Annotated in this window: 50 protein-coding genes, 2 tRNA genes and 1 pseudogene (1 of these 53 running past the window's edge); 17 read left to right on the forward strand and 36 right to left on the reverse strand. The window is 71.4% G+C overall.

Features of this window, described 5'->3' with window-relative positions:
* Positions 1 to 303 precede the first annotated feature (303 nt).
* The 11 genes from QSK30_RS04905 to dnaA all read right to left on the reverse strand — a co-directional run bounded on the left by QSK30_RS04905 (position 304) and on the right by dnaA (position 13,792).
* A tRNA-Ala gene (locus QSK30_RS04905) sits at positions 304 to 376 on the reverse strand.
* Positions 377 to 415: 39 nt separating this feature from the next.
* Entirely contained in the window at positions 416 to 556 is a 141-nt protein-coding gene (locus QSK30_RS04910; protein WP_285499921.1) for a DLW-39 family protein, read from the reverse strand.
* 705 nt (positions 557 to 1,261) lie between these two features.
* Positions 1,262 to 1,335 (reverse strand) — tRNA-Ile (locus tag QSK30_RS04915).
* Between the two features lie 58 nt (positions 1,336 to 1,393).
* Positions 1,394 to 2,221 carry a DUF3566 domain-containing protein gene (locus QSK30_RS04920; RefSeq protein ID WP_285499922.1) on the reverse strand — a complete coding sequence of 276 codons (828 nt, stop codon included), beginning with the start codon at positions 2,219 to 2,221 and terminating at the stop codon, positions 1,394 to 1,396.
* 27 nt (positions 2,222 to 2,248) lie between these two features.
* Positions 2,249 to 4,831 carry a DNA gyrase subunit A gene (gyrA, locus tag QSK30_RS04925; protein WP_285499923.1) on the reverse strand — a complete coding sequence of 861 codons (2,583 nt, stop codon included), beginning with the start codon at positions 4,829 to 4,831 and terminating at the stop codon, positions 2,249 to 2,251.
* Between the two features lie 54 nt (positions 4,832 to 4,885).
* On the reverse strand, positions 4,886 to 6,862 hold the full coding sequence (gene gyrB, locus QSK30_RS04930; RefSeq protein ID WP_285499924.1) for a DNA topoisomerase (ATP-hydrolyzing) subunit B: 1,977 nt from the start codon (positions 6,860 to 6,862) through the stop codon (positions 4,886 to 4,888).
* Between the two features lie 205 nt (positions 6,863 to 7,067).
* Complete coding sequence (locus QSK30_RS04935; protein ID WP_502871791.1) at positions 7,068 to 7,535, reverse strand: DciA family protein; 468 nt, start codon at positions 7,533 to 7,535, stop codon at positions 7,068 to 7,070.
* 292 nt (positions 7,536 to 7,827) lie between these two features.
* Positions 7,828 to 8,985 (reverse strand): DNA replication/repair protein RecF, encoded by a 1,158-nt coding sequence (recF, locus tag QSK30_RS04940; protein ID WP_285499925.1) that lies wholly within the window; start codon positions 8,983 to 8,985, stop codon positions 7,828 to 7,830.
* Positions 8,985 to 9,899, reverse strand: a complete 915-nt coding sequence (gene gnd / locus QSK30_RS04945; protein WP_285500394.1) for a phosphogluconate dehydrogenase (NAD(+)-dependent, decarboxylating) — start codon at positions 9,897 to 9,899, stop codon at positions 8,985 to 8,987. The genes recF and gnd overlap by 1 nt, the downstream gene beginning before the upstream one ends.
* Before the next feature lie 37 nt (positions 9,900 to 9,936).
* Complete coding sequence (gene dnaN, locus QSK30_RS04950) at positions 9,937 to 11,067, reverse strand: DNA polymerase III subunit beta (protein ID WP_285499926.1); 1,131 nt, start codon at positions 11,065 to 11,067, stop codon at positions 9,937 to 9,939.
* Positions 11,068 to 12,220: 1,153 nt separating this feature from the next.
* Positions 12,221 to 13,792 carry a chromosomal replication initiator protein DnaA gene (dnaA, locus tag QSK30_RS04955; protein ID WP_285499928.1) on the reverse strand — a complete coding sequence of 524 codons (1,572 nt, stop codon included), beginning with the start codon at positions 13,790 to 13,792 and terminating at the stop codon, positions 12,221 to 12,223.
* 462 nt (positions 13,793 to 14,254) lie between these two features.
* Between dnaA and rpmH the strand changes: the two genes are divergently transcribed.
* The 8 genes from rpmH to QSK30_RS04995 all read left to right on the forward strand — a co-directional run bounded on the left by rpmH (position 14,255) and on the right by QSK30_RS04995 (position 19,671).
* Positions 14,255 to 14,392, forward strand: a complete 138-nt coding sequence (gene rpmH, locus QSK30_RS04960; protein WP_285499930.1) for a 50S ribosomal protein L34 — start codon at positions 14,255 to 14,257, stop codon at positions 14,390 to 14,392.
* 15 nt (positions 14,393 to 14,407) lie between these two features.
* A complete protein-coding gene (rnpA, locus tag QSK30_RS04965; protein ID WP_285499931.1) occupies positions 14,408 to 14,821 on the forward strand; it encodes a ribonuclease P protein component in 414 nt (137 codons plus the stop codon).
* Positions 14,818 to 15,141 (forward strand): membrane protein insertion efficiency factor YidD, encoded by a 324-nt coding sequence (gene yidD / locus QSK30_RS04970; RefSeq protein ID WP_285499933.1) that lies wholly within the window; start codon positions 14,818 to 14,820, stop codon positions 15,139 to 15,141. Before rnpA ends, yidD begins: the two co-directional genes overlap by 4 nt.
* A 4-nt stretch (positions 15,142 to 15,145) precedes the next feature.
* Entirely contained in the window at positions 15,146 to 16,207 is a 1,062-nt protein-coding gene (gene yidC / locus QSK30_RS04975) for a membrane protein insertase YidC (protein WP_285499935.1), read from the forward strand.
* An 84-nt stretch (positions 16,208 to 16,291) separates the two neighbouring features.
* Entirely contained in the window at positions 16,292 to 16,792 is a 501-nt protein-coding gene (locus tag QSK30_RS04980; RefSeq protein WP_502871798.1) for a Jag family protein, read from the forward strand.
* Between the two features lie 165 nt (positions 16,793 to 16,957).
* A complete protein-coding gene (gene rsmG / locus QSK30_RS04985) occupies positions 16,958 to 17,707 on the forward strand; it encodes a 16S rRNA (guanine(527)-N(7))-methyltransferase RsmG (RefSeq protein ID WP_285499936.1) in 750 nt (249 codons plus the stop codon).
* Positions 17,708 to 17,785: 78 nt separating this feature from the next.
* Positions 17,786 to 18,682: a ParA family protein gene (locus QSK30_RS04990; protein ID WP_285499937.1), complete on the forward strand. Its 897-nt coding sequence runs from the start codon at positions 17,786 to 17,788 to the stop codon at positions 18,680 to 18,682.
* The gene (locus tag QSK30_RS04995) at positions 18,679 to 19,671 is read left to right on the forward strand and encodes a ParB/RepB/Spo0J family partition protein (protein WP_285499938.1); all 993 of its coding nucleotides are present in this window, start codon (positions 18,679 to 18,681) and stop codon (positions 19,669 to 19,671) included. The genes QSK30_RS04990 and QSK30_RS04995 overlap by 4 nt, the downstream gene beginning before the upstream one ends.
* Before the next feature lie 81 nt (positions 19,672 to 19,752).
* Here the strand turns inward: QSK30_RS04995 and QSK30_RS05000 are convergent, their stop codons facing one another.
* Together QSK30_RS05000 and QSK30_RS05005 are read right to left on the reverse strand one after the other, a co-directional pair.
* Positions 19,753 to 20,712 (reverse strand): D-alanine--D-alanine ligase family protein, encoded by a 960-nt coding sequence (locus QSK30_RS05000; protein WP_285499940.1) that lies wholly within the window; start codon positions 20,710 to 20,712, stop codon positions 19,753 to 19,755.
* Between the two features lie 74 nt (positions 20,713 to 20,786).
* Positions 20,787 to 22,106: an aminotransferase-like domain-containing protein gene (locus tag QSK30_RS05005; protein ID WP_285499942.1), complete on the reverse strand. Its 1,320-nt coding sequence runs from the start codon at positions 22,104 to 22,106 to the stop codon at positions 20,787 to 20,789.
* Between the two features lie 172 nt (positions 22,107 to 22,278).
* Here QSK30_RS05005 and QSK30_RS05010 point away from each other — a divergent pair, with 172 nt between their 5' ends.
* Positions 22,279 to 22,905, forward strand: a complete 627-nt coding sequence (locus QSK30_RS05010; protein WP_285499944.1) for a GNAT family N-acetyltransferase — start codon at positions 22,279 to 22,281, stop codon at positions 22,903 to 22,905.
* Positions 22,906 to 23,071: 166 nt separating this feature from the next.
* Here the strand turns inward: QSK30_RS05010 and QSK30_RS05015 are convergent.
* The 10 genes and pseudogenes from QSK30_RS05015 to QSK30_RS05060 all read right to left on the reverse strand — a co-directional run bounded on the left by QSK30_RS05015 (position 23,072) and on the right by QSK30_RS05060 (position 34,915).
* A pseudogene (locus tag QSK30_RS05015) lies at positions 23,072 to 24,273 on the reverse strand (IS110 family RNA-guided transposase).
* Between the two features lie 279 nt (positions 24,274 to 24,552).
* Positions 24,553 to 25,692 carry an N-acetylmuramoyl-L-alanine amidase gene (locus tag QSK30_RS05020; RefSeq protein WP_285500396.1) on the reverse strand — a complete coding sequence of 380 codons (1,140 nt, stop codon included), beginning with the start codon at positions 25,690 to 25,692 and terminating at the stop codon, positions 24,553 to 24,555.
* A 181-nt stretch (positions 25,693 to 25,873) separates the two neighbouring features.
* Complete coding sequence (gene trxA, locus QSK30_RS05025) at positions 25,874 to 26,203, reverse strand: thioredoxin (protein ID WP_285499945.1); 330 nt, start codon at positions 26,201 to 26,203, stop codon at positions 25,874 to 25,876.
* Positions 26,204 to 26,253: 50 nt separating this feature from the next.
* Complete coding sequence (gene trxB / locus QSK30_RS05030) at positions 26,254 to 27,249, reverse strand: thioredoxin-disulfide reductase (RefSeq protein ID WP_285499947.1); 996 nt, start codon at positions 27,247 to 27,249, stop codon at positions 26,254 to 26,256.
* A gap of 158 nt (positions 27,250 to 27,407) precedes the next feature.
* Complete coding sequence (locus QSK30_RS05035; RefSeq protein WP_285499949.1) at positions 27,408 to 28,190, reverse strand: RsmA family anti-sigma factor; 783 nt, start codon at positions 28,188 to 28,190, stop codon at positions 27,408 to 27,410.
* A complete protein-coding gene (sigM, locus tag QSK30_RS05040; RefSeq protein WP_285499951.1) occupies positions 28,187 to 28,804 on the reverse strand; it encodes an RNA polymerase sigma factor SigM in 618 nt (205 codons plus the stop codon). The genes QSK30_RS05035 and sigM overlap by 4 nt, the downstream gene beginning before the upstream one ends.
* A 68-nt stretch (positions 28,805 to 28,872) precedes the next feature.
* Positions 28,873 to 30,438, reverse strand: coding sequence for a protein kinase family protein (locus QSK30_RS05045; protein ID WP_285499953.1), 1,566 nt, complete (start codon positions 30,436 to 30,438; stop codon positions 28,873 to 28,875).
* Positions 30,439 to 30,509: 71 nt separating this feature from the next.
* Entirely contained in the window at positions 30,510 to 32,135 is a 1,626-nt protein-coding gene (murJ, locus tag QSK30_RS05050) for a murein biosynthesis integral membrane protein MurJ (protein ID WP_285499955.1), read from the reverse strand.
* A gap of 35 nt (positions 32,136 to 32,170) precedes the next feature.
* On the reverse strand, positions 32,171 to 34,345 hold the full coding sequence (locus QSK30_RS05055; protein ID WP_285499957.1) for a DUF6049 family protein: 2,175 nt from the start codon (positions 34,343 to 34,345) through the stop codon (positions 32,171 to 32,173).
* 21 nt (positions 34,346 to 34,366) lie between these two features.
* Positions 34,367 to 34,915, reverse strand: a complete 549-nt coding sequence (locus QSK30_RS05060) for an NUDIX hydrolase (RefSeq protein WP_285499958.1) — start codon at positions 34,913 to 34,915, stop codon at positions 34,367 to 34,369.
* Between QSK30_RS05060 and QSK30_RS05065 the strand changes: the two genes are divergently transcribed.
* A complete protein-coding gene (locus QSK30_RS05065) occupies positions 34,914 to 36,491 on the forward strand; it encodes a CCA tRNA nucleotidyltransferase (RefSeq protein WP_502871792.1) in 1,578 nt (525 codons plus the stop codon). The genes QSK30_RS05060 and QSK30_RS05065 overlap by 2 nt on opposite strands.
* Here the strand turns inward: QSK30_RS05065 and QSK30_RS05070 are convergent.
* Complete coding sequence (locus tag QSK30_RS05070) at positions 36,408 to 37,676, reverse strand: MFS transporter (RefSeq protein ID WP_285499962.1); 1,269 nt, start codon at positions 37,674 to 37,676, stop codon at positions 36,408 to 36,410. The genes QSK30_RS05065 and QSK30_RS05070 overlap by 84 nt on opposite strands.
* Positions 37,677 to 37,914: 238 nt before the next feature.
* Between QSK30_RS05070 and QSK30_RS05075 the strand changes: the two genes are divergently transcribed.
* Positions 37,915 to 38,487 carry a YqgE/AlgH family protein gene (locus QSK30_RS05075; protein WP_285499964.1) on the forward strand — a complete coding sequence of 191 codons (573 nt, stop codon included), beginning with the start codon at positions 37,915 to 37,917 and terminating at the stop codon, positions 38,485 to 38,487.
* On the opposite strand, the gene QSK30_RS05080 is transcribed toward QSK30_RS05075, so the two are convergent.
* Positions 38,484 to 38,900, reverse strand: coding sequence for an SdpI family protein (locus tag QSK30_RS05080; RefSeq protein ID WP_285499966.1), 417 nt, complete (start codon positions 38,898 to 38,900; stop codon positions 38,484 to 38,486). The two genes, QSK30_RS05075 and QSK30_RS05080, sit on opposite strands and share 4 nt — an antisense overlap.
* A 66-nt stretch (positions 38,901 to 38,966) precedes the next feature.
* Between QSK30_RS05080 and QSK30_RS05085 the strand changes: the two genes are divergently transcribed.
* Positions 38,967 to 40,106, forward strand: a complete 1,140-nt coding sequence (locus tag QSK30_RS05085; RefSeq protein WP_285499969.1) for an esterase-like activity of phytase family protein — start codon at positions 38,967 to 38,969, stop codon at positions 40,104 to 40,106.
* 222 nt (positions 40,107 to 40,328) lie between these two features.
* The gene (gene leuS / locus QSK30_RS05090) at positions 40,329 to 43,160 is read left to right on the forward strand and encodes a leucine--tRNA ligase (protein WP_285499971.1); all 2,832 of its coding nucleotides are present in this window, start codon (positions 40,329 to 40,331) and stop codon (positions 43,158 to 43,160) included.
* A gap of 58 nt (positions 43,161 to 43,218) precedes the next feature.
* Here the strand turns inward: leuS and QSK30_RS05095 are convergent, their stop codons facing one another.
* Positions 43,219 to 43,959 (reverse strand): TetR/AcrR family transcriptional regulator, encoded by a 741-nt coding sequence (locus tag QSK30_RS05095; protein WP_285499973.1) that lies wholly within the window; start codon positions 43,957 to 43,959, stop codon positions 43,219 to 43,221.
* A gap of 148 nt (positions 43,960 to 44,107) precedes the next feature.
* Here QSK30_RS05095 and QSK30_RS05100 point away from each other — a divergent pair, with 148 nt between their 5' ends.
* Positions 44,108 to 46,258, forward strand: a complete 2,151-nt coding sequence (locus QSK30_RS05100) for an MMPL family transporter (RefSeq protein WP_285499975.1) — start codon at positions 44,108 to 44,110, stop codon at positions 46,256 to 46,258.
* Positions 46,259 to 46,479: 221 nt separating this feature from the next.
* Positions 46,480 to 47,301, forward strand: a complete 822-nt coding sequence (locus QSK30_RS05105; RefSeq protein WP_285499977.1) for a ribokinase — start codon at positions 46,480 to 46,482, stop codon at positions 47,299 to 47,301.
* Between the two features lie 26 nt (positions 47,302 to 47,327).
* Here QSK30_RS05105 and QSK30_RS05110 read toward each other — a convergent pair whose 3' ends face one another.
* Entirely contained in the window at positions 47,328 to 47,888 is a 561-nt protein-coding gene (locus tag QSK30_RS05110) for a TetR/AcrR family transcriptional regulator (protein ID WP_285499979.1), read from the reverse strand.
* A gap of 52 nt (positions 47,889 to 47,940) precedes the next feature.
* Here QSK30_RS05110 and QSK30_RS05115 point away from each other — a divergent pair, with 52 nt between their 5' ends.
* Entirely contained in the window at positions 47,941 to 49,173 is a 1,233-nt protein-coding gene (locus tag QSK30_RS05115; protein WP_285499981.1) for a pyridoxal phosphate-dependent decarboxylase family protein, read from the forward strand.
* A gap of 16 nt (positions 49,174 to 49,189) precedes the next feature.
* Here the strand turns inward: QSK30_RS05115 and QSK30_RS05120 are convergent, their stop codons facing one another.
* The 9 genes from QSK30_RS05120 to QSK30_RS05160 form a co-directional block, all read right to left on the reverse strand.
* Positions 49,190 to 50,083 carry a LysR family transcriptional regulator gene (locus tag QSK30_RS05120; protein ID WP_285499983.1) on the reverse strand — a complete coding sequence of 298 codons (894 nt, stop codon included), beginning with the start codon at positions 50,081 to 50,083 and terminating at the stop codon, positions 49,190 to 49,192.
* A 62-nt stretch (positions 50,084 to 50,145) separates the two neighbouring features.
* The gene (locus QSK30_RS05125; RefSeq protein ID WP_285499984.1) at positions 50,146 to 50,799 is read right to left on the reverse strand and encodes a hypothetical protein; all 654 of its coding nucleotides are present in this window, start codon (positions 50,797 to 50,799) and stop codon (positions 50,146 to 50,148) included.
* Positions 50,796 to 51,152, reverse strand: a complete 357-nt coding sequence (locus QSK30_RS05130) for a PadR family transcriptional regulator (RefSeq protein WP_285499985.1) — start codon at positions 51,150 to 51,152, stop codon at positions 50,796 to 50,798. Before QSK30_RS05130 ends, QSK30_RS05125 begins: the two co-directional genes overlap by 4 nt.
* Positions 51,153 to 51,194: 42 nt before the next feature.
* The gene (locus tag QSK30_RS05135) at positions 51,195 to 52,376 is read right to left on the reverse strand and encodes a glycine C-acetyltransferase (protein WP_285499988.1); all 1,182 of its coding nucleotides are present in this window, start codon (positions 52,374 to 52,376) and stop codon (positions 51,195 to 51,197) included.
* Positions 52,376 to 53,404, reverse strand: coding sequence for an L-threonine 3-dehydrogenase (gene tdh / locus QSK30_RS05140; protein ID WP_285500397.1), 1,029 nt, complete (start codon positions 53,402 to 53,404; stop codon positions 52,376 to 52,378). The genes QSK30_RS05135 and tdh overlap by 1 nt, the downstream gene beginning before the upstream one ends.
* Positions 53,405 to 53,522: 118 nt before the next feature.
* Complete coding sequence (locus QSK30_RS05145; protein WP_285499989.1) at positions 53,523 to 54,152, reverse strand: DUF1707 SHOCT-like domain-containing protein; 630 nt, start codon at positions 54,150 to 54,152, stop codon at positions 53,523 to 53,525.
* A 9-nt stretch (positions 54,153 to 54,161) separates the two neighbouring features.
* Positions 54,162 to 54,800 carry a response regulator gene (locus tag QSK30_RS05150; protein ID WP_285500398.1) on the reverse strand — a complete coding sequence of 213 codons (639 nt, stop codon included), beginning with the start codon at positions 54,798 to 54,800 and terminating at the stop codon, positions 54,162 to 54,164.
* Positions 54,801 to 54,829: 29 nt separating this feature from the next.
* Positions 54,830 to 55,996 (reverse strand): MacS family sensor histidine kinase, encoded by a 1,167-nt coding sequence (gene macS / locus QSK30_RS05155; RefSeq protein ID WP_285499990.1) that lies wholly within the window; start codon positions 55,994 to 55,996, stop codon positions 54,830 to 54,832.
* Complete coding sequence (locus tag QSK30_RS05160) at positions 55,993 to 57,204, reverse strand: AI-2E family transporter (protein ID WP_285499992.1); 1,212 nt, start codon at positions 57,202 to 57,204, stop codon at positions 55,993 to 55,995. The genes macS and QSK30_RS05160 overlap by 4 nt, the downstream gene beginning before the upstream one ends.
* Before the next feature lie 64 nt (positions 57,205 to 57,268).
* On the opposite strand from QSK30_RS05160, the gene QSK30_RS05165 reads away from it, so the two are divergent.
* Positions 57,269 to 57,671, forward strand: partial view of a hypothetical protein gene (locus tag QSK30_RS05165; RefSeq protein WP_285499995.1) — the 5' end (the start) only. Its footprint extends 1,838 nt past the window's final position; the window shows 403 of its 2,241 coding nt (coding positions 1-403); it begins with the start codon at positions 57,269 to 57,271; its stop codon lies beyond the right edge, outside the window.

Consider the following 57,671-nt stretch of genomic DNA (forward strand, 5'->3'; position numbering starts at 1 on the left):
CCCCCGCACCCCCACCCCGCCACACCCAACGCATCCACCAAAGCCACGAGCAAGCCGCCCCGCCCCTACCCGGCCCAACCCCCGCACACCGATCCAGCCCGCGCCCCCGATGCGATCGGCGAAGCCGTGAGCGAACCGTCCCAGCCCCCACCCAATGCGATCGGCGAAGCCGTGAGCGAGCCCCCACCCGACCACGCTGGTTCGGTCACCGATCGCACCGTGGGGGTCTGGGGGCTCGGCCCCCAGAAATGGAAACGGCCGACCAGGTTCGCGCACTCCGCGAACACAGGTCGGCCAAGGCCGTGGAGACGAGGGGAATCGAACCCCTAACCCCTGCCTTGCAAAGGCAGTGCTCTGCCAATTGAGCTACGTCCCCCAATCGACGCGGCGCACTGCCGCGTCGAGTGGATCAGGGTCAGGCCTTCTTCGCGCCGTTGTTGCCCGCGGGCGCGGTGGCCTCGCGCCACAGGGCGGCTTCAGCCTTGGCCGAGCTCTTGCGCTTGACGACCAGGAGGACACCACCAGCAACTGCGGCGAGCGCGAGGAGCTTCTTCACGACCAATGCCTCCTTAAGGCATAAGAACAGTCCACCGGCCGATTCACCCCCGGCCCAGCGTGTTCCCCCAGTCTGCCACACCCCACCCCCACCCCCACCGACAACCCACAACCCCACCGCAACCCCCACGCAACACACCACCCACCACCCCGCCACCCACTCCCACCCCAGCGAGCAAGCCCCTCCCACGCCCCACCCACCAAGCCCACCCGATGCCCCCCGGCAACCCACGAGCCAGCCACTCCGACCCCAACGCGATCGGCAAACCCAAGAGCCAGCCACCCCGGGGCCCCACCCACCACGATCAACGAAGCCCGTGGGCATCCCGCTCCAGCTCCCACCCGACGCAATCAGCGAAGCCGCGAGCGAGCCGCTCCGCCTCCCACCCCGATGCGCTCAGCGAAGCCGAAAGCGACCGTCCCAGCCCCCACCCAACGCGAGCGGGCCCCCTCCACTCCCCGCCCGATGCGATCGGCGAAGCCGTGAGCGAACAGTCCCAGCCCGCGCTCCGATGCGATCGGCGAAGCCGCGAGCGAACCGTCCCAGCCCCCCACCCAATGCGATCGGCGAAGCCGTGAGCGAGCCCCACCCGACCACGCTGGTTCGGTCACCGATCGCACCGTGGGGGTCTGGGGGCTCGGCCCCCAGAAATGACAAAGGACGACCCGGCCTGCGCAATCCGCAGGCATGGGTCGTCCGAGTCCGTGGGCCTAGGAGGACTTGAACCTCCGACCTCTTCGTTATCAGCGAAGCGCTCTAACCGCCTGAGCTATAGGCCCCTGTGGGAACGCGAGAAGACTACCGTAGGCCTCCTCGCGCTCCCAAATCGGTATCCCCTTACTCGCGCTCGGCGAGGGTGACCTCCAGGCCGCCCGCGAGGTCCGCGGAGACGTTGTAGACGAAGGCGCCCACGGTCGCCAGCGCGCTGAACAGGACGATGTTGATCGCGCCGATGATGGCGGCGATGCCGAACACGCGGCCCGCGCTGATCAGCGGGCCGGCGTTGCCGCCCTCGTTGGCGTTGAGGAGTTCGCTGGAGATGCCGTTGACCTTGTCCCAGACGCCCATGCCGTCGAGCACCGCGTAGAGAGCGCCGACGGCGACCAGCCACACGAAGAACAGGGCGACGCCAAGGACCAGCGACAGCTTGAGCACCGACCACGGGTCGAAGCGCTTGATCTGCAGGTTGGCCCGCCGCGGGCCGCGGCCGGGCCTGCGCAGGGCGCTCGGTGGGGCCTGCGCGGCGCCGCGCGCGCCGTCGAGGTTGACCGCCGCGCGCGGTGGCGCGGCGGCCGACGGTGCCTCGGCGGCGCCCGCGAACAGGCGGGGAACCGCCGTGCCGGTGACCACCGGGCGCTCGACCGAGATGGTCGCGTCGTCGCTCGGCGGGAACACGGGCACGTGGCCGTTGCCCGGGGTGGGCAGGGCCTGGGTGACGTCCGGGTCGGACTCCTCGGTCGGGAAGGCGGGCTCGGCCTGCTCGTCCGGGGTGCCCCGCTGCCACGGCGGCGGTGTCGACGCGTTCTCCTCGGCAGCAGCGGGCTCCGGCTGCTCCGGCGCCTGCTCCGGCTGCGCCTTCTTGTTCGTCGTGGCGATGACCGAAGTCCGCTCCGAGGTCTCGGCTGGCTCCGGTGCGGTGGTGTCCGGCTTCTCGGGTGGTGTCACGAGCGGTTTCCCCTACGTCCCTCGGTCTTAGTCTGTCGGCTCGGCATCGGGGGCAGTCGCGTCACCCTCGACCTCGACGTCGACCTCGGTACCGGCATCGGTCTCGATCTCGGCATCGGTCTCGGCGTCGACCACTGCCTCGGTCTCGGCGGGGCCCTCGGCGCTGCGCGCGATGGCCACCAGGGTCGTCCCTTCACCCAGGTTCATCAAACGCACGCCCTTGGTCTGCCGTCCCGCCTTGCGGACCTCCTTGGCGGTGGTCCGGATGACCCCGCCGGAGGAGGTGATCGCGTACAGCTCGTCCTCGAGCTCCACGATGACCGCTCCCACCAGCCTGCCACGCCTGCTGTCGTACTGGATCGTGAGCACGCCCTTGCCGCCGCGGCCCTGCACCGAGTAGTCCTCGATCGGGGTGCGCTTGGCGTACCCGCCGTCGGTGGCGACCAGGACGAACGTGCCCTCCTTGACCACGCCGAGCGCCAGCAGCTCGTCACCGGCGTTGAAGCGCATGCCGAGGACACCGGAGGTGGCCCGGCCCATCGGTCGCAGCGCGTCGTCGCTGGCGTGGAAGCGGATGGACTGGCCGCCCGCGGAGACCAGCAGCAGGTCGTCCTCGGCCGCGCACAGCACGGCACCGACGAGCTCGTCGTCCTCACGCAGGTTGATACCGATCAGACCACCCGCGCGGTTGCTGTCGAAGTCGGCGAGCTTGGACTTCTTGACCAGACCGTCCCGGGTGGCCAGCACCAGGTACGGCGCGACCGAGTAGTCCTTGATCTGGATGACCTGGGCGATCTGCTCGTCCGGCTGGAACGCGAGCAGGTTGGCCACGTGCTGGCCGCGGGCGGCGCGGTTGGCCTCGGGCAGCTCGTAGGCCTTGGCCCGGTAGACCCGGCCCTTGTTGGTGAAGAACAGGATCCAGTCGTGCGTGGAGCACACGAAGAAGTGCGCCACGATGTCGTCCTGCTTGAGCGCCGCGCCCTGCACGCCCTTGCCGCCGCGCTTCTGCGCGCGGTACAGGTCGGTCTTGGTGCGCTTGGCGTAGCCGGTGCGGGTGATCGTGACGACCACGTCCTCGACCGCGATCAGGTCCTCGACCGAGACCTCGCCGTCGAACGGGATGATCCGGGTGCGCCGGTCGTCGCCGTGCTTGTCGACGATCTCCATCAGCTCGTCGCGGATGATCTCGCGCTGGCGCTCGTCGCTGGCCAGGATGGCCTGCAGCTCGGCGATGTAGCGCTCGATCTCGCCGAGCTCGTCGATGATCCGCTGCCGCTCGAGGGCGGCGAGGCGGCGCAGCTGCAGCTCGAGGATCGCGGTGGCCTGGATCTCGTCCACCTCGAGCAGCGACATCAGCCCGGACTTGGCCTCGTCGGCCGACGGCGAGCGCCGGATCAGGGCGATGACCTCGTCGAGCATGTCGAGCGCCTTGCCGTAGCCGCGCAGGATGTGCGCGCGCTCCTCGGCCTTGCGCAGCCGGTAGCGGGTGCGCCGGACGATGACCTCGACCTGGTGGTTGACGTAGTGCCGGATGATCTGGTCGAGCCGCAGGGTGCGCGGCACCTGGTCGACCAGGGCCAGCATGTTGACGCCGAAGTTGTGCTGCAGCTGGGTGTGCTTGTAGAGGTTGTTCAGCACGACCTTGGCCACGGCGTCGCGCTTGAGGCCGATCACGATCCGCATGCCGCTGCGCTGGTTGGACTCGTCGGCGATCTCGGAGATGCCGGTGAGCTTCCCGTCGCGCACCAGCTGGGCCATGTTCTCGATCAGGTTGTCCGGGTTGACCTGGTAGGGCAGCTCGGTGACCACGAGGATGGTGCGCCCCTTGGCGTCCTCCTCGACCTCGACGACCGAGCGCATCCGCACCGAACCGCGACCGGTGCGGTAGGCGTCCTCGATGCCGCTGGACCCCAGGATCAGGCCCCTGGTCGGGAAGTCCGGCCCCTTGATCCGCAGCAGCAGCGCGGCGAGCAGCTCGTCGTCGGTGGCCTGCGGGTTCCGCAGCGCCCAGACGACCCCCTCGGCCACCTCGCGCAGGTTGTGCGGCGGGATGTTGGTGGCCATCCCGACCGCGATGCCGCTGCCGCCGTTGACCAGCAGGTTCGGGATTCGGGCGGGCAGGACGTTGGGCTCTTCGGTCTTGCCGTCGTAGTTCGGCGAGAAGTCGACGGTGTCCTCGCCGATGTCCCGCAGCATCTCCATGGCCAGCGGCATCAGCCGGGCCTCGGTGTAGCGCATCGCGGCGGCCGGGTCGTTGCCCGGGGAACCGAAGTTGCCCTGGCCGTCGACCAGCGGGTACCGCATCGACCACGGCTGGGCCAGGCGCACCAGGGTGTCGTAGATCGAGGTGTCGCCGTGCGGGTGGTAGTTGCCCATCACGTCGCCGACGACGCGCGAGCACTTGACGTAGCTGCGGTCCGGGCGCAGGCCGGTGTCGAACATCGAGTACAGCACCCGGCGGTGCACCGGCTTGAGGCCGTCGCGCACGTCGGGGAGCGCGCGGCTGACGATCACGCTCATCGCGTAGTCGATGTAGGAGCGCTGCATCTCGTGCTGGATGTCGACCAGCTCTACGCGGTTGCCCTCCGGGGGCAGGGTCGTCTCGGTCACGATGCTTCTTCCGTTTGACTGGTTCTACGCAAGACGGGGTGCGCGCGGTCCGGACTAGACGTCCAGGAACCGCACGTCCTTGGCGTTGCGGGTGATGAAGGAGCGGCGGGCCTCGACGTCCTCGCCCATCAGGACGCTGAACAGCTCGTCCGCGGCGGCGGCGTCGTCGAGGGTCACCTTCATCAGCAACCGGTGGGCCGGGTCCATGGTGGTCTCCCACAGCTCCTCGGCGTTCATCTCGCCGAGGCCCTTGTAGCGCTGGATGCCGTCATCCTTGTTGATCTTCTTGCCCGCCGCGAGCCCGGCCTGCATCAGGCCGTCGCGCTCGCGGTCGGAGTAGGCGAACTCCGGTTCCACCCGCTGCCACTTGATCTTGTAGAGCGGCGGGCAGGCGAGGTACACGTGGCCGTGCTCGATCAGCCCGCGCATGAACCGGAACAGCAGGGTCAGCAGCAGGGTGCGGATGTGCTGGCCGTCGACGTCGGCGTCGGCCATCAGCACGATCTTGTGGTAGCGCAGCTTGCCGACCTCGAAGTCCTCCTGGATCCCGGTGCCCAGCGCGGTGATCAGGCTCTGCACCTCGGTGTTCTTCAGCACCCGGTCGATCCGGGCCTTCTCCACGTTGATGATCTTGCCGCGGATCGGCAGGATCGCCTGGAACAGCGAGTCGCGGCCCTCCTTGGCCGAGCCGCCCGCCGAGTCGCCCTCGACGATGTAGAGCTCGCACTCCTCCGGGTTCGTCGAGCGGCAGTCCTTGAGCTTGCCCGGCAGGCCGCCGATGTCCAGCGCGCCCTTGCGGCGCACCAGCTCGCGGGCCTTGCGCGCGGCCATCCGCGCCTGCGCCGAGCCGACCGCCTTCGTGACGATCGTCTTGGCCTCGGTCGGGTTGCGCTCGAACCAGTCGGCGAGCCACTCGTTGGAGGTCTGCTGCACGAAGGTCTTGGCCTCGGTGTTGCCCAGCTTCTGCTTGGTCTGGCCCTCGAACTGCGGCTCCGCCAGCTTGATCGAGACGATCGCGGCCAGGCCCTCGCGCACGTCGTCGCCGCTGAGGTTGGCGTCCTTCTCCTTGAGCAGCTTCTTCTCGCGCGCGTAGACGTTGACCACGCGGGTGAGCGCCGCGCGGAAGCCTTCCTCGTGCGTGCCGCCCTCGGGGGTGTTGATCGTGTTGGCGAAGGTGTAGACCGACTCGCTGTAGCCGGTGTTCCACTGCATCGCGACCTCGACCTCGATGCCCTTGCCCTTGGCCTCGAAGGCGATCACGTTGCGGTGCAGCGACTCGCGCGAGTGGTTGATGTGCTTGACGAAGTCCTCGAGCCCGCCCGGGTAGTGGTAGACGCGCTCCTTGACCCGCGCGACCTGCCCGGCGGCGTCCTCCTCGGTGTCGGCCTCGGAGACGCGCTCGTCGCGCAGCACGATCGTGAGGCCCTTGTTGAGGAAGGCCATCTCCTGCAGGCGGCGGGCGACCGTCTCGGCGTTGTACTCGGTGGTCTCGAAGATGGTGGGGTCGGCCCAGAAGGTGATCGACGTGCCGGTCTCGCGGGTGGGCTCACCCTGCTTGACCGGGGCGACCGGTTTGGAGTCCTGGTAGCGCTGGTTCCAGGTGAACCCGTCCCGCTTGACCTCGACGTCGAGGGTGGTGGACAGCGCGTTGACCACGGAGATGCCGACACCGTGCAGACCGCCGGACACCGCGTAGCTGTCGCTGTCGAACTTGCCGCCCGCGTGCAGGACGGTCATCACGACCTCGAGCGCGGAGCGGTTCTCCTCCTCGTGCAGGTCGACCGGGATGCCGCGGCCGTCGTCGTCGACCCGGACGCCGCCGTTGCCGAGCAGGGTGACCTCGACCCTGGTCGCGTGGCCCGCCATGGCCTCGTCGACCGAGTTGTCCACGACCTCCCAGATCAGGTGGTGCAGGCCGCGTTCGCCGGTGGAGCCGATGTACATCCCCGGGCGCAGCCGGACCGCCTCGAGGCCCTTGAGCACCCCGATGGAATTGGCGCCGTACGAGTTCTCCTGCTTGTCAGCTGCCACGTGCCCGGTGTCTCCTCGTGCGTCGGAACGACTGCTACGGCGGTGCGGGTCCGGCCACTCAACCGGTCCGCGCACACCCCTGCACACATACTACTGGTGCGGTCGCCCAGAACCGGGTCAAGGACACCCCTGGTTCGCTCGCAGAGCCGCGCACGCGGATGGCAACGGGTCAGGACGCCAGCGCGAGGTTCTCGACCCGCGAGGTTCAGCCGTAGGTGTCCCGTGGTCCGCGACCGGGAACGTGCCGCGGGCCGTAGCGCCAACTGGGCGCCGACGGGCCCTGGACCTTCAGCCGCTTGACCACGTTCGGCCCGACCCCGGCGGCGATCTGCACCAGCAGCTGCCGTTGCAGCAGCCGCAACTGGGTGGCCCAGGCGGTGGAGTCGGCCTGCACGGTCAGCTCGCCGTCCTTGATCGCGATCGGCTTGGCGTGCTCGGCCACGTCGGACCCGACCAGGGCGGCCCACTTGCCGAAGACCTGACCACCGGAGAGCTGCTGCTGCCAGCCGCGGTCCACGGCGACCCGGGAGGCGATCCGGCCCAGCGGCTGCGGGTCGCGGTCGTCGGCGCCGGATCCGGACCACCGGCGCCGACGCCGGTTGCCGGTGGCTGTTCCACGTGGAACAACGCGGTTCTTCCGGTTGGTCTGGGCGACCTGGCGGGCGGCCGCCAACGCGGCTCTGGCAAGATCTGAACCCCGCAGCTCGGCCGCCGCCGACCGGTCACCCGGTGTGTCACCCTGCGTCGCCCCTGTGGATGAATCGCCGAGTTTTCCACTCTTGGGTGTGGATCGATCGCCGTCAACCCGGGCTCCGGGTCCCCCAGATGGCCGCACAGTGACGGTGTTATCCACACTATCCACAGGGTTGTCCCCAGATGTGGGTGCGGTCACCGCCCGCTTGGTCACGCGCTGTCGTCGACCGACCGCCGGTCCCACGGGGTCGAGCGCACCCCCGAACAGGTCGTCAGACACGTCGCACCTCCCCGTCGGCCACCGCGTAGCGGGCACCCGCCAACTCGGTGGGCACATCTTCCTCCACCGCGGCCGTGACGAGGACCTGTTCGGCCCCGACGGCCACTTCGGCGAGTCGCTGCCGCCTGCGCCGGTCGAGCTCGGCGAACACGTCGTCGAGCACCAGCACCGGTTCGCTGCCCTCGTCCTTGAGCAGCTCGTAGGACGCCAGCCGCAGCGCCAGCGCGAACGACCACGACTCGCCGTGGCTGGCGTAGCCCTTCGCCGGGGCGTCGCCGAGCACCAGGTCGAGCTCGTCGCGCTGCGGCCCGACCAGGCTCACCCCGCGCTCGAGCTCGAGATCGCGGCGCACCGCCATCCGGGCCAGCAGCGCGTCGGCGACCACCTCGACGTCGGCCCGCTCGCCACCATGCTTCCCGTATCCCTCGGGCAGTGTGTCCTCGATCTTCGACCGGTACGCCACCCGCGCCGGGCGGGACTCGGGTGCCACCCCGGCATAAGCGTCGGCGACCCTCGGCGCGAGATCGGCCACCAGGTCGAGTCGGGCCGCGAGCAGCTGGGCGCCGTGCGCGGCCAAGTGGTTGTCCCAGACGTCGAGCGTGGCGAGCGCGTCCGGGTCGGTTCGGCGCGCGCGACGGTTCGCCGCCGAGCTCTTGAGCAGTGCGTTGCGTTGTCGTAAGACCCGGTCGTAGTCGGCGCGCACTCCCGCGTACCGCGGCGCGCGCAGTACTAAGAGGTCGTCGAGGAACCGGCGGCGCTCGCCCGGATCCCCCCGCACCAACGACAAGTCCTCCGGCGCGAACAACACCGTGCGCAAGATCCCCAAGACATCCCGCGGGCGCGGCACCGGTCCCCGGTTGATCCGTGCCCGGTTCGCCTTGCCCGGCGTGATCTCCAGTTCGACGGTCAGCTCGCGCCCGTCGTTGACCACGGCAGTCCGGATGATCGCGCGCGCGCAACCCTGCCGGACCAACGGCAGGTCGGCGGCGACCCGGTGCGACCCGAGGGTCGCCACGTACCCGATCGCCTCGACCAGGTTGGTCTTGCCCTGCCCATTCGCGCCGACCAGCACCGACGCGCCGGGCTCCAACTCGAGGTCGGCCTGCTCCCAGGAGCGGAAGTCGGCGACCTGCAGGTGCCGGACGTGCACTAGCTCACGTCGCCGGACCCGGAGGTCGGGCCTGCCTTGTGCACCGCGTGCCCGCCGAACTGGTTGCGCAGCGCCGAGACCGCCTTCATCGCGGGCGAGTCGTCCTGCCGCGAGGCGAACCGGGCGAACAGCGCGGCCGAGATCACCGGCAGCGGCACCGAGTGGTTGATCGCCTCCTCGACGGTCCACCGACCCTCGCCGGAGTCCTCGACGTACCCGGTGAGCTGGGCCAGCCCCGGGTCCTCGTCGAGCGCCTTGACCAGCAGGTCCAGCAGCCAGGACCGGACGACCGTGCCGCGGGTCCACGCCTTGAGCACCGCGGGCACGTCGGTGACCTCGTCCGCGGCGACGAGCAGCTCGTAGCCCTCGGCGTAGGCCTGCATCAGGCCGTACTCGATGCCGTTGTGCACCATCTTCGCGAAGTGACCCGCGCCGACCTTGCCCGCGTGCGCGAAACCCTCTTCGCGCGGACCCTCGGGGCGCAGCGCGTCGAAGATCGGCTGCGCGCGCTCGACCAGCTCGGCGTCGCCGCCGACCATCAGGCCGTAGCCGTTCTCCTTGCCCCACACGCCACCGGAGACCCCGCAGTCGAGGTAGCCGATCCCCTTGCCCGCCAACAGTTCCGCGTTGACCTTGTCGTCGGTGTAGCGGGAGTTGCCGCCGTCGATGACCACGTCGCCCTCGGCGAGCAGCTCGCCCAGCTCGGCCACGGTCTGCCGGGTCGGCTCGCCCGAGGGCACCATCACCCACACGACGCGCGGCGCCTGCAGCTTGTCGACCAGGTCCGTCAGCGACGAGCTGTCGCTGATGTCGGGGTTGCGGTCGTAACCGACCACCTCATGGCCCGCGGCGCGCACGCGCTCGCGCATGTTGAAGCCCATCTTGCCCAGGCCGACGAGTCCCAGCTGCACGATCGATTCCTCCGTCACTTGGTCCGGTGCCCCGGCCCGGTCAGCCCGGCAGGCGGACCGGCATCAGCAGGTAGAGGTAGCCCGGGATGACACCATCCTCGCCCACCGGCTTGATCAGCGCGGGTCGGTTCGGCGTGGTGAACGACAATTCCGCGCGGTCCTTGTGCAGCGCGGCGAGACCGTCCTGCAGGTAGCCCGGGTTGAACGCGATCGTGACCGGGTCGCCGGTGAACTCGACCGGCAGCTCCTCCTCGGCGCTGCCCTCGTCGTCACCACCGGCCGACAGGCGCAGCGAGTTGTCGGCGAACTCCAGCCGGACCTGGGTGCCGCGCTCGGCCACCAGGGACACGCGCTTGATCGCCTCGACCAGCGGGGCGACACCGATCACCGCGTTCGACGTCTGCTCCGAGGGGAGCAGCTGGCGGTAGCGCGGGAACTCGGCGTCGAGGAGCCTGCTGGTGGTGCGCCGGCCCGAACCGGACAGGCCGAGCAGCCCGTCACCGGGCGAGAGCGCGAGCTCGACCGTGCGCCCGGAACTGCCCAGGGCCTTGGCCGCCTCGGCGAGCGTGCGCGCGGGGACCAGCACCGCGGCGTCGTCCACGTCGCCGGAGGGCTTCCACTCGAACTCGCGCATGGCCAGCCGGAAGCGGTCGGTGGCGACCAGCGTGAGCTTCTCGCCCGCGATCTCGACCCGCACCCCGGTCAGCATCGGCAGCGTGTCGTCCTTGCCCGCGGCCACGGCGACCTGGCTGACGGCCTGGCCGAAGACCTCGCCCTGCAGCTCGCCCGCGTGCTGGGGCATCGACGGCAGCGCCGGGTAGTCCTCCACCGGCATCGTCGGCAGGCTGAACTTGGCGCTGCCACAGGTGATCGCGACCCGGGAGCCGTCGACCGAGATCTCCACCGGCTGGGCGGGCAGCGACTTGGTGATGTCGGCCAGCAGCCGCCCGGAGACCAGGGTGCGGCCGCCGTCGGCCACCGTCGCCGGGACGCCGACCGTGGCCGAGACCTCGTAGTCGAACCCGGAGACGGTCAGGCTGTCGGCGCCGTCAGCGGACCCGGCGTCCAGCAGGACCCCGCCGAGGACGGGAACCGGTGGCCGGGACGGGAGGCTGCGGGCGACCCAGGCGACGGCGTCGGCGAGGCCGTCGCGCTCGACGCGGATCTTCATGGGAGTCCTTTCCAGGCTCGACCGGCTGCCCCCACCGACCGTGCGGGGCGAGTCCGTCGAGCTGTCCACGCTGTAGGGCCCAACCGTAGAGCGTGATCCGGCTCCCCGTCATCCGGGGCGGCCGGGCCGGGGCGGGGCCTGGAGCGAGGTGTCCCCAACTTCCGCCGCCCCCTGCTTTTTCTTTTTTGTTCTTCTGGAAGAGAGAAAAAACAGCAGTAGTAGTAAGGGTTGGGGATTGTGTGGACAACCGCCAACCACGCAGGTCAGGGGGCTCGCCGGGCTGTGGAGAACCCGGTGGTCCAACCGGTGGACAGATCGGCCGACCGGTGGATGGTTTTTGCCGCACCCGTCCGCGTCCACAGACGGCCCGAGTTGTCCACAGTTCCGTCCCCAGATGTGGGTCGAGTAGCCCCCAGGCTGGCGGTCCGCCGCCCACAGGGTTGTCCACAGGCCAAGTCCCCCGTACCGGTGACGCAGACCACGCGAATTCGCCCGGATCCGAAGGTTTCTGGGGGTGTGGTCAGCCCGTCCCCACCCCCAGAAATATCCGCGCGGCGGCGTTCGGCGGGCAGATCGGGGTGGGTCGCGACCCGGGTCGGGGCCGTAGGTGGGCCGCGACATCGGCGCGATCCGGCGATCCGGGAGTTTTCTGGGAGTGTGCGGGCCGGTCCACTGCGGCAATAAACCTGCGCGCGGACCGCGCGGGGAGGCGGCGGCATACCCGGACGTGGCGGGCTGAACCGCCGTCGAAGATCGTCCAGAAGTGTGGCAGTCGGCGGCGGGCGGCGTCAGGGCGGCCGCCGGTGCGCGGGGACCTCGGATCGCGCCCGACCGGCGAGATTTCTGACAGTGGGGACGGTCGTCCACCTCGGCAATAAGAACCCGCAAGTGCCCGATCCGGCTGAGGGACGGACACCTGCCGGGACGCGCGCCGCCGCGCGCTCGCCGGACCCCGTCGACGCAACCGGCCAACGGACCCTCGGGTCAGCCGCGGTGGCTACCTGACCCGCGCACGGGCTCGGGCGCTAGTGCGGCCCTAGGGCGACCGGGACAGCACAGCGCCACCACGATGCCCGGGGTGGGCGCGCGGCGGCGCGGCACGGAGACCGCTGAACCGCGGCCGGGAGGGTGATCTAAAAGAAGAAGGTGTGGATCAGGCCCGGGCGCGCTGCTTGATCCGGGACGTCAGCTCCTGCACCTGGTCGTAGATGCGCCTGCGCTCGGCCATCTCCTTGCGGATCTTCTTGTCCGCGTGCATGACCGTGGTGTGGTCGCGGCCGCCGAACGTCTGGCCGATCTTGGGCAGGGAGAGGTCGGTGAGCTCGCGGCACAGGTACATGGAGATCTGCCTGGCCTGCGCAAGCGCTTTCGTCTTGCCTGGTCCGCACAGGTCGTCGATGGAGACGCCGAAGTACTCGGCGGTGACGGCCATGATGGTCGGGGCGCTGATCTCGGGCGCCTGCGAGTCCGGGATCAGGTCGCGCAGGACGATCTCGGCGAGGCTGACGTCGACCGGCTGGCGGTTCAGGGACGCGAACGCGGTGACTCGGATGAGGGCGCCCTCGAGCTCGCGGATGTTGCGCTCCACCCGGGCTGCGATGAACTCCAGCACCTCAGCGGGCGCGGCCAGGCGGTCTTGCGCGGCCTTCTTGCGCAGGATGGCGATGCGGGTCTCCAGCTCGGGCGGCTGGATGTCGGTGATCAGGCCCCACTCGAACCGGGTGCGCAGCCGGTCCTCCAGGGTCTCCAGCCGCTTCGGCGGGCGGTCGGAGGACACGACGATCTGCTTGTTCGCGTTGTGCAGCGTGTTGAAGGTGTGGAAGAACTCCTCCTGGGTGCCTTCCTTGCCCTCGAGGAACTGGATGTCGTCCACCAGCAGCACGTCGATGTCGCGGTAGCGGCGCTGGAACGCCACCTTCCGGTCGTCGCGCAGCGAGTTGATGAAGTCGTTGGTGAACTCCTCGGTCGAGACGTACCGCACGCGCATCCCGGGGAACAGGCGCTGCGCGTAGTGGCCGACCGCGTGCAGGAGGTGGGTCTTGCCCAGGCCGGACTCGCCCCAGATGAACAGCGGGTTGTACGCCCGGGCGGGCGCCTCGGCGACCGCGACCGAGGCGGCGTGGGCGAACCGGTTCGATGCGCCGATGACGAAGGTGTCGAACGTGTACTTCTCGTTCAGCCGGGTCTTGGAGGTCTGCGGCTGGGCGGGCGCGGTGAACGGCTGTCCGCTGGTCGTCTGCTGACCGGAGAACCGGGGCCAGATCTCGTGGACGGCGGCGAGCGCGTCGCCCTCCTCGTCCACCTCCTCGGCGTCGTCGTCGGTGTCCGAGGCGTACTTGAGCCCGGCGTCGGCCAGCACCACCTGGTTGGCCGCGGCCTGGACCTCGGCCGCCGGGATGGTCACGGTGTCGCCGTCGACCTCGCCCGAGACCACGACCGGCACGGGCTTGGGGGCGATCGCCGGGGTGGCGTCGACCTTGACCGCCAGCGAGACGACCCGGCCGAGCCTGCGGGAGAGGGCCGCGGTGATCGGCTCGCGCAGCGCGCGCTCGATCGCCTCCTTGGCGAAGTCGCTCGGCGCGGACAGCAGCGCGGTGCCGTCCAGCAGGCCGATCGGCCTGGTCATCCGCATCCAGGCGCGCTGGGACGGAGACAGGGTCCCGGCGGACAGCTCGCGCACGACCTGGTCCCAGACCACACCGAGGTTCATCTGGTGCTCCGACATCTGCGCCGCTCCCCTCCCCTCGTCGGCATTCGGCGGTAAGGCTCGTCCCGGTGCGTGGGCGCCGTCAAACGGGCATCCACAGGGTTGTCCACAACTGTGCACGAAGGTACGGCGAACCGCAGAGAAACCCGACGGGGGGTTCAAGGTACTCAGTGGCTCGGCGACGTCGGCGCGGCAGGGCTCCCATTCCCCGGGGCGGCCAACCGAGAGTCCGCACGGTAACAACGGCGGCCCCGGGCCACAAGACAGGGCCGTCAGAGGGGGTGCGGTGCCACCTCGGGCAGGTGAGGCGGCCCCCGGTTTGATGCCCGGGGGCCCGGGTGCGTACCCTCATAAGGTCTCCCGCTTGCGGCGGGTGAGTTCTGTGTGCCCTCCGTGGTCGCCGCGCGTACTCACCCTCGTCGCGTACCGGCAGGGGGCGGGCAGACCTGCAAGACCTTCTGAGTACCGGGAGAACCAGTCGTGAGCAAGCGCACCTTCCAGCCGAACAACCGTCGTCGGGCCAAGACCCACGGCTTCCGTCTGCGGATGCGTACCCGTGCGGGGCGCGCCATCCTCGCCGCCCGCCGCCGCCAGGGCCGCGCCAAGCTGTCGGCCTGACCCCAGCCCGCCGCCGTGCTACCCGCGGCCGCCCGGCTGACCAGCAGCGCGGACTTCCGGATGGTGACCAAGAACGGTCGCCGCGCCGGTCGTCCGAGGCTCGTGGTGCACGCCGTGACGGACCGGGTGCGGGCGGCACCACTCGAAGCCGACTCGACGGTGACACGGTCCCCCGTGCCGCCGAGGGTCGGTTTCGTCGTGAGTAAGGCAGTGGGCAACGCGGTCGTCCGGCACCGCGTCGCCCGGCGCCTGCGGCACGTCGCGCGGGACCGGATCGGAACTCTGCTGCCGGGCAGCACGTTGGTCGTTCGGGCATTGCCGCGAGCGGCGACGGCGACCAGCGCCGAGCTCGACCAGGACTTCGAGGCCGCGATCCGCAGGCTGCACCTGGTCCGGGACAACGGTGCCGACGATGGCGGTGGGGCGTGAGTGGAGCATCCGCGGTGGACGACCGTGCGGCTGCCACGCGCCCGGGTCCGCTGGCGCGGTTGCTGCTCCTGCCGGTCCGCGGCTACCGGCGGTGGGTATCCCCGCTGTTGCCGCCCGCGTGCCGGTTCTACCCCAGTTGTAGCGCGTACGCGGCCGAGGCACTGACCGTGCACGGTGCCGCCCGCGGCTCCTGGCTCGCTGTCCGCCGCCTGCTCCGGTGCGGCCCCTGGCACCCCGGCGGTCTCGACCCCGTGCCGCCGAGGAAAACCGAGAAAGCGTCCGGGAAGAGCCCGGCTGACCCGACAGCTGCCGAGGAGTAGTTCCGTGCTCGATTTCATCTACTACCCGGTGTCCTTCATCATGTGGTGTTGGCACTGGGTCTTCGGTCACGTCTTCGGCGAGTCGAGCGCTATCGCCTGGGCGCTGAGCATCATCTTCCTGGTCTTCACCCTGCGCGCGATCATGTTCAAGCCCATGGTCAAGCAGGTCCGCTCGATGCGGAAGATGCAGGAGTTCGCGCCCGAGATCAAGAAGCTGCAGAAGAAGTACGCCAACGACAAGCAGAAGCAAGCCCAGGAGATGCAGAAGCTGCAGTCCGAGCACGGCGTGAGCCCGCTCGGCGGCTGCCTGCCGATGCTGCTGCAGATCCCGGTCTTCATCGGCCTGTTCCACGTGCTGCGCGAGTTCAAGCCGGGTAAGACCGAGAACTACTTCTTCGACGAGCGCGGTGTCACCTCCTACGTCGACGCCAACCTGTTCGGCGCCCGGCTCAGCAACTGGATCACCCAGCCGCAGCAGGCGCTGGCGGAGTTCGGCGTGCAGCGCAGCTCGGTCATCCTGGTGGCCATCCCGCTGATGCTGCTCGCGAGCGCGCTGACCCACCTCACCGCCCGGCACTCGGTCGCCCGGCAGAACCCGGCCGCGGCCACCGCGCAGACCGGCCTGATGAACAAGCTGACGCTCTACGTCTTCCCGCTGGGTGTGCTCCTCGGTGGCTTCTTCTTCCCCATCGGCCTGATCATGTACTGGCTGAGCAACAACGGCTGGACCCTCTGGCAGCAGCGCTTCGTCTACAAGCGCATCGACGCTGAGGAAGCCGCGAAGAAGACCGCCGTGATCGAGAAGCGCGCCGCCAACGCCCCCCGCCCGGGCGCGAAGCCGACCCAGCCGAAGAAGCGCCCCGCCCCCGTCAAGCCCGCGGACGACGACGTCGCCACCGAGCAGTCGGCCCCGTCGTCCGAGCCGGCCACGACGACGCCGTCGACATCGACGACCGCGACTCCCCCGGCGAAGGCGCCCGGCTCGAACGGCACCGGCGGCACCGAGATTCCCGGCCTGATCGCAGGCCGATCCCGCAGCAAGAAGTCAGGTCGCAAGAACCGCTGAGGCGTGGCTCGACCTGGAGAGGAGTGAACCGTGCCGGAGACGGTGCAGGCGACCGAGACGACCACCGACGTGGAGAGCGAGGACGTGCGGACCGAGGACGGTGAGCGGCCCGCGGGCTCAACCGAGGAGCTGCTGGTCCAAGAAGGCGATATCGCGGGGGACTACCTGGAGCGGCTGCTCGACATCCTCGACTACGACGGCGACATCGACCTCGACGTCGAGGCCAGCCGCGCGGTGGTGAGCATCGACGGCGGTGAGGACTTGGAGAAGCTGGTGGGTCCGCGCGGCAACGTGCTGGAGGCGCTGCAGGAGCTCACCCGGCTCGCCGTGCAGCAGGAGACCGGCGCCCGCAGCAGGCTGATGCTCGACATCGCCAGCTGGCGCGCCGACCGCCGGGAGGAGTTGCGCGACCTCGGCCAGGCCACCGCCCAGAAGGTGCTGTCCAGCGGCGAGCGCGTCCGGCTGCAGCCGATGACCCCGTTCGAGCGCAAGGTCGTGCACGACGCTGTCGCCACGATCAAGGGCGTGCACAGCGAGAGCGAGGGTGAGGACCCGCGCAGGCGCGTGGTCGTCTTCCCCCAGTAGTCAGCAGTCCGGCAGTACCGAACGCGGCCCGCCTCTCCGGCGGGCCGCGTTTCTTTTGGGCACGTTTCACGTGGAACACCGTGGGGCGAGGCAGGTCGCCGATCACCGATCGGCGACAATCACCGGGCACCGTTTCACGTGGAACATCGGATGGGGTCTGACTGGATGACGAACGATCGGACCTCAGCCGCCGCCGCGGTGTTCGGGGATCGGGTCCACCTAGCCGAGCGGTTCGTCGACCTGCTCACTGAGCACGGTGTCGAGCGCGGGCTCATCGGTCCGCGCGAGGTCGACCGGCTGTGGGACCGGCACGTGCTCAACTCGGCGGTCGTCGGCGACGCGATGGCCGAGGGAGCCCGAGTGGTGGACGTCGGCTCGGGCGCCGGGCTCCCCGGTATCCCGCTCGCCATCGCCCGGCCCGACCTGGAGGTGATCCTGGTCGAACCGATGGCCCGGCGGGTGGCGTGGCTGGACGAGGTCGTGGAGACTCTTGCCCTGTCCTCGGTCACGGTCCTGCGGGGTCGCGCCGAGGAACAGGCCATCCGGTCGCGGGTTCTCGGCGCTGATGTGGTCACCGCCCGAGCCGTCGCCCCGTTGGCGAAACTGGCCGGATGGTGTCTCCCCCTGCTGCGCGAGGGCGGCGTGCTGGTCGCCCTCAAGGGAGCCAGTGCGGGCGAGGAGATCGACCGGGACCGACAGGCGGTGGCGCGGCTCGGGGGCGGTGCGCCGCACGTCGAGACCTACGGCGCCGCCGTGCTCGAGGTCCCGACAACGGTGGTGCTCATCGAACGCGTGAAGTCCGCTGTCGGGCGTGACCGGTCTTGGCGGACAAGGAAAGATCAGGGTGCACAGAAGGATCAGGGTGCACGGCTAGATCAGAGTGCACAGCGGGACCAGGGTGTACATCGAGGCTGAGAACGGAGCGAGGATGTTCCACGTGAAACAGACGGCTTGCGTCGCCGATCTGACCGGTGCTCGGGAGGACCGCTGACCATGACCCAGCCCTCCCCCGCCTCCGTTTCCGGCTGGACGCCGATAGCCGAGGAAGCCGCTCGGGCGACCCGGCTCAAGCACCCGGACCGGATGTTCCCCCGCCCCACCCACCGTCGGGTCTTCACCGTCTCCAACCAGAAGGGTGGCGTCGGCAAGACCACCTCGGCGGTCAACCTCGCCGCCGGGCTCGCCATGCACGGGCTGCGCGTGCTCGTCATCGACCTGGACCCGCAGGGCAACGCCAGCACCGCCCTCGGCGTCGACCACCGCTCCGGTACCCCCTCGGTGTACGAGGTGCTGCTCGGCGAGGTCACCGTCGCGGACGCGGCGCAGATGAGCGACCAGTCCCCCAACCTCTACTGCGTGCCCGCGACCATCGACTTGGCGGGCGCCGAGATCGAGCTGGTGTCGATGGCGATGCGCGAGTCCCGGCTCAAGGAGGCGCTGTCCGACCAAGCGCTCGACGAGCTGAACCCGGACTACGTGTTCATCGACTGCCCGCCCTCGCTCGGCCTCCTGACCGTCAACGCGATGGTCGCCGCGCAGGAGGTGCTGATCCCGATCCAGTGCGAGTACTACGCGCTGGAGGGGCTCAGCCAGCTGCTGCGCAACATCGAACTGGTCCAGGCGCACCTGAACCGGCAGCTGACCGTGTCGACGATCCTGCTGACGATGTACGACGGTCGCACCAAGCTGGCGGACCAGGTGACCTCGGAGGTGCGGCACCACTTCGGTGACACCGTCCTCACCACGGTCATCCCGCGCAGCGTGAAGGTGTCCGAGGCGCCGGGCTACGGCCAGTCCGTGCTCGCCTACGACCCCGGTTCCCGCGGCGCCATGAGCTACCTGGACGCCGCCCGTGAAGTTGCCGAACGAGGAGCGGGGGCACCGCAATGAGCGGCACCGGACCAGCCGGGCGCAAGGGCGGGTTGGGTCGCGGTCTCGCCGCGCTCATCCCCCAAGGGCCACCGGTCGGCGCGCCTGCGGGCGGGCTGAGACTGCCCACCCCCTCGGGGCGCGCCGGTGAGTCGATCGAGAGCGCCCCCGCCCAGCCTGAGCACAGCGGCACGGTGGCGGGCGCGGTCTACCGGGAGATCCCGACCGGGTCGATCAAGGCAAACCCCAAGCAGCCGCGGCAGGTGTTCGACGAGGACGCGCTGACCGAGCTGGAGCACTCGATCCGCGAGTTCGGGCTCATGCAGCCGATCGTGGTGCGCGAGCTCGGGCCGGACAGCTACGAGCTCGTCATGGGTGAGCGGCGGCTGCGCGCCTCTCAGCGCGCCGAGTTGGAGCGCATCCCGGCGATCGTCCGGCAGACCGCCGACGACGCCATGCTCCGCGACGCGCTGCTGGAAAACATCCACCGGGTGCAGTTGAACCCGCTGGAGGAGGCAGCGGCCTACCAGCAGCTGCTCGACGAGTTCGCCGTGACGCACGAGGAGCTGGCAAGCCGGATCGGGCGCAGCAGGCCGGTCATCACCAACACCATCCGGCTGCTGCGACTGCCGCTGCCGGTGCAGCGCCGGGTGGCGGCGGGTGTCCTGTCCGCCGGGCACGCGCGGGCGTTGCTGGGTCTGGACGAGCCGGGCAGCCAGGAGGAGCTGGCGACCCGGATCGTCGCCGAGGGCCTGTCGGTGCGGGCAACCGAGGAAGCGGTCACCCTGGCCAAGGGCGCTCCCCCGGCCAAGCCCAAGCAGGCGCCGCGCAACCCGATCCAGGCACCGGGGTTGCAGAGCCTCGCCGAACGCCTCTCGGACAAGTTCGACACCCGGGTGAAGGTCGAGTTGGGCAAGCGGAAAGGTCGGATCGTGGTCGAGTTCGGCTCGGTCGACGACCTCGAGCGGATCGTCGAGATGATGGCGGAAAACGGGACAAATCGGACCTGAAATTCCCGCAGGGAACCACACCAGGTCAATACGTCACGGTGACAATGAGCGGATGATGGCCCTGCGTCGACCCGAACTCACTCAGGGTGCGGGGATGGCGCGGGCGATCGCCCGGTCGACCAGACCGGCGTAGGTGGTGCCGAACGACAGCCCGGCCGCCTCGAACGCCATCGGGACGAGCGAGGTCTCGGTCAGACCGGGCGACAAGTTCACCTCGAGGAAGTACACGTCCCCCTCGGCGCTCACCACCGCGTCGGTCCGGGACACGTCGCGCAACCCGAGCAGCCGGTGCGCCGCCACCGCGAGGTCGGCCACCTTCGCCGCGGTGTCCGGGTCGAGCCGGGCGGGCGTGTGGAAGGTCGTCAACCCGGCGGTGTAGCGGGCGGTGTAGTCGTAGACACCGGTCTCCGGCGCGATCTCCACCGCGGGCAGCGCCGTCGGTCCGTCGGGCCCGTCGATGACGGTGACGGCCACCTCGACACCGTGGATGAACCGCTCGGCGAGCACGGCGTCGCTGTAGGCGAGCGACCCCACCATCGCGGTCGGCAGCTGCGCCGCCTCCCGCACCACCTGCGCACCGAGGGCTGAGCCGCTCTGGTCGGGTTTGAGCATCATCGGCAAACCGAGCCGCTCGACCATCGCGTCGAGCACCGGCTGCGCGCCCAGCTCGCGGAACGCGCTCTGCGGCAGCACCACCCAGTCCGGGGTCAGCAGCCCGGCGCGGCGCAGCTCGGCCTTCGCGCTCGGCTTGTCCCACGCCCGGCGGCACGCGTCGGCGTCGGCACCGACGTACGGCACGCCGAGCAGTTCCAGGATCGTCTGGATGGATCCGTTCTCACCCTCACCGCCGTGCAGCGCGATCACCACGGCGTCCGGCCGGTGCTTGCGCAGCCTGGGCAGCAGGCCCGCGTCGGCGTCCCACTCCTCCACCGTGACCCCAACCGAGCGCAACGCCGCCGACACCCGGCGCCCCGACCGCAGGGAGACGTCCCGCTCGTGCGAGAGACCTCCGGCGAGCACGGCTACCCAGCGATCGGTCACGGACGCTCCTAGGGGAATGCACGGCTGAGACAGCCGCGGGTGAACAAACGCAGCTCGGACGGTACCGACAACGCCTACGCGGTGTCCGGTGTGGGCGTCTGCGGGCCGGAGAGCGCCCGGCTAGTGGTGGGGCCGAAGGTGTTGAGCAGGTCGAGCTCTTGGGCGAGCACGCCCGCGAGCCTGCGCACGCCCTCGGAGATCCGCTCCGGCGGCGGGTAGCAGAACGACAGCCGCATCTGCCTGCTGCCGAACCCGTCGGCGTAGAAGCCGGTGCCCGGCACGTACGCCACCCGGGCGGTGACCGCCCGGGGCTGCATGGCCTTGGTGTCGACGCCCTCCGGCACCGTGAGCCAGACGAAGAACCCACCGTCGGGCCTGGTCCACGTGCAGCCCGCGGGCATGTGCTGCTCCAGCCCGGTCAGCAGGGCGTCGCGGCGCTCGCGGTACATGGTCTGGAAGGACTTGATCTGGCCCTTCCAGTCGTGCGTGGCCAGGTAGCGCGAGACGACCATCTGGTTCAACGTGGGCGCGCACAGCGCAGCCGACTCCGCGGCCAGCACCAGCTTCTCCCGCACCGCGTGCGGCGCCAGCGCCCAGCCGACTCGCAGACCGGAGGCGAAGGTCTTGGAGAACGAACCCAGGTAGATCACGTTGTCGGCGTCCATCGACCGCAGCGCCGGGTAGATCTGGCCGTCGAAGCCCAGCAGGCCGTACGGGTTGTCCTCGATCACCAGCACGTCGTGCCGGGCGCAGATGTCCAGGACCTCGGCCCGCCGCGAGACCGCCATCGTCACGCCCGCGGGGTTGTTGAAGTTCGGGATCGTGTACAGGAACTTGACCCGGCGGCCCGCCCGCGCGGCGGCCGCCAGCGCCGCCCGCAACGCCTCCGGCTGCAGCCCGTGCTCGTCCATCGCGACGTGGCGGACATCGGCCTGGTAGGAGGCGAAGGTGCCCAGCGCGCCCACGTAGGACGGCCCCTCGGCCAGCACGATGTCACCCGGGTCGCAGAAGATGCGGGTGACCAGGTCCAGCGCCATCTGCGAGCCGACCGTGACCACCAGGTCGTCCGGATGGCCGACGACCCCCTCCAGGGCCATGACCTCGCAGATCTGCTCGCGCAGCAGCGGCACACCGTGCGCGGAGCCGTACTGCAGGGCGGTCAGCCCCTCCTCGGCGATGATCTGCCCGATCTGGCTGGACAACGACTCCAGCGGCAGCGCGGCCAGGTTCGGCATCCCGCCCGCCAACGACACCACCTCGGGCCTGCTCGCCACCGCGAACAGCGCTCGCACCTCGGACGCCGTCATGCCGGCCGCCCGCGCCGCGTAGCGCCCCAGGTGCGGGTCGAGGCTGCGGGCGCCCAGTCGTTCGGGCGGCTGTCCAGAGGTCGTCATGGCTCGCTCCAAGGGGTGGAACAGTCAAAACAGTGTAACCAGAGGAGTGACTTACCCCTGAGATTCCGCCCCGCGGTTCCGACGCAGGTCACATCGCCCTATCCTGGGTCGCGTAGTTCGCCGTCCTCCCCTGCGGGCGCGCGACGGTATTCCGCGAGGCACGGGAGGTTGGGTGTCGCGACGCGTCGTCGGCGTCACGCTGGACAACCTGGAACACCTTCCGAAGCACTGCCGCGGATGCGTGTACTGGGAGTTGGCGCCGCACCTCAAGGAGCAGGCGGAGGAGTTCGGCACCACCGAGCTGGAGAAGGAAGCCTGGGTCTCGAGCGTCCTGCTCGACTGGGGCTCCTGCGGCCGAGTGGTCTACAGCGACAAGCTCCCCGTCGGGTTCGTGCTGTACGCCCCGCCCAACGCCGTCCCCCGCGCGTCCGCGTTCCCGACGTCCCCGGTCAGCGCTGACGCGGTCGTGCTCACCGGCTTCCACGTGCTTCCGGAGTTCCGCGGCGGCGGCCTCGGCCGGATGCTCGTCCAAGCAGTGGCCAAGGACCTCACCCGGCGCGGCGTCCGGGCCCTGGAGGCCTTCGGCGACGCCCGACCGGACGAGGAGCGCTCCTGCGTCGTCCCGGCCGACTTCCTCACCAGCGTCGGCTTCAAGACCGTGCGCCCCCACCCCCGGTGGCCCCGCCTGCGCCTGGAACTGCGCACCGGCATCACCTGGAAGGAAGACGTCGAGGCCGCCCTCGAACGCCTCCTGGGCACCGTCTCGGTCAGCACCGCCAGCCCGATCCTGCAGCGCTGACCCCCAGGCCGTCCCCGCCCCGAGAAACCACCCGTTCAGGCGACCCGAGTTGTCCACAACCAAGATCCACACTCGCCACCACCACCCCCTGCCCAGGTAAAATGGATCGGGGATGGTCCCCCTAGGGATGGGTGGGCCGTCTCTTGGGGGTGTCTCTGGGTGGTTGTCAAGCCGCTGCGGGGGGCGGAGCTGGTTCGGGGTGGCGGTGGTTGGTGCGGTTGCGGAGCATCGCGTAGAGGACGTCGCAGCGGCGGGCTAGGCAGATGAGCGCGGCGTTGTGTTTCTTGCCCTCGGCTTCGTTTGCGGTCGTAGTAGGTGCGGCTGGTGGGATCGGAGAGGGCTGCGAAGGCGGCAAGGTAGAACGCGCGTTTGAGTGTGCGGTTGCCGGTGCGGGCGGGGTGTTCGCCGCGGATGCTGCTGCCGGAGCGGTGGTTGACTGGGGCGATGCCCGCGTAGGCGGCCGAGTGGGCGGAGCTGGCGAAGCCGGTGGCGTCGCCGATCTCGAGGAGGATGCGGGCGGCGGTCCTGATCCCGATGCCGGGCATCGAGGTCAGGACCGCGGCGAGAGGGGTGCGCATCGAGTGTCCCCTCGATCTCTGTTACCAGGGTTTTCTGTTGCTGGAGAAAGGTTTCAGGCTGTCGGCCAGTCGAGACGGAACCGTGTCCGCCGCGGTCGCGCCGGGGACGGTGACGGTCTGCTCGGCCAGAGCGGAGAGGATGTCGTCGACCATGCGGGCGCCCATGCGGGGAGCGTGTGTCACCGCGATCGAGGTCGGCTTCCGGCGTCCGGCCTTGCCGATCCCGACGGGTCCGCCGCAGCGGGAGGATCTCCAGCACCGCCGGGTGGCCGGTTCGGCCCGAGGACGCGTTCGAGGGCGGGATGGATTCCAGTGAGCAGCCCTCGGACGCGGTTGGAAAGGCGGTTGCCTCGCCTGCGAGGTCGTCGTCGAAGCCGACCAGGACGTCGAGCTCGGCCAGGGCGTCGTCGCCGGTGTCGACCTGGCGCAGGGTGCGGGCGGCGTCGGCGATGACGAAGGCGTCGCGGGCGTCGGTCTTGGCGTTGCCCGGATAGAGGTCGGCGATGCGGCGCATGGCCAGGCCCGGAGGGTAGGCGACCTGGTGCCCGCAAGCGCGGGCGACGGTGACCGGCAGGGCGCCGATCGTCGCGGGCTGATCGACCACCACGAGCAGCGGCCCGTGCTTGGCGAGCTTGTCGAACAAGGCCCGCAGCAGCGTCGGTTCGGTGTCGGGCAGCGGGATGTCATGGAGCCGCTTGGCCGCCGGGTCCAGGCTGACCGCGTGATGGGCATCCAGGCCGAGGAACACCCTGAAAGTCGGTTTCCCGGGTGGGGATCGGCGATAAGCCAGCAGGTAAGCCGCCTGGTGCCCCAGCGCGGGGGCAACGTCCCGATCGGCGTCGGCAGAGACCACGACTAGCAGCCTCCCGGGTCGGGAGGGCTAGTCGAACAACGCCCGCAGCTGTTGGGCGTCGGCCCGCCATGCACCGATGCCGCGACGTGGTCACCGGGTGGGCCGTCGGGCGGGCGGCACGCGGAGGGCCCAGCGTGTGACAGCTCAACGGCTTGTGTGGGCGCAGAGGTGGGGCCCGCTGGTTGAGGTGTCTCCGACCAGCGGGGCAAGCGTTTGCTACTCGGCCTTGGCCAACTCGTGGGCAAGGACGTCGGCGAAGGTGAAGCTGCCGGTGGGCTGGTCGTTCTCCCCCAGCAGGTAGAGGCGCTTCACGGCCACCACGATGCCCTCGGCGACGATGTCGCGGAAGGCGGGGTCGCTCAGCCTGCGGCGGTCGTCCTGGTTGGTGAGGTAGCCGATCTCGATGCGGACGGCTGGGCAGCGGGTGAGGCGGAGCAGCTCCCAGGTCTTGGGGTGGGCGCCGCAGTCGCGCAGGCCGGTGCGCTTGGCGATCTCGCGCTGGATCAGGCCCGCCATGGCCTCGCCCAGCGTCGAGGTGGTGCCGTTCCCGGTGCCGAAGTGGAAGCTGGCGACGCCCTGGGCGAACGGCGAACCGTTGCCGTCCGAGTGCAGGGACAGGACCAGGTCCGCGCCCGCCTCGTTCGCGAACGCCGCGCGTTCGGACTCGTCGGGGCACTGGTCGGGGCCCCTGGAGAGCAGGGCCTCCATGCCGGTGGCGACCATCCGGCCCTCGAGCCTGCGGGCCAGGTCCCACATCAGTTCCGACTCGTTGACGCCCTCGACCGCCACACCGGTGTCGGTGGCGCCGTGGCCGGGGTCGATGACGATGCGCTTGCCGGTCAGGCGGGGGCCGGAGCGGCGGACGCGTTCCTGCTCACGCAGCAGCACCGGACGGCCACCGCGGGCGCGCGGGGACAGCTGGCGCAGGCCGCGGATGGTCTCCGGGCCGCAGATGCCGTCGACCGTCAGCCCGTAGTCGCGCTGGAAGTTGCGCAGCGCGGCCTCGGTCTGGTGACCGAACACCCCGTTCGGGCGACCCGCGTCGTAGCCCAGCTCGAGCATCCGCTCCTGCAGGGTCACCACGTCGTCGCCGGTGATCGGGGCGGAGACGAGGTAGGCCAGCGGGCGGCCGCCGAGCTGGTAGGTGGCATCACGCAGGGCGCGGTAGGTCGCCGGGCCGATGAGGCCGTCGGTGATCAGGCCGCGCTGCTGCTGGAACGTCCGGATGGCGTGCTCCATGACCTGGTCGAACTGGTCGTGGACGCCGCCGACCGCAGGCATCAGGCCCAACGCTGCGAGCGTGGACCGAACCTCGGCTACGGCCGGCCCCCCATCGCCGCGGCGCAGTACCCGCATGCACGCCTCGCTCTCCACTCGTGCACCCGAAACAGGCGGTGCTGAACCTGACAGGTCACCCATTGTGCCTTGCCGGACTTCCCGTCCCCCGCAGGGATGGCGGGTGGGTCGCTCGGAAAACCGAAACGGGGCTCCCGCGTCGCCTGACGAGACGCGCGAGCCCCGGGTTCGGGTTGCCTGCTCAGCCCAGGTAATCCTGCAGCTCGTTGAGCAGCAGCGCCTTGGGCTTGGCACCGACGATGGTCTTCACCGCGCGACCGCCCTGGAAGACGATCATGGTGGGGACCGACATGACCTGGTAGTCGCGTGCGGTGCCCGGGTTCTTGTCGATGTCGAGCTTGGCGACGGTGATCTTGTCGGAGTAGTCCGCCGCGATCTCCTCCAGCAGCGGGGCGACCATCCGGCACGGCCCGCACCAGGTGGCCCAGAAGTCCACGATCACGGGCTTCTCGCTGATCAGGACGTCGTCGGCGAACGAGTTGTCGGTGACGGTGACGGTGTTACCGGCCATCGTGGTCTCCCTGCGGGCGGTGGGTGGATATGGGGCGGGCGGATGTGGGGTCAGTTGGCGGGGCCGTAGCCGCCGCCGACCAGCTCGGGGGCCAGTTCGGCGGACTCCTCGCCGCGCTCGGCGAGCCAGCGCTCGGCGTCGATCGCCGCCGAGCAGCCGGAGCCCGCGGCGGTGATGGCCTGGCGGTAGGTGTGGTCGACGAGGTCGCCCGCGGCGAACACACCGTCGAGGTTGGTGTGCGTGGAGCGGCCCTGGGTCCGCACGTAGCCCTCGTCGTCGAGGTCCACCTGGCCTGCCACCAGCGCGCTGCGCGGGTCGTGGCCGATGGCGACGAAGAAGCCGGTGACGTCGAGGTCGGAGACCTCGCCGGTGCGGGTGTCGCGCAGCCGCAGGCCGCTGACCTTGGCGTCGCCGAGCACCTCGGTGACCTCGGAGTTGAGCTGCCAGCGGATCTTCTCGTTGGCCCGGGCGCGCTCCAGCATGATCCTGGAGGCGCGGAAGTCCTCGCGCCGGTGGATGACGGTGACCGAGCGGGCGAAGCGGGTGAGGAAGGTGGCCTCCTCCATCGCCGAGTCGCCGCCGCCGAGGACCGCGATGTCCTGGTCGCGGAAGAAGAAGCCGTCGCAGGTGGCGCACGCGGACACGCCGCGGCCGAGCAGCTCCTGCTCACCGGGCACGTTGAGGTAGCGGGCCGCCGCGCCCATCGCCAGCACCACGGCCTTGGCCGCGTAGCGGACGCCATCGGCGACGACGTACTTGACCGGTCCGTCCAGCTCGACCGACTCGACGTCCTGCGGGCGCAGCTCGGCGCCGAACCGCTCGGCCTGGGCGCGCATCTGCTCCATCAGGTCCGGACCCATGATGCCGTCGCGGAACCCGGGGAAGTTCTCCACCTCGGTGGTGGTCATCAGGGCGCCGCCGAACTGGGCGCCCTCGAAGACCAGCGGTTCGAGCTGGGCGCGCGCGGCGTAGACGGCCGCGGTGTAGCCCGCGGGTCCGGATCCGACGACGATCAAGTTCCGGATCTGGTCCGCGTCCGCAGCCATCTGTCCTCCATCGGCTCAGCCGGGCAGCTCCGCCCGGTCGCACTTGGTGTCAACGCGATCGTAGGCGGCCGTTGTTCCACGGCCGCCAGTGATGGCGGGCACCAAGGCGGAGCCAGGTTCGGGCCGGGGTTCAGCCGGGGAAGCCGGGGCGGCCCGGGTCAGCCGATGGTGCCGTTGAACAGCGCGGCGCAGTCGGGTTCGACGACCAGGACGCGGAACTTGGCGATGCCGTCCAGCTGCAGGATCATCGTGCCCGGCTTGCCGTCCAGCGTCACCGGGCGGACTCCGACGACCTGGTTCTTCGCCGGGTCGAGCTTGTTCTCCGCGCGGCACCGATCCACTCCGGCGCGGTCCTTGAGCGGGCCGTAGTCGAAGCGGTTGACGACCTTGTTGGGCACGCCCGCCAGCTCGGTGCTCTTGACCGCGAGCGGGCCCTCTTGGCCGGAGTTGTCGCTCGGCGGGAGCACGGCGGTCGGGGCCGGTTCGGCGACACCGCCGGTCTGCTGGGTGCCGGGCAGCACGGCAAAACCGACGGCCACCGCGGCGGCGGCAGCGGTGAGCAGGCCGGCTCCCCAGGCGGCGCGCTTGCCACGCCTGCCGCGGGCCGCGCTCAGGTCGATCACCGGCGCGATCTCGGGCAGCGGTTCGCGCACCGCGACCGGGTGGCCGAAGGCCTGCCTGGCCTCGGCGTCGAGGGCGGCGTCGAGCCGGGCGGCGAAGGTCGCGGGCATCGGCGCGACCGGGGCGTTGCCCAGCTCACCGAGCCCGACCTTGACCGAGTCGAGCGCCTCGATGACCGCCTTGGCGGCCGGGTCGGCGTTGACCCGGGGCCACAACCGGGCGCTCTGCTCGGCGTCCAGGACGCCCGCGTGCAGGTCGGCGAGCAGGTCGACGGACCATGGCGGCCCGCCGGGGCCTCCGCCCCGAAGCTCGTCCGTCATCGTCCCTCCCAGTGGCGCCTGTTTGCGTCTGCGACAGCGCCACCTCGGACGTTCGCATCTGCATCGGGGTTCCGAAGATGTCCGAGAACTTTGGCCAGCTTCGCGCGTCCGCGCGCGCACCTGCTCTTGACGGTGCCCTCCGCGATCCCGAGCATCTTGGCTGTCTCAGCCACCGAGTAGCCCTCGACGTCGACTAAGACGATGGGGACGCGTTGGTCCTCGGACAGCTCGGACAGCGCGGTCTGCACGACCAGCCGGGTCTCGCGCTCGGCCATCGCGTCGCGGGGGGTGACCGGCTCGCCGGGACCGGTCTCGGGCAGCGGCACGGTCGGGCGGGCCTGCCTGCGCCGGACCCGGTCCAGGCAGGCGTTGACCACGATGCGGTGCAGCCAGGTGGTGACCTGCGACTCGGCGCGGAAGGACCCGGCGGCGCGGAAGGCGGAGATGAACGCCTCCTGCAGCGCGTCGGAGGCCTCCTCCGGATCGCGCAGCGTGCGCAGCGCCACCGCCCACAGCCGGTCGCGGTGCCTGCGCACGAGTTCGGCGAAGGCACGGGGGTCTCCCGCGGCGTGCGCCGCGATGAGGTCGGCGTCCGAACTGGCTGCGGCAGTCACCCGGACAGCGTATAGGGCGGTCGCTGGATCGCTGAACCCCGCTCCGACCAGCGGATACGCCGGTCGGACTACTTCGCGCGGACGAACCCGACGTCGGTCAACTCCGAGACGTTGCCGGTGGCCAGGGTGGTGATCCAGATCAGCAGGTGCTGGGTCGGCTCGGCGCTGTCGAGCTGCAGCCGGGTCTTGCCCGGCTGCAGGGTGGCCCGGCCGATGACCTTGGTGTCGGCCAGGCCGGGCTTCTCCGAGGGCGCGGTGCGGATCTCGACCACGGTGCCGCCGCTGGGCGAGTCGATCACCACCTCGGCGAACGGGACCGGCTCGGCGAACGAGGCCATGATCCCGACGCCGGGCTTGAGCGCCGGGAACTGCTGCTGGTACTTGTCGGTCTTCCAGGACGTCTTCGGGTCGCCGTCGACCGCGCGGCTGGCCCGGCGCGGGTTGTCCGGGGTGCCCTTGACGTTGAACACCTGCACGCCCGCGGACTGGATCGGCTCGCCGGGCTGCGGCGGGGCCGGGTTGTTCTGGCCACCGCCGCCACCCGGCGCGGTCGCGACCACGGTCGGCCCGCCCGCGCTGGGCGCGTCGTCGCCGAAGAAGCTGATCAGCTGGATGCCCACCCAGGCCAGCACGCCGACGGTGGCCACCGCGAGCGCGGTGACGCCGATGGCGAGCTTGCGCCGCTTCGAGCGGTCGTTGTTGGGCCTGCGGGTGGTCCAGACGGTGCCGTCGTCGTCGTAGTCCTCGTCCGGGTCGTCCTCGACGGCGTCGATCCGCTGGGTGACGTCCTCGATGACCTTCGCCCGCTCCAGCACCCGGATCAGGCCCGAGCTGGTGCGGATGCCGCCGGTGGCGTCGTCGGAGAGGCTGCGCACCGCGGCCGAGGACAGCTCGTACGGGATGTAGGGGAACAGGTTGCGCGGCGCGATGACCTGGCCGTCGGGGCCCAGCGGCGCGGTCGGGATCGCCGCGGGGGCGCCCGCCAGCGGCCAACGGCCGGTGAGCAGCAGGTACAGGATGGCGCCGAGACCGCGCACGTCGTCCTGCAGCGTCGCGGCGGGCAGCGGGCCGGGGAAGGCCAGCCGGAGCAGGCCGTCCGGGGTGACCCGGACCCGCTGCGGGTGGTCGACGCCCAGGACCATGCCCGAGTGGTGGGCCTGCTCGACCGCGGCGGCCAGCGGCTCCAGCAGGCGAGCGGCGGTGGCCGGGGGCAGCGGGTGCTCGGCGATCACGTCGATCAGGTCGGTGCCCTGCGCCCAGTCGGCCACGATCAGGCCGAGCAGCCCCTCGCCGGGGGCCACGCCGTTGCCGGGACCCAGGACGTCGAGGACCCGGGAGGTGCCGGGGTGGGTGATCCGCGCGGCGTGCATGGTGCGCTCGAGGGTGCGGCGCGCGTTGGCCGCGGCCACCGTGTCACCGGGCTCGCCGACCAGCAGGGTGAGGGCCACGTCGCGGCGCAGCTGACCGTCCTGGGCGCGCCAGAGGTGGGCGTTGGCCCGCTCGTCGAGGCCGAACTCCGCGAGCAGCCGGTAGCGCCCGTCGCCGACCACACCACCAGGGACGAGGAAGCCGTCCCTGGCCCTGATGCCAGCCGCCGCCTCGCCCACCGGGTACTCGGTCCGCCTCGTCGTCACCGGTCTCTCTCCACCTGCCGCTACCGCGTCGAGCGTACGTGAAATCAGTCGGTCACCGGGGACGAACGAGGTCAGCCCCGGCGCACCAGCCGGGTGATTCGGCTCGTCGCCGGGCGCAGCTCCGGCACCCGAAGCGCGGCCAGCACACCGAAGGCGACCACGCTCGCCAGCACGCCCTGCACGACCAGCGTGACCCAGGCAGTGACCAGGGACACGGCGTCGGGCAGCACCCGGCCCGCCAGCCAGGCGACCAGCATGCCCGCGCCGCCGGCGAGCACGCTCACCGCGATCACCCGGATGATCTTCTTGCTGTGCAGGTTGCCCAGCCGCACCCACAGCCACATCTGGCCGAGCACGGCACCCACCACGTAGGTCAGCGAGTTGACCAGCAGCACGGCGATGACCACCTGGTCCGGGCGCACCACGGCGCCGCACAGGTAGATCAGCGGGATCTTCACCGCAGTCATCACGACCATGATCAGGGTGGGTGTGCGGGCGTCCTTCATCGCGTAGAACACCCGCAGCTGCAGCATGACCAGCGCGTAGGGCAGCAGGCCGAACGCGGAGAACGCGAGCGCGGTGCCCAGGCGCTGGGCGTCGGCCAGGTCGGTCGCGCCGCCGTTGAACAGCGCGACGCCGATGGTCGTACCGGTCACGGTCAGCACGGCGCTGATCGGCACCAGCATCACCGCCGAGAGCCTGCTGCCGGTGGACAGGTCGTCGACCAGGCGGTCGATGTCGTTCGCGGCCGCCGCCTTGCTCATCCTGGGCAGGATCGCGGTGAGCAGCGAGACACCGATGACGCCGTAGGGCAGCTGGAACAGCAGCCAGGCGTTGGCGTAGATCGACGCGCCGCCCGCCGCCGCCGCGGTGAGCACCCGCTGGGTGACCACCATGCCGACCTGGCTGATCGCGACGTAGCCCAGGATCCACAGCGCCAGGCCGCCGAACTCGCGCAGCCGTGCGTCGAAGCCCCAGTTCCAGCGGAAGGCGAAGCCGATCCGGCGCAGCGCGGGCAGCAGCATCGCCGACTGCACGACGATGCCCAGCGTGGTGCCGATGCCCAGGACCAGCAGCTTCAGGTCGCCCATCTGCACCGGGTCGAGCGAGATCTCGCCCGGCAGGACCGCGTAGACGACCAGCGTCGCCATGATCACCAGGTTGTTGACCACCGGGGCCCAGGCCGTCGGGCCGAACACGTGCCGGGCCTGCAGGATCGCCGAGAGCAGCGCGAACAGGCCGTAGAAGAGGATCTCCGGGAGCAGCAGGTAGGCGAACGCGGTGACCAGCTCGGGGTTGGCCTTGCCGGTGGAGCCGTCCACGTACAGGCCGGTGAACAGCGGCGCCGCGGCCACTGCGAGCACGGTGCCGACCAGCAGACCGGTCATGCCGACGGTGAGCAGCCGGTTCGTGTAGGCCTGACCGCCGTCGGGGTCGTCCTGCGAGCGCACCAGCAGCGGGACCACGATGCTGGCCAGCACACCGCCGAGCAGCAGCTCGAAGACGATGTTGGGCATCGTGTTGGCGATGGTGAACGAGTCGTTGACCACGCCGATGCCGACCAGCCAGGTCAGCATGATCTTCCAGCCGAAGCCGGTGACCCGGCTGGTCAGCGTGGCGATCGCCATCGATCCGCTGGCCTTGGCCAGCGAGGGCACGGCCTGCTTGCCCGCGCCCTGCCCAGCGTCCTGCTCCACCGTGGCCGTCCTCGTCCGTTCCGTGTCCGCGCCGCTCAGAGGTCTCCCTCCGCCGCTGCCCTCGTGCGCCGTGCGTTGCGGATCCTGCGGAACAACCGCAAACCGACCAGCAAGACCAGTACGCCCGCGGCCGTGCCGGTGACCGCGATGGTGATGCTGCCGTAAGAGGTGGAGTTCAGTTCAACCCGGGAGGTCCTCCCGAGCAGGGTGCCACTGTCGGTGGTCAGCCAGATCGACACGGTGAACCGGCCGGAGCGGGTGACCTCGGTGGGCAGGTAGCGCGGGATGGCGGCCTTGGCCGGGATGCGGACCAGGGCCTCCTCCTCCGGCTTGAGGCCCGGGGTGTTGCCGACGTTGATCCGGGCGCGGACGGTGACCGGCAGGCCGTTGGTGATGAACACCGGCAGCGGGCTGTCCTTCGAGGCCAGCGACAGCGGCCTGCCCGGGTCGTTGACGGTGACCAGCGAGAGCAGCCCGTTGATCTGCGCGGTGACCTCGTTGGTCGCCCGGGAGGCCTGGTCGGGGGCACCGCGCCAGGCGGTGGAGCTCGCCCGCAGCAACCCGTAGCGCAGCGGGTTGACCAGGTCGGCCGGGTAGACCTTGCGGGTGTCGTCGCGGGTGAACACGCTGTCGACCAGCTCGCGCTGCACCGCGTCGACCCGGGCGATCTCGGCGGTGACCGGGGCCGGGATCTCGGCGCCGCTGTCGGCCGCGGCGTAGTCCAGGCCGGTGCCGGTGCCCTGGTCGGCGCCGTCGACCAGGGCCTGCAGGCCCAGCGGGCGGATGAGGCCCTGGGCCTCCAGCGACTGCACGGTCTGCAGGAACACCGCCAGCTCGGCGGGCGAGGCCGACCACCGGCGCGGCGGGGCGACCAGCACCGACTGGCCGGGGGCGCTCTGGAAGCCGCCGCGGAAGACCAGGGTGGCCAGGCCGTTCTGGATCGAGGAGGTCTTCACCCCGGCGTCGTCGACCTGGGCCTTGGGCGCCAGCGAGGAGGCGACGAGCTCGTCGTAGGGCAGCGCCCGCAGGTTGGTGCCCAGCGCGAAGGGGGTCTGGCCCTGGGCGTCGAGCACCCGCGCGGAGTCGGCGATGACGGTGGTCCGGCGGCTCGCGGCGAGGTCGGTGAGGGTGTGCGCGTCCAGGGTGCCGCCATCGGGCCAGACGGTGCCCGCCAGCGGCTTGGTGCCCAGGATCTCCTCGACCTTGCGGGTCCCGTCCAGGGCGAAGTTCTGCAGGTCGACGGTGCCCGCCCGGGACAGCGCGGCCAGGTCGGCGTCGGCGAAGGGCAGCGCGATCACGCACTGGCCGCGGGTCAGGTCCTTGACCCGGTCGAGCCACAGCTGGGCGGTGCGGGCACCGCTGCCCTCGGACATCGTGCCGTCAGCGGCGCGCACCAGGTAGCCGCCGGTCATGGTGCGCACGGTCTCCAGCAGGTCCGGGTCGATCACGAAGCACAGCGACCGCGGCGTCGAGGTGTTCGCCGCCGTCGCCGTGCGCACGCTGTCGACCAGGCTGAACAGCCTGCCGCCCGCCAGCGAGGTGGTGAGGCCATCGTCGGAGAAGACCGGCAGGCCGCCGTCGACCGGCGTCTCCACCTGGCGCGGGCGGTCGTCGATCAGCGGCCAGAGCACGCTGAGCTGGGTCGGCTCGGGGGGCGGGGGCAGCGCGCCGCCACCGGGGACCGACAGCACGGGCAGCAGCGTGCTCAGCGCCCCGACCCGCTCGGCGCGGCCGTAGGCGGGCACTCCGTTGAAGTTGAGCACCACCGGGTAGATGCCGCGCTTGTCCAGCTTCAGCGCGCCCTTGTCGGCGTTGAGCGGGACCGAGATGGAGAACGGCACGCTCTGGCTCGGCGCCAGGTCGGCCACCACCGGCTGGAACACCGAGCTGACCTCGGGCCTGCTCAGCACGTTCGACCGCTGCGGGTCGCCCAGCGCGGTGCGCAGGCCCGACTCGGTGTCGAGCACGTCGCCGCGCTGCAGCCGCACGTCGATCTGCTCCAGCTTGCGGTCACCCGTGTTGGTGATCGTCCCGGTGACGGTGACCGTCTGGGTGCTCGCCTCCACCACGCGGGGGGAGAGCTGGTCGAGGTCGACGCGCAGCCGCCCGGCCGACTCGGCGGCCGCCGCCTGGGTGGGCGGGGGCAGGGCCAGCACGGCGAATACCGCGGCCAGCGCCGCGTAACCGGCGCGGCGCAGTCGAGTGTTCACGACTTCTCTCCAGCTGATGGGTCAGGCACGACCGACCTCGGGTAGATCCCGTCCGACCGGATCGGGTGAGAGCGGATGCTCGGAGAGTAGTTGCCTGGCCTTGCGGACGAGACGGCGCTCGTCGGCATAGGCGAGCCTGCCGTCCAACTCCTCGAGCGCCACCCAGGCGACCTCGGTCACCTCCGGGTCCTCGTCGGAGAGCTCGAAGGAGTGCGCCCGCAGCAGGAAGTGGTGGACGGTCTTGTGGATCCGCTTGGTGCCGTCGGCGATGAACCAGTAGTCGATCGTGCCCAGCGGGCGGACCACCTCGCCGTCGACGCCGGTCTCCTCGGCGACCTCGCGCACCGCGGTCTGCTCCGGGGTCTCGCCCGCCTCGATGTGGCCCTTGGGCAGCGACCACAGCAGCCGTCCGCGCCGGTCCAGGCGCCCGATGAGGGCCACCTCGTGCGTCGCCGGGTCGATGACCAGGCCCCCGGCGGAGGTCTCGTCGACGGTCGTCAGCCGCCGGCCGCGGCGCCGGAACCGGCGCCCGGACCGGGCGCCTCGGGACCTGCCGGACGACGGGGGCATGTCCGCGATGGTAGTGCGGCGGGCGCGCTGGGGACGGGCGTGCGCGCAGGGCCGTGGTCAGCCGATACGCTCGTCCATCGTGTCTGGAACGTCCGCCGCCACCAACGCCGTGGCCGAACTGCTGCGCGTCTCCCCCGTCGCCGACGAGCTGGCTGCCCGGTTCGCCCAGCAGGGCCACCGGCTCTACCTGGTCGGCGGCAGTGTGCGCGACGCGCTGCTCGGGCGGCTCGGCAACGACCTCGACTTCACCACCGACGCCCGGCCGCCGGAGATCATGAAGATCGTCACAGGCTGGGCCGAGGCGATCTGGGACACCGGCATCGCCTTCGGCACGGTCGGTGCCGCCAAGCACGGCGCGACCTGCGAGATCACCACGTTCCGGGCCGACGCCTACGACCGGGTGAGCCGCAACCCCGAGGTGCGCTTCGGCGACTCGATCGAGGCCGACCTGGTGCGCCGCGACTTCACCGTCAACGCGATGGCGATCGACCTGGCGGACCGGCGGTTCATCGACCCGCACGACGGCATGGGCGCGCTGGCGCGGCGCAACCTGGACACCCCGGCCACGCCGCAGGAGTCCTTCGCCGATGACCCGCTGCGGATGCTGCGGGCCGCCCGGTTCGTCAGCCAGCTCGGCTTCAGCTGCGCCCCCCGGGTGCTCGACGCGCTCGCGGAGATGGCCGAGCAGATCACCCGGATCACCCCCGAACGGGTGCAGGCGGAGCTCAACAAGCTGATCTGCGGCGCGCACGCGCACCAGGGGGTCGAGCTGCTGGTCGACAGCGGGCTGGCCGGGCACGTGCTGCCCGAGGTGCCCGCGATGCGGCTGGAGATCGACGAGCACCACCAGCACAAGGACGTCTACGAGCACTCGCTGGTGGTCCTCGACCAGGCGATCGACCTGGAGACCGACGGCCCGGACCTGGTGCTGCGGCTGGCCGCGCTGCTGCACGACATCGGCAAGCCGGACACCCGCAGGCACGTGCCCGGCGGCGGGGTGAGCTTCCACCACCACGAGGTGGTGGGCGCCAAGATGGTGCGCAAGCGCTTGCGGGCGCTGCGGTACTCCAAGGAGGTCACCGAGGAGGTGGCCAAGCTGGTGTTCCTGCACCTGCGGTTCCACGGGTACGGCAAGGGCGAGTGGACCGACTCCGCGGTGCGCCGCTACGTCACCGACGCGGGCGAGCTGCTCCCCCGGCTGCACAAGCTCGTGCGCGCCGACTGCACCACCCGCAACCGCCGCAAGGCGGGCGCGCTGCAGCGCACCTACGACGGCCTCGAGGAGCGGATCGCCCGGCTCGCCGCCGAGGAGGACCTGGCGCGGGTGCGGCCCGACCTCGACGGCAACGAGATCATGCGGCTGCTCGACCTGCCGCCGGGTCCGCTGGTCGGCAAGGCGTGGTCCTACCTCAAGGAGCTCCGGCTCGACCAGGGCCCGCTGGCGCACGAGGACGCGGTGGCCGCCCTGCACGTGTGGGCGCGCGCGCAGGGGTTAGGCGTGCCCGCGGCTGACCAGGGCGAAGCCGCCGAGACCGACGAGGTAGCAGCCCCCGGCGGCGAGGACCAGCCCGGGTGAGGCGCCGTCCGGCGCGACCACCAAGGCGCCGAGCGCGACCGAGACGACCTGGGCGACGTTGAACAGCGTGTCGTAGAGGGCGAACACCCGGCCGCGGACCTCGTCGCCGATGTCGCGCTGCACGGCGGCGTCCACGCACAGCTTCACGACCTGCCCGGCGAAGGAGATCAGCAGCGCCGCGGCCAGCGTGGTGGGCATGGTCAGCGGCAGCCCGAACCCGACGATCGACACCCCGCCCAGGGCCAGCGCCGCCGCGATCGAGCGGCGCCTGCCGAAGCGGGCCACGATCCGGGCGGTCACCAGGCCCGCGAGCAGGATGCCCAGGCCGACCAGCCCGATCGCCTGGCCCAGCCCGCCGAGCCCGGAGCCGAAGTAGAACCTGGTCAGCAGCACGGTGAGCAGCAGTGCGATGCCGAACGCGGCCCGGTGCGCCAGCAGGGCCACGAAGCCCGCCAGCACCGTCGGCGTGCGCAGCGCCGCGCGGCCGCCGTCGAACAGGCCCCTGGCCACGGCGACCATCGTCTGCTGCGGCTCGTCGACCTGGTCGGGCCCCAGGTCGCCGGGCTGGAACCGGCTGGCGAACCAGGCCGCGGCGACCGAACCGACGCACGCGACCAGGGTGGTGAGGCCGGAGCCGAGGTCGTCGTCGCCGAAGACCGCCCGCAGGCCGATCGCGCAGCCCGCGCCCAGCACGGCGATCACCGCGCCGAGCGTGGTGGCCAGCGCGTTGGCCTCGACCAGGTTGCGCACCGGCACGACGTGCGGCAGCGACGCGGACAGCCCGGAGTTGACGAACCGGCTGATCCCGATCACGACCAGCGCCATGGCGAACAGCGTCGCGCCGTTCGCGCCGCTGATCACCGTGGTCGCCGAGACCACGACCAGCAGGGCGCGCACCAGGTTGGCCACCACCAGCACTCGCCGCCGGTCCCACCGGTCGAGCAGCGCCCCGGCGAACGGGCCGACGATCGAGTAGGGCAGCAGCAGCGCGGTGAAGCCGGCGGCGATGGCCAGCGGGTCGGCCTGGCGCTCGGGGTTGAACAGCACGGCGCCCGCGAGCCCGGCCTGGAACAGGCCGTCACCCCATTGGGCGGCGAACCGGCTGTAGAGCAGGGTGCGGAACCCGGCGACGGCGAGCAGGGACCGCGCGCCGACACGCGGGTGGTGCGTTCTGGCCGTGCTCACGGCGGCTGAGCCTATAGGGATGGGCGGCCCCGATCGGGGCCGCCCATCCTGGCCGACGCCCGGTCGCCTCACGGCGAGTTGCGCGACGTGGCTCCAGCCGAGCGGTATTCCACGAAGGCGGTTCCAGTTGAGCCCGGGGGACACGGAGGCGCCGACCGCAAGGTCCAACGAGCGGGGTGGCCGGGTTGTTCCCCGAACTGGGTCCCGGCTGCCCGCGGCCAGGTGGGATCATGTCGGGGTGCCCTCCGACGTCGACGTCGAGCCGGGGACGCTGCTGGTAGCCGCGCCCAGCCTGCTCGACAGCAACTTCCGCCGCACGGTGGTCTACGTCATCGACCACCGGGGTGAAGGCACGCTTGGGGTCGTGCTGAACCGGCCGAGTGACGTGCCGGTCGACGACGTGCTGCCGAACTGGGGGCCGCACGTCTCCCAGCCGGGCTCGGTGTTCGTCGGCGGGCCGGTGGAGCAGAAGACCGCGCTGTGCCTGGCCGCGATGCGCACCGGGGTCGAGGTCGACGGCGTGCACGGGCTGATCGGGGTGCGCGGGCCGGTGGCGCTGGTGGACCTCGACGCCGACCCGGACGTGCTGGTGCCCAAGTTCCGCGGCATGCGGGTGTTCGCGGGCTACTCGGGCTGGGACGTCGGGCAGCTGGCGGGCGAGATCGACCGCGGCGACTGGATCGTGGTCCCGGCGCTGCCCGCCGATGTGCTGGCCCCGGCCGGCGCGGACCTGTGGGGTCGGGTGCTGCGCAGGCAGGGCATGCCGCTGGCGCTGCTTGCCACCCATCCGGGTGATGTTCGGGAGAACTAACCCGCTCGGGTGAGGGCGGAGCAGCCGCCCGCGCCGCACTGGCAGCCCGCGCAGCCCGCCGGGAGGGCGGGCTTGGGCTCCGGGACGGCGGTGGCGGCGCGGTTGCCCAGCACGCCCGCGGCCACGGTGATCACCAGCAGGCCGACCACGGCGATGATCGAGACGGTGAGGACGGCCGCGGTGCTCGCGAGCGAGAACCCGACGACCCCGCCCAGCACACCGGTCAGCCCAGCCACCGCGGTGGGCAGGCCCGCGACCTTGTTGCCCACCCGGAACGCCTCGTCGCTGCGCAGCGTGGCCGGGGTGCGCACGCCGCCGAAGCGGTTGCGCGGCAGGCGCTCGGTGAAGCCGAGGAGACCGACGACGAGCAGCGGGAGTCCGGCGACCAGCGGGGCGAGCGGCACGAGGTTCACGACTCGATGGTAGGAGGTCGTCCTCGCGCCACGTGGTGGACACCCTCGTGCGGTGTGCTGCTCGTCATGCCCCGTGCCTTGGCCGCGCTGTGCGCCGCCGCCGTCTCGGCGGGCGCGCTCGCCTCCCCCGCCGCAGCGACCCCCGACCACCCCCGCCACCCGGACCACCGCGGCGTTCGCCTGATCGGCGAGCGCACCGTCCCCAACGCCCTGCCGTTCCAGGGCACCACCGTCGGCGGGCTCTCCGGGATCGACCGGGACCCGCGCACCGGCGGGTACGTCCTGATCAGCGACGACCGGTCGGACCGCCAGCCCGCGCGGTTCTACACCGCCCGCATCGACGTCCGCCCCGACGGCCTCGGGCCGGTGGAGTTCACCTCGACGCACCCGTTCCTGCGCCCGGACGGCAAGACCTACCCGCCGTTGGCCACCGGCGACGGGACGACCGTCGACCCCGAGGACATCCGCGTCGACCCGTGGACCGGGGACTACACCTGGAGCCAGGAGGGCGAGCGCCGCCCGAACGTGCTCATCGACCCGTCGGTGCGCTCGGCGAAGCGGGATGGCTCGTTCGCCCGCGAGCTGCCGCTGCCCGCGAACCTGAAGATGACCGCCGACCGCGGCCCGCGGCAGAACCTGGTGCTCGAGGGCCTGACCTACGCGGCCCTGGGGTCGCTCGTGGTCACCTCCGTCGAGGGCCCGCTGCTGCAGGACGGCCCGGTGGCCGACGCCGAGCACGGCGCGCTGTCGCGGATCGTGGTGCAGACCCGGTCGGGTCACCAGCTGGCGCAGTACGCCTACCCGCAGGAGCCGGTGTTCGCCCGGCCGGTCCCGCCGACCGGGGCGTCGAGCACCGGTGTCACCTCGATCCTGGCCGTGGACCCGGTCGACCCGACCCGGTTCCTGGTGCTGGAGCGCTCCTTCGTGCAGGGCGTGGGCAACAAGGTCCGGGTGTTCGAGGTCGACACCCGCGGTGCCACCGACGTCGCCCGGCGCGACCTGGCCGACCCGGCCGGGGTCCGGCCGGTGCGCAAGCGGCTGGTGGCCGACCTCGCCGACCTCGGTTTGTCCACTGTGGACAACATCGAGGGGATGTCGTGGGGCCCGGTGCTGCGCGGCGGGGAGCGCTCGTTGCTGCTGGTCAGCGATGACAACTTCGCCACCACCCAGGTCACCCAGCTGGTGGCGCTGGGTGTCCGGCTCTAGAGCGGTTGGCGAAACGACGTGGCCGGTGTGCGGTAACCTTGGGTCATGAGCACTGCCCGCCTGCTCCTTGGTCGGCCGCGCTGACCAGCACCAGTTGGTGAGCGCGGCAACCCTCCATGCCCTCGGGCTGGGGGGTTTTCGCTTCTCCGCAGTGATTGTCGAACCGGTTCGACCCTCTCGACCAAGGCGGCAGGCCGCACCCAGCGCGGAAGGACTTCACCCATGAGCGACACCGAGCACTCGACGGAGTCGGTGCCGAACCACCGGTACACCGCCGCGCTGGCGGGGCGGATCGAGCGGCGCTGGCAGGACCACTGGGAGCAGCACGGCACCTACCACGCGCCGAACCCGGTCGGGCCGTTGGCGGGCCCGGTGCCCGCGGACAAGCTGTTCGTGCAGGACATGTTCCCGTACCCGTCCGGCGCGGGCCTGCACGTCGGGCACCCGCTGGGCTTCATCGGCACCGACGTGTTCGCCCGCTACCACCGGATGAACGGCCGCAACGTCCTGCACACCATGGGCTTCGACGCCTTCGGCCTGCCCGCCGAGCAGCACGCGGTGAAGTCCGGGCAGCACCCGCGCAAGACCACCGAGGACAACATCCAGACCTACCTGCGCCAGATCCGCAGGCTGGGCCTGGGCCACGACGAGCGCCGCCGGATCTCCACGATCGACCCCCAGTACTACCGCTGGACGCAGTGGATCTTCCTGAAGATCTTCCACTCCTGGTACGACGAGGCCGCGGGCAAGGCCCGGCCGATCGCCGAGCTGGAGGCGCAGTTCGACTCCGGCGAGCGCACGACCCCCGACGGGCGGCCGTGGGCGGAGCTGACGCACGGGCAGCGCCAGGCGGTGCTGAACGACTACCGCCTGGTCTACCTGTCCGACGCCCCGGTGAACTGGGTCCCCGGCCTGGGCACGGTGATCTCCAACGAGGAGGTCACCGCCGACGGCCGCAGCGAGCGCGGCAACTTCCCGGTCTTCCGGCGCAACCTGCGCCAGTGGATGATGCGGATCACCGCCTACGCCGACCGGCTGATCGACGACCTGGACCGGCTGGACTGGCCGGACAAGGTCAAGGCCATGCAGCGCAACTGGATCGGGCGCTCGCACGGCGCCCGGGTGCGCTTCGAGGTTGGCGGTGAGTTGACCAGCGAGTCGGTCGAGGTGTTCACCACCCGGCCGGACACCCTGTTCGGCGCGACCTACCTGGTGCTGGCACCCGAGCACCCGCTGGTCGACAAGATCGCCACTGCGGCCTGGCCGTCCGAGGTCGACGGCAAGTGGACCGGTGGGGCGGCCACGCCCGGCGAGGCGATCGCGGCCTACCGGCGCGCGGCGTCGATGAAGTCCGACCTGGACCGCCAGGAGAACAAGGTCAAGACCGGCGTCTTCACCGGCGCGCACGCCACGAACCCGGTCAACGGCGCCCGGATCCCGGTGTTCATCGCCGACTACGTGCTGATGGGCTACGGCACCGGCGCGATCATGGCCGTGCCCGGCCAGGACCAGCGCGACTGGGACTTCGCCACCGCGTTCGGCCTGCCGGTCATCCGCACCGTGCGGCCGGGCGAGGGCTTCGACGGCGAGGCCTTCACCGGCGACGGCCCGGCGGTCAACTCCGGCTTCCTGGACGGCCTGGCCATCGCCGAGGCCAAGCAGACGATCATCGCCTGGCTGCAGGAGCACGGCCACGGCCGCGGCACCATCCAGTTCAAGCTGCGCGACTGGCTGTTCTCCCGCCAGCGCTACTGGGGCGAGCCGTTCCCGATCGTCTACGACGAGCACGGCACACCGATCGCGCTGCCGGAGTCGATGCTGCCGGTTGAGCTGCCCGAGGTCGACGACTACTCCCCGCGCACCTTCGACCCGGAGGCCGCCGACACCCAGCCCTCGCCGCCGCTGTCCCGCGCGGGCGACTGGGTCGAGGTCGAGCTGGACCTGGGCGATGGTCCCAAGACCTACCGCCGCGACGTCAACACCATGCCCAACTGGGCCGGGTCCTGCTGGTACCAGCTGCGCTACGTCGACCCCACCGACGGCGAGCGGTTCTGCGAGCCGGAGAACGAGCAGTACTGGCTGGGCCCGCGCGGTGAGGGCGACCCGGGCGGCGTCGACCTGTACATCGGCGGCGTCGAGCACGCGGTGCTGCACCTGCTGTACGCGCGGTTCTGGCAGAAGGTGCTGTTCGACCTGGGCGAGGTCAGCGGCGCGGAGCCGTACCGGCGGCTGTTCAACCAGGGCTACATCCAGGCCTACGCCTACACCGACGAGCGCGGCGTGTACGTCAACGCCAACGAGGTCGTCGAGCGCGGCGGCAAGTTCTTCGTCGGCGACCAGGAGGTCCGCCAGCAGTACGGGAAGATGGGCAAGAGCCTGAACAACGTCGTCACGCCGGACGAGATGTGCGAGGCCTACGGCGCCGACACGTTCCGCCTGTACGAGATGTCGATGGGCCCGATGGACGTGTCCCGGCCGTGGGCGACCAAGGACGTCGTCGGCGCGCAGCGGTTCCTGCAGCGGCTGTGGCGCAACCTGGTCGACGAGGAGACCGGCGAGCTGCGGGTCACCGAGGGCGAGCCGGACGAGCCGACGCTGCGGGCGCTGCACAAGGCGATCGCCGGTGTGCACGAGGACTACGCGAATCTGCGCTACAACACCGCGGGCGCCAAGCTGACCGAGCTGAACAACTACCTGACCAAGAACTTCTCCGACGGCGCCCCGCGCGTGGTGGCGGAGGCGATGGTGCAGATGCTGGCGCCGCTGTGCCCGCACGTGGCCGAGGAGCTGTGGCAGAAGCTGGGCGGCACGGAGTCGCTGGCGCACGGGCCGTTCCCGGCGGCCGACGAGCGCTACCTGGTCGAGGACACCGTCGAATACCCGATCCAGGTCAACGGCAAGGTGCGCGGGCGGATCACCGTGCCCGCGGCCGCGTCGCAGGACGAGGTCAGGGCCGCGGCGCTGGCCGAGGAGAAGGTGGCCGCGCTGGTCGACGGCGGGACGCCGAGGAAGGTCATCGTCGTCCCGGGTCGGCTGGTCAACATCGTGCTGTGACGAGGTGCTGTGACGGTTCCTGTGCTGGGCCCGTTGACCGGGCGGGCCCGGCGCGGGCTCAGTGCAGGCCGACCTCGCGGGTGAGGTCGGCCAGCATCGAGTCGAACAGCGGGCCCGCGTCGGTCACCGGGAACGGGAACTGGCCGAACACCTCGAGCGCGACCTGGCCGTAGAGGCGCACCCAGAACTGGAGCATCGCGTACGCGGTGTCGACGCCGAGCAGGTCGGCGGGCACGTCCACGCCCGACTCGGCCATCGTGGTGAGCAGGTCGAGGCGGAACCGCTCGAGGTCGGGGACCAGGGCCGCGGGCACTTCGACGTCCGGGCGGGTGGAGAGCAGGCCGTTGGCCAGCACCCGACCGGCCACGGTCAGGAAGATCCGCCCGAACGAGTCCTTCGCGGCGTCCTTGCCGTCCGGGCCCGCCGGGCAGTTCACCCCGGGCTCCGACGGTGAGGCGAACACCAGGGTGAACTCCTGCGGGTGCGCCAGCGCCCAGGCGCGGAAGCCGCGGCAGATGGCCAGGACCTGGCCGAGGTGGTCGGACTCGGGCACCGGTGCCAGGTCGTTGCCCAGTTCGACGGCGAGGTCGGCGCAGACGTCCGCGCGCAGGTGCTCGACCAGGTCCTCGCGCGAGGTGTAGTAGCGGTAGAGCGCGGGCGCGGTGATGCCCAGCTCGCGGGCGATCGCGCGCAGGGTGACCGCCTGTGGGCCGTCGTTCACCAGCAGTGCCCTGGCCTGCTGCCGGATCTCGCGGTCGGTGGCCGCGCGACCGCGCTCTCGGCGTGTGGCCTGCGTCATCGTCGGTCTCCGAGCTCTTGTGAACGGCGTTAACCGTTCCGTATGGTCGGCCATGAGTGAACGGTGTTTACGAGCATCGCACGGGACCCCGACGGTAGTCGCCGGACGTGGTCACCACCACTCACCGGGCAATCGGGAGGAATCACCTATGTTCGCCACCTGGGGAACGGTCGTCCACGGCAAGCGGTGGGTGGTGCTGGTGGCCACCCTGGTGATCACCCTCGGCGGCGGGCTCTGGGGCCTGGGCGTGTTCGACAAGCTCACCCAGGGCGGCTACGAGGACCCGGCGAGCGAGTCCTCCCAGGTCAACCGGATCGTGCAGGACGAGCTCGGCCAGAAGCCCGCCGACGTGGTGCTGCTCTACACCGCGCCGCCGAACAAGACCGTCGACGACGCCGAGGTCGCTCAGCGGGTGACCGCCGCGCTCGCGCAGCTGCCCGCGGACAGCGTCGCCCAGCGGGTCGACTACTGGTCGGCCAAGCAGCCCGCGCTGGCCAGCCCGGACAAGCACCTGGCGATGGCGACGATCACCCTCGCCGGTGACACCTTCGACGCCCACCAGCAGTCCTACGACCGGATCAAGGACCGGCTGGTCGTCGACGGCGTGCCGACCCAGGTGGGCGGCAAGGTGCCCACCGAGCAGGCGATGACGGCGCGGTCCACCGCCGACCTGACCGTGGCCGAGGCGATCTCGCTGCCGGTCACCCTGGTCCTGCTGGTGCTGATCTTCGGCAGCCTGGTCGCCGCCGCGCTGCCGGTGCTGGTCGGCGGCCTGTCGATCTTCGGCGCGCTGGGCGTGCTGCGGCTGCTGAGCCTGGGCTTGGAGGTCAACACCTTCGCGGTCAACGTGGCGACCCTGCTCGGGCTGGGCATGGCGATCGACTACGGCCTGTTCACCGTCGGGCGCTTCCGCGAGGAGCTCGCCGAGGGGCGCACCCCGGCCCAGGCGGTCCGCCGGACCGTGGCCACCGCGGGCCGCACGGTGGCCTTCTCCGCGACGCTGCTGGTGATCGCGCTCGCCGGGCTGCTGGTGTTCCCGATGGACTTCCTCAAGTCGATGGCCTACGGCGGCATGTCCGCGGTCGCCATCGCCGCGATCCTGTCGCTGACGCTGCTGCCCGCGCTGCTGGGCGTCCTCGGCCACCGCGTCGACAAGCTCTCGCTGCCCTGGCGCCGCCGGGCCGCGGGCGGCGAGTCCCGCTTCCTCGGCCGGATCGCCGACGCGGTGATGAAGCGGCCGGTGTGGTTCGCCGCGCCGATCGTCGCGGTGCTGGTGCTGCTGGCGCTGCCGTTCGGCAACGTGCAGTTCGGCGGCGCCGATGAGCGCCAGCTCCCGCCGGGCGACCCGCACCGGGCGACCGCCGAGGCCATCGCGGCCAACTTCCCGGCGGCGGGCTCGAACACGGCCAAGATCGTGCTGCGCGGCACCGGTGGGCCGCCGAGCCAGGCGACCGTGCAGGCCTACACCGCCGCCGCCTTCCAGGTTCCCGGCGTGCTGGACGTGAAGCCGACCGGCGCGGGCGGCGACGTCGTCCTGCTCACCGCCCCGTTGGCGGGTGACGCCTCCTCGACCGAGGCGCGCTCGGCGGTCGACGGGTTGCGCGCGGTGCCCTCGGACGCGCAGGTCCTCGTCGGCGGGCAGCCCGCGCTGGTGGGCGACTCGGTGCGGGTGATCGTCGACCGGGTGCCGTGGATGGTGGGGATCCTGGTCGCGGCCACGCTGGTGCTGATGTTCCTGGCGTTCGGGTCGGTGCTGCTGCCGATCAAGGCGGTGGTGATGAGCGCGCTGAGCCTGTCGGCGACCTTCGGCGTGCTGGTGTTCGTCTTCCAGGAGGGGCACGGCACCGGGTTCCTCGGCGTGACACCGCAACCGGCGCAGGCCGGGATGATGGTGCTGATCGGTGCCGTGGTCTTCGGCCTGTCCACCGACTACGAGACGTTCCTGCTGGCCAGGATGGTCGAGGCCCGGCACTCCGGGCTGTCCACCCGGGACGCGGTGCGCACCGGCCTGGTGCGCACCGGCCGGATGATCACCGCCGCCGCGCTGCTGCTGGGCGTGGTCACCGGCGCCTTCGGCATGTCCTCGCTGGCGAGCATGCGGTTCATCGGCCTGGGCATGCTGGTCGCCCTGGCCCTGGACGCCACCGTGGTGCGGATGCTGCTCGTGCCTGCTGTGCTGCGCCTGTTCGGCGACGCCGCCTGGTGGGCCCCCGGCCCGCTGCGCAGGCTGCAGGAGCGGGCCGGGCTGTCCGAGGTCGAGCGGCCCGAGGACGCCCGCGAACTGGAGCGGGTGGGCTAGGGACGCCACCGGCGCCGATCGCTCGGGGGGCTACACGATCGACGCCGGTGACATGCAGCCGGCCGGAGCCGGCTCCCGGCACGAGGCCGGGGTTCACTGCGCACCCATGGGGTGCGTCACAACTGACGCACAGTGTCGCACTCTGGATCCGATCGACTACCTGATCGTTCACACTTGCGCACGTTCGCTATTGGCAACGGCCTCTGACTAGGAGTGATGCCGTGGTGGGGGCAGTTGTGGTAGTGGGCTCGGCCAACGCGGATCTGGTGGTCCAGGTGGCCCGGCGGCCCGGTGCGGGCGAGACCGTCCTGGGGTCGGACGCCCGGGTGCTGCCCGGCGGGAAGGGCGCCAACACCGCGGTTGCCGCGGCCCGGACGGGCGCGGCGGTGTCCTTCGTCGGGGCGGTCGGCCAGGACGGCCACGGCGACCTGCTGCTGGGATCGCTGAGCGCGGCCGGGTTGGACGTCACCCGGGTCCGGCGGGTCGACCGGCCGACCGGGATCGCCCACATCGCGGTGACGCCGGACGGGGAGAACTCGATCGTGGTCTCCCCCGGCGCGAACGGCGCGCTGACGCCCGCGGACGTCGAGCTCGGGGACGCGCGGGTGCTCGCGGTCTCGCTCGAGGTACCGGTCGCCGTGGCCGAGCACGCGGTGGCACTGGCCGAGCGGCTCGGCGTGCGGGCGGTGGTGAACCTGTCGCCGGTGGTGGAGCTCTCGGCGGCGGCGTTGGCGGTGCTCGACCCGGTAGTGGTCAACGAGCACGAGGCGGCGCTGCTGGGATCCTCGATCGAGGTGTGCAGGTCGGTGGTGATCACGATGGGTGGGCGTGGGGCCGTTGTCGTCACCTCCAGCGGCACGGCGGAGATTCCCGCGCCCGAGGTCGAGGTCGTCGACACGACCGGGGCGGGCGACGCGTTCGTCGGCGCGCTGGCGTCGGCCCTCGCGGCGGGCGACGACCTGCTGGCCGCCGCCCGCCGCGCGGTGGAGTTCGCCTCTCGGACAGTCACCCGTCCCGGCGCGCAGTCCTCTTACGCCTGGTAAATGGCTCTAGTACTCCTTAACGGCGGTCAAGCCCGGATCGCGCGGGTGAAGAGCTCCACCAGTTCGTGCGCGTAGGTGTCCGGGTCGATGTCGGAGTCGGCCGCCGCGTCGATGCCCGCGGCGACCGTGCCCGCCATGATCGCGGGGTCGAACCCGCCGAACACGCCCTCGCGCTGCCCCTGGGTGAACTGGCGCTGGAGCCTGCCCACCCGGAACTCGTGGAGCACCACGGCGAGGTCCGGCGCGCCCGCGGCGACCTCGCGGAGCACCCGGATCTGCTCGCGGTGCGTGTGCAGCAGTTCCACCTGGGCGGCGATGTAGACCCGGACCATCTCGACCCGGTCGGTGACGCCGTCGAGCCGGGCGTTGACCAGTTCGTCCACCTGGCCGAGGGCGGCGATGAGGACGGCCATGTCCAGGTCGCCCTTGTTCTTGAAGTGGTAGGAGATCAGCCGGGTGCTGCTCAGGCCCGCGTGCGCGACGATCCGGGCGAAGGACGCCTGGGCGTAGCCGTGCTCGGCGATCACCTCGATGGCGGCGTCGACGATCTGCTGGCGGCGGGCCGCCTCGGTGACTGTTACCTGCATGAGTAAATAGTAACACGGCTGAGTAAATCCCTGGTCGGCGAAGATGGCGGGCATGGATCTGCCTGACACCTCCCTGCCCGAGCACGGCACCCCGCGCGAAGAGCTCTTCGCCGACCTGCGCGCCCGCAAGACGGCCGACGCCGACTGGCGCGGGGGCCGAACGTGGAGCCTGGTGTACCCGGCGGGCGAGGACGTCGACGCGGTCCTCAAGGAGGCGCACGACCTCTACCTGTACGAGAACGCGCTCAACCCCTTCCGCTTCCCGTCGCTGGCCGACATGGAGCGCGAGGTGGTGGCGATGACCGCCGGGCTGCTGCACGCCCCCGCCGGGGCGTCCGGCTCGATGACCTCCGGCGGCACCGAGTCGATCATGCAGGCGGTCCGGGTCGCCCGAGATCGGGCCCGCGCCGAGCGGGGCGTGACCGAGCCGACGCTGGTGGTGCCGCGCTCGGCGCACCCGGCGTTCGCCAAGGGCGCCAAGTACTTCGGGCTGGAGCTGGTGCAGATCCCGCTCGACGACGACCTGCGCGCGGACGTGCACGCGGCCGCCGACCTGATCGACGACCGGACCGCGCTGGTCGCCGGGTCGGCGCCGAACTACCCGCACGGCGTGGTCGACCCCATCCCGGAACTGGCCGCGCTGGCCGCTTCACGCGGGGTGCCCTTCCACACCGACGCGTGCGTCGGCGGGTTCTTGCTGCCGTTCATGGAGCGGGCCGGGCGGGAGGTGCCGCCCTTCGACTTCCGGGTGCCGGGGGTGACGACGATGTCCGCCGACGTGCACAAGTACGGCTACGCGACCAAGGGCGCGTCGGTGGTGCTGCACCGCGCGGGTGAGCACGTCTTGCAGTACCAGGCGTTCTTGTACCAAGACTGGCCCGGCGGCCTCTATGGCTCGTTGGCGTTGGCGGGCGCGCGACCCGCGGCTCCAGTGGCGGCCGCGTGGGCGGTGCTGAAGTACCTGGGTGTGGACGGGTACGTGAAGCACGTCGAGCGGATCTTGGCCACTGCGTCGGCGATCCGCGAGGGTGTGCGCGAGCTCGGGCTGCGCGTGCTCGGCGACCCGGTGGCCTCGGTGATCGCGTTCACCGGTGAGCGGATCATGGCCGTCGGCGACCTGATGGACGACCGCGGCTGGCACCTGGACCGGCAGAACGACCCGGACGCACTGCACCTGATGGTGTCCCCCGAGCACGACCGGGTGGTCGGCCAGTTCCTCGCCGACCTGCGCGACGCCGTCGCGAACGCGGGCGAGTCGCGCGGGGTGCAGGCCCGGTACAGCTAGCGGCCCGGTGGTACAGCTAAGAGCGCGCCACTTCGCTCAGGGCTTGCCGCACAGCCAGGACGAGCGGGTGGGTCTCGCGGCCACGGCGGATCGCCGCGAAGACCCGCCGGGTCGGTGGATCGGACACCGGCACCACCCGCGGCAGGTCGGCGGGGCGCAGCGCGGTCCGCGGGATCATCGCGACCCCCACGCCGACCTCGACCAGCGCGGCCTCGGCGGCGAAGTCGTCGGAGGTGTGCGTGACCCGCGGCGCGAACCCGGCGTCGGCACACGCCGCGAGCAGCACGTCGCGGCACGGGTTGCCGGGCAGCGGGACCACCCAGTCGTCGCCGGTGAGGTCCGACAGCCCGATCTCCGCCTTGCCGACGAGCCGGTGCCCGGGCGGCAGGAGCGCGTCGAACGGCTCGGCGTAGAGCGGGTCGCGGACCACCCGGCGGTCCTGCTCGGCGCTCTCGGCCCGGTGGTGCATGGTGATCGCGATGTCGATCTCCCCGTCGAGCAGCATCGGCAGGCTCTGCTGCCCCTCGGCGTCGCGCACCAGCACGGTCACCCCGGGCGCGGAGACCCGCAGCGCGCTGATCGCGGGCGCCACCACCTGGGTGATCGCCGAGGCGAACGCGGCCACCCGGACCTGCCCGACCTCACCGGAGCCGTAGGCGGCCATCCTGGCCTCGGCCCGGTCCAGCTCGGCCAGGACCGCGTCGGCGTGCTCGACCAGCAGCTCCCCCGCCGCCGTCAGCCACACCCGCCTGCCCTTGCGCCGCAGCAGCTCCTGCCCGACCTCCGACTCCAGCGCGCTGAGCTGCTGGGACACCGCCGACGGGGTCAGGTGCAACGCCTGCCCGGCCGCCGTCACCGTGCCGTGGTCGGCGAGCGCCCGCAGGACCCGCAGTCGTCGAGGGTCAATCATCTGTCCATAGTGGCAGGTCAGACAGTGGCAGGTCAGGCAGTGCCAGATCGGGGAGCGGCAGGTCAGAGCCCGATGACCGGCGGTGCGGCCTTCTGGTCCGAGGTGGTGAAGGCGTCCTCCTCGTAGGAGTACCGCCTCCGGTGCACGGAGTCGCCCCAGTTGTCGTAGTAGCGCTGGAAGAACCGCGCACCGGGTTCCCGCGGGACCGGCACAACCGGTGGATCTTGGCGAAACCTGCGCGAGTAGCTCACGCCGCCGGGCTCGAACTGCGCGGGCTCGCCGACGTACCCGCCGTCCCCGAGGCAACCCGGTGAGATCGCCGTCGGCCGCGGGAGCGCGGGTCGGGTCTGCGCGCGCGGTGCCGGGACCAGCCTGCCCCCCGACTCGGGCGCGCCGGGACCGAACAGTGAGTCGGTGGCGAACGGGTTCACCACCGGGCGCGGGGTCCAGTCCAGCGCCGACTTCGGCTCGCGCAGCCGGACGACCCCGAGGAACGCCACCCCCAGCGCCCAGCCCAGCTTGGTGATCTTGCCGGGGACCTGTTCCAGGTCAGCCAGCCACTCCTCGGTGTAGCGCTCGGTCTTCTCCGCCGAGCGCAGCCGCCGGGCGGCCCAGACCAGGACCCGCTTGGCCAGCCACGGCGACACCTCGCCGGACTCGGCCACGGCCATCGGCACCAGCAGCGCGACCAGGACGAACACGACGGCCGGACTCATGACCACCCTCTCCACTGCGGTGTGGGTCGGGGCGCGAGGCCGCGTACGGGGCTGCCCGTGCGCTGGCGGACCGCGCCGCGGTGGTGCAGCAGCAGCGCGCGGGCGGCCCCGAGGCCGTCGGGGCTGAGCCGGTAGAAGCGCCTGCGTGGACCGCGGGCACTTGGCTCGTCCTGCTCCCAGGCGCTGACCACCCAGCCCGCGTCCTCCAGCCGGGCCAGGATCGGGTAGACGCTGCCGGTCTTGCGGCCGGCGTTCTCCGCGATCTTGAGCCCGTAGAGCTGGTCGTCCGGACCGAGCAGGGCTTCCAGGACGTCCAGCGTCGCCGCGGTGACGCGGAACGGCGGGATGTCCATGGGGCAACTCTATCTATGTAGAGATGCCTGGTCAGCGTCCGATCAGGCCATCTTGTCGCGGGCGGCGACGAACGCGTCGACCGCTCGGTTGACGTCCTCGGTGGTGTGCGCGGCCGACATCTGGGTGCGGATGCGGGCCTTGCCGTGCGGGACGACCGGGTAGGAGAAGCCGATCACGTACACCCCCTGGTCCAGCAGCAGGTCCGCCATCCGGCTCGCCCGACCGGCGTCGCCGATCATCACCGGGATGATCGGGTGCTCGCCGGGCAGCAGGTCGAAGCCCGCCTCGGTCATCCGGGCGCGGAACAGCGCGCTGTTCTCGCGCAGCCGCGCCAGCAGGTCGCTGGAGGTCTCCAGCAGCTCCAGCACCGCCAGGGCCGCGCCGGTGATCGACGGGGCCAGCGAGTTGGAGAACAGGTAGGGCCGGGACCGCTGCCGCAGGATCTCCACGATCTCCGCCCGCGCCGCGACGTACCCGCCGCTGGCGCCGCCGAGGGCCTTGCCGAGGGTGCCGGTGTAGATGTCGACCCGGTCGCCGACGCCGAAGTGCTCCGGGGTGCCGCGGCCGGTGGCGCCCATGAAGCCCACCGCGTGCGAGTCGTCGACCATGACCAGGGCGTCGTAGCGCTCGGCCAGGTCGCAGATCTCGTCCAGCGGTGCCAGGTAGCCGTCCATCGAGAAGACGCCGTCGGTGGCGATCAGCCGGTAGCGGGCGTCGGCCGAGTCCTGGAGCTGCTTCTCCAGGTCGGCCATGTCGCGGTTGCGGTAGCGCTTGCGGCCCGCCTTGCACAGCCGGATGCCGTCGATGATCGACGCGTGGTTGAGCTCGTCGGAGATCACCACGTCCCGGTCGGTCAGCAGGGTCTCGAACAGGCCGCCGTTGGCGTCGAAGCACGAGCTGTAGAGGATCGTGTCCTCGGTGCCCAGGAACCGCGAGAGCCGCGCCTCCAGCTCCTTGTGCGGCGCCTGCGTCCCGCAGATGAACCGCACCGAGGCCATCCCGAAGCCCCAGTCGTCGAGCGCCTCCTTGGCCGCGGCGACCAGCTCCGGGTGGTCGGCCAGGCCGAGGTAGTTGTTCGCGCAGAAGTTGAGCACCGGGTCCGACCCGCCGACCCGCACGTTCGCCTGCTGCGGCGAGGTGATCACCCGCTCGGCCTTGTAGAGCCCGGCGGAGCGGATCTCCTCGAGCGAGTTGAGCAGGTCCTCGCGCATCGCGCCGTACATCAGCTCTCCCAATCCATGATGACCTTGCCGCACCGGCCGCCGCGGGCGGTGGCGAAGGCCTCGGCGTGCTCGGTGTGGTGGAACCGGTGGGTGATCACCGGCGAGATGTCCAGGCCGGACTGCAGCAGCACCGACATGGCGTACCAGGTCTCGAACATCTCCCGGCCGTAGATGCCCTTGATGGTGATCATCTTGAGCACGACCGAGCTGAAGTCGACCGCGATCTCCCGCGCGGGCAGCCCGAGCATCGCGATCCGGCCGCCGTGGGTCATGTTCGCGATCATCTCGCGCAGCGCCGAGGGCTGGCCGGACATCTCCATGCCCACGTCGAAGCCCTCGGTCATGTTCAGCTCGTCGTAGACCGCCGAGACCGGGGTCGCGCTCACGTCCAGCGCCACCGTCACGCCGATCTTGCGGGCCAGCTCCAGCCGGGCCTCGCTGATGTCGGTGATCACCACGTGCCGGGCGCCCGCGTGCCGGGCGACCGCCGCGGCCATCAGCCCGATCGGGCCCGCGCCGGTGATCAGCACGTCCTCGCCGAGCACCGGGAACGACAGCGCGGTGTGCACCGCGTTGCCGAACGGGTCGAACACCGCGGCCACGTCCAGGTCGACCTCGTGCTTGTGCACCCAGGCGTTGGCCTCGGGCAGCACCGCGTACTGGGCGAACGCGCCCGCGGTGTGCACGCCGAGGCCGATGGTGTTCGCGCACAGGTGCCTGCGCCCGGCCCGGCAGTTGCGGCAGGTGCCGCACACCAGGTGGCCCTCACCGCTGACCAGGTCGCCGACCGCGACCTTGGTGACCGCGGCGCCCACCTCGACGACCTCGCCGACGAACTCGTGCCCGAGCACCAGCGGGGCCTTGACCGTGCGGGCGGCCCAGTCGTCCCAGGCGTCGATGTGCAGGTCGGTGCCGCAGATGCCGGTGCGCAGCACGCGCAGCAGCACCTCACCCGGTCCGGGCGTGGGATCGGGTACCTCGACCAGTTCCAGACCGGGCCCGGCGGCGGTCTTGACCAGAGCCTTCACAGCGTCCTCCATGCGGCGGGTGGTGGCACCCCCGCGCGGAGTCTCGCGCCGCCTACGCGGTGCGGTCCATCGCGACTTTCTGCACTGCGTTGTCAGCGCAGCTTCACAGCTCGTCCGCTCAGGTGTCCCAGCTCAGCTTCCACGGCCTGCGCACGGTCAGCGACCCGATCCGCACGTACGAGGGACGCCGGATCGTCACCGAGCCCGCGCGGACCGACCCGGTGACCACGAACCGGACACCGCTGCCGCCCTTGCCGACCTTGTTCTCCACGCTGCCCGCGACGGCGGTGACCCCGTCGGTGTCGCAGCTCGCGTTCTCCGGCACCAGCAGCTCCACCGAGCCGCCCGCCACGTCGAGCTTGACCTGCACCTCGCGGTGGCCGATCTCGGCCTCGGTGAAGTCGAACTCGCTCGAGCCCATCCGGTTGTGCACGGTCATCTCCCTGGGCACGATCCAGGGGCCCTCGCGCTTGAGCGAGGACATCACCGCGCGGAACTCCATCGGCGGGACGGCGGTGGGGCTGCCCGGCTCGCGGTTGATCACGCCGGGCAGGTCGACCAGCACGGTGTTGAGCTCCGCGCGGGTCTTCGCCGCGAGCGCGATGTCGGTGCGCACGGTGAACTCGTCGAGGCTGAGCATCCCGTGGCCGATCGCCTTCTGCAGCACACCGACGACGTGCTCGCGTTCGGCGTCGGAGACCCGGAGGTCCCGGGGGCTGATCGGACCGGGGAGGTTCTCGGTGCTCACCCCACCAGCCTACTGCTCCGGGTCGCCGTCGAGGCCGTGTTCGATGGCGTACCTGGCGAGTTCGACGCGGTTGTGCAGCTGCAGCTTGCGCAGCGTGGACTGCACGTGGTTCTCCACGGTCCGGTGCGAGAGCACGAGCCGGTCGGCGATCTGGCGCGCGGTGCGGCCCTTGGCCACCAGCCGCAGCACCTCGGTCTCCCGCTCGGTGAGCTTGGGCGCGGCGGCGTCGTCGGGACCCGCCGCCATCCGCCGGTACTCGCCGAGCACCAGACCGGCCAGGCCCGCGGTGAACACCGCGTCGCCCGCCGCGGTGCGCCGCACGGCCGCGACCAGCTCCTCCGCCGAGGCCGACTTGACCAGGTAGCCGGAGGCGCCCGCCTTCACCGCCTCGAGGACGTCGCTGTGCTCGCCGCTGGCGGAGAGCACCAGCACCCGGGTGCCGGGCAGCCCGGCGGTGATCTCCCGGGTGGCGTCCGCCCCGGACTCGGCCCCGAGGTTGAGGTCCATCAGCACCACGTCCGGGCGCGCCGCGCGCGCGATCCGCACCGCCGAGGACGCGTCGGCCGCGGTCGCCCGCACGTCGAAGCCGCGTTCGGCGAGGTCCCTGGCCACGCCGTCGCGCCAGATCGGGTGGTCGTCGACGACCATCACCGAGATCGGCCGCTCCGCTTCCGCTGTCACCGCTGTCCCCGCTCCCCGCGCTTGTTCGGCACCCGGATCTCCCACTCGGTACCGGCGCCGGGCGCGGTCTCCAGGCTGATGGTGCCGCCCAGCTCGCGCACCCGCCCGCGGATCGATCGCGCGATACCCAGTCGGCCCTCTTGTTCGGCGGCGGCGATGCGCCCCGCCGCGATGCCCACGCCGTCGTCGCGCACGCTGAGCACGACCTCGTCGCCGACGTCCTCCAGCAGCACCCACGCCCGCGCGTCGGGACCCGCGTGCCGGTCGACGTTCTCCAGCGCCTCGCGCACCAGGAACGTCAGCTCGGTGGCGGCGCACTCGGCGACCAGCACCGCGGTGGCGGGCACGGACACCTGGTAGCGGTCGCTGGCCAGTACCTGCAGCCGGGGCCGCAGGTCGGCGTGGCCGTCCGAGGTGGACTCCAGCGGGGCCGCGGCCACCAGCGCGCGCAACGCCACCTCCTGGTGGCCCGCGAGCTCGGCCAACTCGGCGGCTTCCCCGCCGAGCTCACGGCCGCGCTTGCGGACCCGGGCGAGCACCTGCAGCACGCCGTCGTGGATGGTGCGGGCCAGCCGCTCCCGTTCGGCGGTGGCGGCCTCGGCCCGCATCGCCTGGGCCAGCCGCTCGGCGATCTCCGCCGCCCGGACCTGGTTCTCGCTCAGCAGCCCGAGCACGATCCCGACCCCCACCAGCAGCACCATGTCCCGGGTGAGGTCGGTGTCGAAGTAGCCGCGCACGCCGTAGTTGAACGCCGAGACCACCAGGCCGAAGATCGCCCCGCCGAGCGCGCCGGCGCGGATTGCCCCGATCGCGACCACGGCGGTGACCCACACCGTGGGCAGCAGCGGGACCTTGAGCGCGGTCAGCTGCTCGTGGGTGAGGGCGAACCGGGACACGCACATCAGGGCGCAGCACACGGCCAGGTCGACGATCGTGAACCAGAGCCGCCCGTGGCCCGCGCGCAGGTAGTACCAGAAGGTGAGCGCGGTCCACGCCGCCATCACGCCGATGGTGCCCCAAGCCAGCCCGGTGTTCGCGTAGTCGCCCCGGTGGGTGAACACCACGCCCGCGGCGAAGAACAGGGTGATCACCCGCAGCAGCACCGCCGCCCGCCAGAGCGGCCTGGTCGGGTGCTTGCGGCCGGGGCGGCCCGCCGGGCTCACGGCCAGGTCGGCCGGGACTCGTCGGAGGTGTCCGCGGACTCGTCCGAGTCGTCGGTGGCGTTGGGCACCGACCCGGTGTCGTCGAGCACGTCCACCTCGTCCGGCTCGGTCTCGCCCTCGTGCAGCAGCGACCGGATACCGGCGTTGAGCACGGCCAGCAGCGGCACCGACAGCAGCGCGCCCGCGATGCCCGCGGCGAGCAGGCCGACGGCGATGGCCAGCACCACGGCCAGCGGGTGCAGCCGCACCGCGCGGCCGAGCAGCCAGGGCTGCAGCACGTGGCTCTCGATCTGCATGACGCCCACCACGATCGCCAGCACCACCAGCGCCGAGACGAAGCTGTTGGCGACCAGCGCGATCAGCACCGCCACGGTGCCCGCCAGCAGCGCGCCGATGATCGGGATGAACGCGGTGAGGAAGACCAGCGCGGCCAGCGGGATCACCAGCGGGACGCCGACGATCCACAGCCCGACGCCGATGCCCACCGCGTCGAACACCGCGACCGCCGCGGTCGCCCGCACGTAGCTGACCAGCGAGGAGAAGCCCCGCCTGCCCGCGACGTCGACCCGGTCGCGCACCTGGCCGGGGATGGCGCGCACCACGAAGCCCCAGATCCCGCCGCCGTCGAACAGGAAGAAGATCAGGATGAACAGGGTCAGCAGCAGCCCGGTGAGGACCTCGCCGATGGTGGCCGCGGTGGTGATCGCGCCCGAGGTGATCGCCGACTGGTTGGTCTTGATGGTGTTGATCGCGTTGTCCAGGTAGGCCTGGATCTGGTCCTGGCGCAGGTGCAGCGGCCCGGTGCTCAGCCAGGCCCGGATCGTGTCCAGGCTGTTGTTCACCTGGCTCTGCAGCTGCGGCAGGCCGTTGGTGAACTCGGTGATCACGAAGGTGAGCACGCCGCCGACCACGGCCAGGCCGCCGATCAGCACGATCGCGGTGGCCAGCGAGCGGGGTACCCGCCACTCGACCAGCTTGCCGACCCCCGGGGCCATCAGCGCGGCCAGCAGCAGCGCGATCGCCACCGGGATCACCACCGCGGCGAAGTAGCCCAGCAGCCAGATGATGACGTACAGCGCTCCGATGATCACCAGGAACCGCCAGGACAGCGCCGCGCTGACCCGGAGCCCCTTGGGCACCAGAGGGGTGACGTCGTTGCTCGTGAGCGTGCTGCGGTGCTTGAGGCCCGCGACGCGGTTTCTGGTCATCGCCGATCACGGTAATCGGTCGAACCGGTCTCCGGCGATGAATGTCTCTGATGTGATTGCGCTCGTGACCGCGTTCGTCCCGCTGGACCAGCTGACCGCCACCGAGCGGGCGGTCCGGGCCGCCTTCACGACCGGGGAGCGACTGGACCTGCGCGCCGCTGCGGACCGCCAGGTGCGCGGCGAGGTGCTGGCCGCGCTGCTGGTCGGGGCCTACCCGCTGGCCGCCGGGGCGATGCCCGCGCTGCGGCTCGACCACGCCGAGGTGACCGGCCGGTTCGACGTCGAGGGCCGCGCCATCGAGCACGTGATCACCCTGCGGCGCTGCCGGTTCGCGCGCATCCCGGTGCTGCGGATGGCCCGGCTGATCGCGCTGAGCCTGCGCGGCTGCTGGCTGCCCGGTCTCTACGCGCGCAACCTCAGCGTCGGCAGCGACCTCCTGCTCGAAGCGGGCTTCACCTGCGAGGGCG

The sequence above is a fragment of the Actinokineospora sp. NBRC 105648 genome (genome assembly GCF_030269645.1).
Lineage (GTDB): Bacteria > Actinomycetota > Actinomycetes > Mycobacteriales > Pseudonocardiaceae > Actinokineospora.

Bases quoted from the DNA above. Each gene is read 5' to 3' on its own strand.
- dnaN (WP_285499926.1), bottom strand. From the start codon at position 11,067: ATGAAGATCCGCGTCGAGCGCGACGGCCTCGCCGACGCCGTCGCCTGG.
- dnaA (WP_285499928.1), bottom strand. From the start codon at position 13,792: ATGTCGGAGCACCAGATGAACCTCGGTGTGGTCTGGGACCAGGTCGTG.
- rsmG (WP_285499936.1), top strand. From the start codon at position 16,958: ATGACGAACGATCGGACCTCAGCCGCCGCCGCGGTGTTCGGGGATCGG.
- QSK30_RS04990 (WP_285499937.1), top strand. From the start codon at position 17,786: ATGACCCAGCCCTCCCCCGCCTCCGTTTCCGGCTGGACGCCGATAGCC.
- QSK30_RS04995 (WP_285499938.1), top strand. From the start codon at position 18,679: ATGAGCGGCACCGGACCAGCCGGGCGCAAGGGCGGGTTGGGTCGCGGT.
- QSK30_RS05005 (WP_285499942.1), bottom strand. From the start codon at position 22,106: ATGACGACCTCTGGACAGCCGCCCGAACGACTGGGCGCCCGCAGCCTC.
- QSK30_RS05020 (WP_285500396.1), bottom strand. From the start codon at position 25,692: ATGCGGGTACTGCGCCGCGGCGATGGGGGGCCGGCCGTAGCCGAGGTT.
- trxA (WP_285499945.1), bottom strand. From the start codon at position 26,203: ATGGCCGGTAACACCGTCACCGTCACCGACAACTCGTTCGCCGACGAC.
- trxB (WP_285499947.1), bottom strand. From the start codon at position 27,249: ATGGCTGCGGACGCGGACCAGATCCGGAACTTGATCGTCGTCGGATCC.
- QSK30_RS05035 (WP_285499949.1), bottom strand. From the start codon at position 28,190: ATGACGGACGAGCTTCGGGGCGGAGGCCCCGGCGGGCCGCCATGGTCC.
- QSK30_RS05065 (WP_502871792.1), top strand. From the start codon at position 34,914: ATGTCCGCGATGGTAGTGCGGCGGGCGCGCTGGGGACGGGCGTGCGCG.
- QSK30_RS05060 (WP_285499958.1), bottom strand. From the start codon at position 34,915: ATGCCCCCGTCGTCCGGCAGGTCCCGAGGCGCCCGGTCCGGGCGCCGG.
- QSK30_RS05085 (WP_285499969.1), top strand. From the start codon at position 38,967: ATGCCCCGTGCCTTGGCCGCGCTGTGCGCCGCCGCCGTCTCGGCGGGC.
- leuS (WP_285499971.1), top strand. From the start codon at position 40,329: ATGAGCGACACCGAGCACTCGACGGAGTCGGTGCCGAACCACCGGTAC.
- QSK30_RS05095 (WP_285499973.1), bottom strand. From the start codon at position 43,959: ATGACGCAGGCCACACGCCGAGAGCGCGGTCGCGCGGCCACCGACCGC.
- QSK30_RS05100 (WP_285499975.1), top strand. From the start codon at position 44,108: ATGTTCGCCACCTGGGGAACGGTCGTCCACGGCAAGCGGTGGGTGGTG.
- QSK30_RS05110 (WP_285499979.1), bottom strand. From the start codon at position 47,888: ATGCAGGTAACAGTCACCGAGGCGGCCCGCCGCCAGCAGATCGTCGAC.
- QSK30_RS05115 (WP_285499981.1), top strand. From the start codon at position 47,941: ATGGATCTGCCTGACACCTCCCTGCCCGAGCACGGCACCCCGCGCGAA.
- QSK30_RS05120 (WP_285499983.1), bottom strand. From the start codon at position 50,083: ATGATTGACCCTCGACGACTGCGGGTCCTGCGGGCGCTCGCCGACCAC.
- QSK30_RS05125 (WP_285499984.1), bottom strand. From the start codon at position 50,799: ATGAGTCCGGCCGTCGTGTTCGTCCTGGTCGCGCTGCTGGTGCCGATG.
- QSK30_RS05130 (WP_285499985.1), bottom strand. From the start codon at position 51,152: ATGGACATCCCGCCGTTCCGCGTCACCGCGGCGACGCTGGACGTCCTG.
- QSK30_RS05135 (WP_285499988.1), bottom strand. From the start codon at position 52,376: ATGTACGGCGCGATGCGCGAGGACCTGCTCAACTCGCTCGAGGAGATC.
- QSK30_RS05150 (WP_285500398.1), bottom strand. From the start codon at position 54,800: ATGGTCGTCGACGACCACCCGATCTGGCGCGACGGCGTGGCCAGGGAC.
- QSK30_RS05160 (WP_285499992.1), bottom strand. From the start codon at position 57,204: ATGACCAGAAACCGCGTCGCGGGCCTCAAGCACCGCAGCACGCTCACG.